The following is a 57,671-nucleotide window of genomic DNA, read 5'->3' on the forward strand; positions in this document are numbered from 1 at the left end:
CGCAGACGAAGATCCTCCAGGTGCTGGCCCGCAGCGGCCCGATCAGGCAGGCGCGGCTGGCCGTGGAGCTCGGGTACGCGGCTCGCTCGATCACCTCGGGTGACCTGTGGGTCTGACACGTCGCCGCATCCCGGGACGCCGCGGCTGTTCCTCGACCGGTTCGCGACGTCCGACGGGAAGGCGCGCATGGTCCCCGTCGACCACGTGGGCCTGAGCGACGAGGTGCGCCCCGACGCCCCGGTGTACCTGGTCACGGGCCGCGTGCTGCAGCACTACCAGTCGGGTGCGCAGACGCACCGCGTCGCGGAGCTGGAGCGTCTCGTGGCCGAGCCGTACGTGGAGCTGCACCCGGTGCTGGGCTTCCGCGTCGGCGTGCCCGACGGCGCCCGCGTGCGCCTCACCAGCGCCCGTGGCCGGGTCGAGGCGACGGCGCGCTGGACCGATGCCGTACGTCCCGACACCGTGTTCATGCCGTTCCACTGGAGCGGCGTCGGGTCGGTCAACCAGGTGACGACGGATGCCACGGACCCGATCTCCGGGATGCCGGAGTTCAAGGTCTGCGCGGTGGACGTCGCGGTGGTGGATGCCGCAGTGGTGGACGCTCCGGCGGTCGACGCGCTCGACCGGCCGGGCACCCTACAGAAGGAGCTCTCGACATGAACCTGCGTGTCCCTGTGAAGGTCGTCGTGGTCGGTTTCGGGATGGTCGGTTCGCGGCTCGTCGACGAGCTGCTGCGCCGCGAGCCCGAGGCCTTCGACATCACGGTGCTCGGCAGCGAGCCCTACGAGCCGTACAACCGCGTGCTGCTCAGCGACGTGGTGGCCGGCCGGACCGACGTCGCGGCCATCACGATGCCCCTGCCCGACGGCGCCCGCGTCACCGTGCGCCGAGGCGTCACCGCGACGTCGATCGACCGGGAGTCGCGCGTGGTGCACGCCGACGACGGCACCGCGCACCCCTACGACCACGTGGTGCTGGCGACCGGCGCGGCGGCCCGGATCCCGCCGATCCCGGGCCTGCGCACGCCCGACGGCGGCCTGCCCGCCGGGGTGCACGCGCTGCGCAACCTCGACGACGCCCGCGAGATCGTGGCCGCCACGGTCAACTCGCCGCGCGCCGTGGTGGTCGGCGGCGGCGTGCTGGGCCTGGAGGCCGCCGTCGGTCTCGCCGGCCGCGGCCTGAACGTGACGCTCGTCCACAACGTCCAGGCCATCATGGAGCGCCAGCTCGTCCCGGAGGCCGCCGACGTCGTCCGGGCCGGGCTGGAGGGTCAGGGCGTGACCGTGCGGCCGAACAGCATCTCCAGCGAGGTGCTCGTGGCGGGCGGCCGCGCCGTCGGCATCCGGGTCCGGGACAACGCGGGTGCGGCGTCGGCGGGTGCTGCGTCGCCGGGCGGTTCGGCGGGCGCCGCCGTGCGCGACGAGGTGGTCGCCGCGCGGCTGATCGTGTTCTCCGTCGGCACCATCCCCGAGACGGGGCTCGCCGCGGCGGCGGGGCTGACGACGGACCGCGGCGTCGTCGTCGGGTACGACCTCGCCAGCCCGGACGACCCGCGCGTGCACGCGATCGGCGACTGCGCGCAGCCTCCGAGCGGCTCGCGGGGGCTCGTCGCGGAGGGGTGGGACCAAGCACGCCGCCTGGCGGAGCACCTGGTCTCGCTGGTGGAGCCGGTCGCACCGGCCGTCGCGTCGGCCGTTGCGCCGGCCGTCGTGACGCCGGCGGGTGTCGCGGGCGGTGCGCCGGGCGATCCCGCCGGGGTCCGGCCGACGGCGCACCTCCGGCTACCGCACGACGGCGCCCAGCCCAGCATGGCGGTGCGGCTCGGAGCCCTGCTGACCAGCGGTGCGGCGACAAGCCGCGCCCAGACGGACCGGGGGATCGACACGCGCGGGACCGACGTCGTGAAGGTCAAGGCCGGCCCGCTCAGCGTCACCACGATGGGGGTCTGCGGCCCGTCGCGCCCGGACGAGCTGACGCAGCGCGCGATCCGCCTCGCCGATCCCAGAGCGGGCCGGTTCATCGAGGTGGTGGTCTCCGACGGCATCCTCGTGGGGGCCACGTGCGTGGGCGACCCGCGCGTCGCCGCCGACCTCACCGCCGCCTACACCCGCCGCACCCCCGCGCCGCTGGACCCCGCGTTCCTGCTGCTCACTCCGGTGATGGCGGCGGCGGCCCCGGCCTCGTCCCCCGAACACATGCCCGAGGACGCCGTGGTGTGCCGCTGCAACGGTGTGACCAAGGGCGACATCGCGGGCGCGTGCCTGCCGGGCGCGCACTCGGTCGAGGAGGTCGTGCGCGAGACCCGCGCGACGACGGGCTGCGGCTCGTGCAAGGACGCCGTCTGCGGCCTGGTCGACTGGCTCCGGTCGACGGCGGAGGCGGTCCCGGAACCGGCGTGAGGCACGGGAAGTGCGGGAGGTGCGGGAGGTGCGCTTCTACCCAGTCATTGGGCCCGGAATCACGGGGTTTCCGGGCCGGATGACTGGGTAGAGGCGCACCTTCAGCCCAGCGGGCGGGTCCACTCCAGCGTGTACCGGAAGAACAACCGACGGCGGAGCCGCGCCCCCGGCAGCACGGCGCGTGCGGTCCGGGAGATCTCCGCGAACGTCTCGGCAGGGTCGCGCACCGGCATCATGGGTTCGCCGTCCGCTCGGCCTTCGCCCGCTCCGCCGTTGCCCGCGCCCGCTCGGTCGTCGCCCGCGCCGCCACCGCCGTCGTCCACAGGGGCACGGACCGGCTGTGGATGCTTGATCAGCCCGACCAGCGGGTTGAGCAGCGACGACGGGAGGTCCCACGCGAGGTCGGTCAGCGAGTCGGCCCGCGCCAGGCCGACCACCAGCAGCCGCCCGCCGGGCGTGAGCAGCCCGGCAGCGTGCCGGAGCGCAGCCTCCAGCGGCAGGTGGTGCAGCACCGCGACCATCGTGACGGCGTCGAACGTGCCGTCGACCTCCTCGAACCGGGCGTGCCGCACGGTCACCGCGAGATCGCTCGCGAACCGCTTTGCGGCGATCGCGGCCATGGCGGCGTCGGCGTCCACGCCGAGCACCTCGTCGAACCGCCCGCGCAGCCGGCCCAGCAGGAGCCCGTTGCCGCAGCCGACGTCAAGCACACGGAGCCGCCGGGCCGGGAGCCGCCGCAGGATCCACCCGTGGAAGTGGTCGTTGTGGCTCCACGGGTGCCGCTGGTTGACCCGGTGCAGCCAGCGTCCGCCGGCCCGCACCAACGGGTTGGGCACGGTCCGGATGTCCACGGCGCCACGCTAGCGGTGCATCTCGGCGCGCGGCCAGGCGTCCTTGTCGGTACGCTCAACCGCATGTAACTATCATTGGGGATAGTATCTTTCAAGATAGTAATAGGAGTCGAGATGTCGGAGTACGTCGAGCGGAGACGGCAGACCGCGGAGCTGCAGCACCTGCTCAACCAGGTGGCGAACGGGACGGATCGACCCGGTCGGGCCGTACTCATCCGTGGTCGACGCCGGGTGGGGAAGTCGCGTCTCGTCGAGGAGTTCATTCACAAGGCGGGGCTCCCCAGTATGTTCTTCACGGCGGCTGGCCGCTCGGTGCGTGATGACCTCGCGGCCTTCGCCCAGGACGCTGTCGCCTCAACCCTGCCTGGAGCGGAGCTGTTCGCTGGTGATCCGCCGTCGAGCTGGGACAACGCCCTTCGACTCCTCGTCGCAGCGCTCCCGACCGAGGGCCCCGCAATCGTGGTGCTGGATGAGCTGCCGTACGTCACGGCAGCCGACGACGGCTTCGAGGGTGTGCTCCAGAGGCATTTCGACCGTGAGCTCAGCAGGCGTCCCGTGCTGCTCATCGGGATCGGTTCTGACCTGGCGATGATGGAGGCGCTCAACGACTACGACCGGCCCTTCCATCAGAGGGCGACCGAGATGGTTGTTCCTCCGCTCTCGCCGACCGAGGTAGGGCGAATGCTCTCGCTCTCGCCCGGGGACGCGTTCGATGCCTATCTCGTGAGTGGCGGTCTCCCTCTGATCTGCCGGGACTGGGGCAAGGGCCAGGGCCTGTGGGCCTACCTCGAGGAGGCGCTCACGCATCCGACGTCGTCGCTCCTGGTGAGTGCCGAAAGGTCGCTCGCTGCTGAGTTTCCGGGTGACGTGCAGGCTCGCCGAGTGCTCGAGGTGATCGGCCGGGGTCAACGCCGGTTCACCGGGATCGGCTCGAAGGCCGGCGACCTGAGGGCGACCTCCCTGACCCGGTCTCTCGATCTGCTCAAGACGAAGCGCATGGTGGTGTCCGAGCGGCCGCTCTCGCTCAGGACGTCGACCGACACGAGGTACCGGATCGTCGATCCGTATCTGTTGTTCTGGCTCCACTTTCTCGGTCCTCACCTCGCCGAGATCGAACGAGGCCGAGGTGACCGCGTCCTCCACCGGGTCCGTGACGAGTGGACGCGGTGGCGAGGTCGTGCCATCGAACCGGTCGTCCGGGAGTCGATCGCCCTGATGCGACATGCGGAACTGCCGGTGCCTGTGGACGGGTCGATGTCGGTCGGGGGTTTCTGGAACCGCACCAACAGCGTTGAGGTCGACCTCGTTCTGGCAGACAAGGAGCCTGTCGCGAAGAGCGTCTACGGCGTGGGCTCGATCAAGTGGACCACCAAGCCGTACGGCGTCAGGGAGCTCGGGGAGCTCATCGCTCACCGGGCTCAGGTGCCTGGCGCGACGGAGAGCACCGGCCTCGTGGTCGTCAGCCGGAACGGTGTCGACGACCAGGTCCGTGCGTCCGAAGCGGTTGTGCTCGGTCCGGATGAGCTGCTTGCCCAGTGGAACTGATCCCTACCCGCTCACCGGGCCCCGATCGGGCCTGTGAGGAAGATGTTCGGCTCGGGTAACCGAGGGCGCACCAGCGCGAAAAACCCGCGACCTACGGTCAAGACATGGTCAATTCCGGCAATCCTCAGCACCTTGTGGTGATCGGCGGTGGCATGGTCGCGCAGCGGCTCGTCGAGGCGCTGCGCGCCCGGGACGACGCCGGTCGCTACCACGTCACCGTCTTCGCGGAAGAGCCACGCGCGCCCTACGACCGCGTGGGCCTGACCCGCTGGTTCGACGAGGGCCCCGAGGGCATCGCCCTGGGCGACCCGGCCCTGTGGGCGGACCCGCTCGTCACCCTGCACACCGACCGCAAGATCGAGTCGATCGACCGCGCGGCGAAGACGGTCACCGACCGCCTCGGCCACGTGCACCCCTACGACGAGCTGGTGCTCGCCACGGGTTCCAGCGCCGCGATGCCGCCCATCCCCGGGAACGACCTCCCCGGCGTCTTCGTCTACCGCACCATCGACGACGTCGCGGCCCTGCGCGGCTGGGTCGAGGAGAAGCGCCGGAGCTACCCCGAGGGCAAGCCGGTCCGCGGCGCCGTCATCGGCGGCGGCCTGCTGGGCCTGGAGGCCGCCGGGGCCCTGACCGCGCTGGACGCGCAGGCCACCGTGATCGAGTTCGGCACCCACCTCATGGGTGTCCAGGTCGACCTCGGCGGCGGCCACGCGCTGAAGCGCCTGATCAACGGCAAGGGCATCGGCGTCCGCGCGGAGACCGCGACCAGCCAGATGAAGCCCCACCGGCGTACCGGCCACGTGGGCCGCCTGGACTTCGCCGACGGCGGGCGGCTCGACGTCGACGTCGTCGTGGTCGCCACCGGCGTGCGCCCCCGGGACGAGCTCGGCCGGGCGGCCGGGCTGCCGATCGGCGAGCGCGGCGGCGTCGTCGTCGACCTGACCTGCCGCACCGAGGACCCGCACGTCTGGGCCGTCGGCGAGGTCGCCTGCATCGAGGGCCGCTGCCTCGGCCTGGTGGCGCCCGGCAACACGATGGCCGAGGTGGTCGTGGACCGGCTGCTCGGCGGCCTGGCCGAGTTCCCCGGGGCCGACACCGCGACCAAGCTCAAGCTCTCCGGTGTCGACGTCGCGTCGTTCGGCGACGCGCACGCCCGCACCGAGGACGCCGTCGAGGTGGTCTGGGCCGACCCCGTGGCCGGCGTCTACAAGAAGCTCGTCCTGTCCGACGACGCCCGCACCCTCCTGGGCGGCGTCTTCGTGGGCGACGCCGGACCCTACGCCAGCCTGCGCCCCATGCTCGGGGCGGAGCTGCCCGGCGACGACCCGAGCGCGTTCCTGCTCCCGGAGGGCGGCGGCTCCGCGCCGGGCCTGGAGCTGCCGGACGACGCCAACGTCTGCTCCTGCAACAGCGTCTCGGCGGGCACCATCCGCGGCGCCGTCACCGAGCACCAGTGCACCGACGTGCCGGGCGTGAAGGCCTGCACCCGGGCCGGCACGACCTGCGGCGCCTGCCTGCCGCTGGTCAAGAAGCTCGTGGACACCGAGCTGGAGCGCGCGGGCATCGAGGTCAGCACGGCCCTGTGCGAGCACTTCGAGATGTCCCGCGCCCAGCTCTTCGACGCCGTCCGGGTCGCCGACCTGCACTCGTTCAGCGACATCGTGGCCCGGTTCGGGAGCGGCACGACGGCGGACGGCGCGGCCACCACCGCGAAGGGCCGCGGCTGCGACATCTGCAAGCCCGTCGTCGCGTCCGTCCTGGCGAGCCTCGGCAACGGGCACATCCTGGCCGGCGAGCAGTCGACGCTCCAGGACACCAACGACCACATGCTCGCCAACCTGCAGAAGGACGGCACCTACTCGGTGGTGCCCCGGATGCCCGGCGGCGAGGTCACGCCGGAGGGGCTCATCGTGGTGGGCGAGGTCGCGCGCGACTTCGGGCTCTACACGAAGATCACGGGCGGCCAGCGCATCGACATGTTCGGCGCCCGCGTGGAGCAGCTCCCGGACATCTGGCGCCGGCTGGTCGACGCCGGCTTCGAGTCCGGGCACGCCTACGGCAAGTCGCTGCGCACCGTGAAGTCGTGCGTCGGTTCCACGTGGTGCCGGTACGGCGTGCAGGACTCCGTGGGCATGGCCGTCGAGCTGGAGCTGCGCTACCGCGGCCTGCGCTCGCCCCACAAGCTCAAGATGGGCGTGTCCGGCTGCGCCCGCGAGTGCGCCGAGGCGCGCGGCAAGGACGTGGGCGTCATCGCCACGGACAAGGGCTGGAACATCTACGTGGGCGGCAACGGCGGTCAGACGCCCCGGCACGCGAAGCTGCTCGCGGAGGACCTGACGTCGCAGGAGCTCCTGCGCACCGTCGACCGGTTCCTCATGTACTACGTGCGCACGGCCGACCGGCTGCAGCGCACCGCGCCGTGGATCGAGGAGGTCGACGGCGGCCTGGACGGCGTGCGCGAGGTGATCATGGAGGACTCGCTCGGCATCTGCGCCGACCTGGACGCCGCGATGGCCCGCCACGTCGAGAACTACGAGGACGAGTGGAAGGCCGTGCTGGAGGACCCGGAGAAGCTGCGCCGGTTCTCCTCGTTCGTCAACGCCCCCCAGGACGCCGACCCGTCGCTGGCCTACGTGACCGAGCGCGGCCAGCGCCGTCCGGCGACGTCGGCCGAGCGCGCGTCCGGCGTCGTCATCGCGGGCCCGAAGCTGGAGGTACGAGCATGAGCGTCAACGAGCTGGCGGAGACCCGGGTGGCTGGGGAGCCCACCGCCCCGAGCCGTTGGGAGCGGGCCTGCCTGCTCACCGACCTGTTCCCCGAGCGGGGCGCGGCGGCGCTCTTCGGGGACGTCCAGGTCGCCCTCTTCCGCCTGCCCGACGACGCCGCCTACGGCGGCCACGCCGGGCGGGTGTACGCCGTGCAGAACCTGGACCCGTTCTCGGCGGCCAACGTGATGTCGCGCGGGATCGTCGGCACCCGGGCAGGCGAGCCCACGGTGGCTGCGCCGGTGTACAAGCAGGTGTTCTCCCTGGCCACGGGCACGTGCCTGGTCCTGGCCGACAAGACCCCGAAGGACGACCTCCCCGCGGACCTGGTGACCTACCCGGTCGAGGTCCGCGACGGCGTGATCCACGTGGGCCTCCCGTGACCGGGCGCGTGACGCTGGTCGGGGGCGGGCCCGGGGCGCCCGACCTGCTGACCGTGCGGGCCTGGCGCGCGCTGCAGGCGGCCGACGTCGTGGTGGCCGACCGGCTCGGCCCCGTCGAGATCCTCGCCGAGCTCCCGCCGCACGTCCGCGTGGTCGACGTCGGCAAGGAGCCCGGCCGGCACCCCGTGCCGCAGGAACGCATCAACGAGCTGATCGTGGAGCACGCGCTGGCGGGCGCCCACGTGGTGCGGCTCAAGGGCGGCGACCCGTTCGTGCTGGGCCGCGGCGGCGAGGAGGTGCTCGCGTGCGCCGCCGCCGGCGTGCCGGTCGAGGTGGTCCCGGGTGTCACCTCCGCCGTCGCCGTGCCGGGCCTGGCCGGGATCCCGCTCACCCACCGCGGGGTCACCACGGGCTTCCACGTGGTCTCGGGCCACTGCGCCGCGGAACCCGCCGCTCACGTGTCAGACGCACAGATCACCCCAGGGAACCGTGCGTCTGACACATCTGGGCCGCTCGACGGCGCCGCACTCTCCTGCGTGCGCGACGGCACGGCTACGCTTGTCGTACTGATGGGGGTGCGGTCCCTCGGCGCGATCGTGGCGCAGTGCCTGGCCGCAGGCGCGGATCCCGGAACTCCCGTGGCGATGGTGGAGAACGGTTCCACGCCGGAGCAGCGTGTCACGCGGGCCCGTCTCGACGAGGCGGCCGACGTGGCGGCGGCCCGTGGTGTCCGGTCGCCCGCGGTCGTCGTCATCGGCCACGTGGCCGCGGCTGGGCTTCTGGAGGGTACGAGTGAGCGACGTCTGGCAGGTGCCGGTGTCTGACGTCGCAGCGCCCGCCCACGCCCAGGCCGCCCACCCGACGCTGGGCCAGGTCATGGCCGGTGCGACCGTGCTCGTCACGGCCGAGCGCCGGGCTTCCGAGCTCGCCGCCGCCCTGGAGCGGCGCGGCGCCACGATCCGGCACGCGCCCGCCCTCAGCATGATCCCGCACGTCGACGACGAGACGCTGATCGCCGCGACCCGGGCCATCGTCGCCGCGCCGCCCGACGTCCTGGTGGTGACGACCGGGATCGGGTTCCGCGCCTGGATCGAGGCCGCCGACGCGCACGGGCTCGCCGAGCCGCTCCTCGGCATGCTCACCGGGATCCGGCTCGTCGCGCGCGGGCCCAAGGCTCGCGGCGCGATCCAGGCCGCCGGCCTGCAGGCCGACTGGGTGGCCGAGTCCGAGACGTCCGCCGAGGTGGCGGAGGTGCTGCTCAGCGAGGGTGTGCAGGGGCTGCGCATCGCGATCCAGCATCACGGCGCGGGTGCCGACGGGCTGGACGAGGTGTTCGAGAAGGCCGGCGCGCAGGTCGCGAGCCTCGTCGTCTACCGCTGGGGCCCCGCACCGGACCCGACGGCGGTCCGCGACTCCGCGCACGCGGTGGCCGACGGCGAGATCGACGCCGTGGTCTTCACGTCCGCTCCGGGCGCCGAGGCCTGGCTGCAGGCCGTCGAGGCGGAGGGCCTGGTCGACCGGGTCCGCGCACGGTTCGCCGACGGCGGCACGGTCGCCGCCGCCGTGGGGCCGGTGACGGCCAAGCCGCTGGAGCACCGCGGGATCGTGCCGCTGCAGCCCGAGCGCGGGCGGCTCGGCGCGCTCGTGCGCGCGCTGGTGGGGCACTACGAGCACATCGAGTCCGTGGCACTGAGCACGGTCGCCGGGTCGCTGGTGATCCGGGCCCGCGTGGCGGTGCTCGACGGCAAGGTGCTGCCGCTGTCCCCGACGGGCGTCGCGGTGCTGCGGCTGCTCGCGGCGGCGGAGGGCGACGTCGTGCCGCGTGAGGAGGTGCTCGCCGCGCTGCCGGGCGACTCGCAGGACACCCACGCCGCCGAGGTCGCGATCGCGCGGCTGCGTGAGGCGGCGGGCCGCCGCGACCTGATCCGCACGGTGGTCAAGCGGGGCTACCGCATCGAGCTGGCCTGACGGTCGCTGAACCTGCGCGCTCCCCTTCGAGGCCTAAGTTTCTTCGCTTTGCGGCCGTTCAAAGCGGAGAAAGTCGGGTCTCGAAGGGGACCGGCCGCCCGCGGAATCAGTCGGCCAGCTTGAAAGCGAGCTCCGTGTCCCACTGCGCCATGTCCGGCTGCTCCGCGGGGTCGGTGAGGTAGAACTCGAACCGGCCCGCCCACGCGTCGCCCGAGTCGGTGTCGTGCCGGTCGAACGTGAGCCCCTCCGCGGCTGCCCACCGCAGCAGGGCGCCGGTGGCGTCGACCAGGCCGTCGGGGTGGCCGTGATGGACGGTCGTCACGTAGCGTCCGGCCGGGATCGTGCTCACGGCGACGTCGCCCGCGGAGGTGAGCGCGGCGCCGTCGGGCACCGGGAAGCCGACCTCGACGACGAGGTCGGCGGCCATGTCGATCACGTGGTACCGGAAGTACGGGGCGCCGTCGGGGTGCGAGCCGCGCTCGGCGAGCCAGCCGGCGATCTCGGGGATGCGGTCCGCGATCCTCGCGATCTCGGTCATCGGCACGGTGTCCGTGATGCCGGCCGTGGGGGTCTCGGGGCGTGTTTCGACGCGGTAGGTGCTCATGGGGTGCGGACCACCCGGGTCGGCGGAACTCATCGGTCCGGTGACCACAGCGCCCCCACCAGGACGGACTCGACCACCTCGCGCACCGCGGCCTCGTCGGGCAGCGCGCCCAGCTCGCCGGCGAACATCAGGTGCCCCGTGCCCACGACCGTCATCGCGAGGTAGCGGGGCTCGGGGGTCGGGGCCACGCGCCCGTACGACTGCTCGGCCGTGAGGTAGGTCGTCAGCGCCCGCGTGATCTCCACGAGCAACGGCAGACCCTCGGGCGACGTCTCGCGCAGCCGCCGGCGCAGCTCGTCGCGGGCGGTGACGAGCGCGACGACGGCGAGCGCGACGTCGTCGAGCGTGGCGGCCAGGTACCCCGACACGTTGCCGACCACCGTGCGGGAGCCCGCGGCGGCGACCAGTCGGTCGCCGACCTCGTCGGCGCGCTGGATGCGGGTGCGCACGAGCGCGGCGAGGAAGTCGTCGAAGTCGGCGAAGTGGCGGTGCAGCACGCCCTTGGCGACGCCGGCCTCGTCCGTCACGGCGCGGCTCGTCAGCGCCGCGGCGCCGCCCCTGGCGAGCAGCCGTTCCGCGGCGGCCACGAGCTGGGCGCGGGGGTCGTCGAGCGCGACTCCGGTGGGCACGGGCGCCTCCTCCTGTTCCGGCCGTGCGCGGGTCGCGGGGATGGTCCGCGACCGTTCGGGCCGTAGCAATGTTGCCTGAGTGGGCATGTGCCCACTAGCGTGGGCGCATGCCCACTTCAAGAGTGCCCGACGGCGTCCGCACCGCCCACCTGCACCGTGGTGCGGCCGAAGGCTTCGGCGCCGACGCCGAACGCTACGACCGCACGCGCCCGGTCACGCAGCGGCCGGTCGCCGACGCGGCCCTCCGGTACCTGGCCCACGACGGCGGCCGGCTGGGTGAGCGCGCCGCTCCTGGTGCTCCCGATCGTCAGGATGCCGCCGTGCCCGGCGCAGCCGGCGTCCGGCTGCTGGACGTGGGGATCGGCACGGGGCTGTCCGCCCTGCCGTTCCGAGCCGCCGGAGCGGAGGTGCTGGGCGTCGAGGCCGACGCGCGCATGGCCGCCGTGGCCCGGGCGCGGGACCTGGCCGTCGAGGTGGCGCGTTCGAGGAGTGGGATCCCGCGGGTCGCACGTTCGATGCCGTCGTGTCGGGCATGACGTGGCACTGGGTGGATCCCGTCGCCGGAGCCGTCCAGGCTGCCCGGGTGCTGCGCGAGGGCGGCGTGCTGGCCGTGTTCTGGCACGCCGCTGACCTGCCGCCCACCCTCCGTGCGGCGATGCACGAGCTGTACTCCGGTGCGCTGGCGGGCACCCCGGGGGCAGCCATGTACGCCCCGGGGCGTACGGCCGCCGACGGGTATGAGGTGATGCTCGACCGTGCCGGGTCGGGCCTGGAGGAGGCGGGCGGGTTCGCCGGTCCGGAGCGCTGGCGGTACGCGTGGCAGCGCAGGTACGGCGTGGACGAGTGGCTCGACCAGGTCCCGACGTCGGGCGGCTTCGCTCGACTGCCTGAGGCGGTGCAGCACGCGGTCCTGGACGGCGTCCGGTCCGTCCTGTCCCACGACGAGGCCGTGGTCGACGGCACGTTCACGGTGGACCACACCACCGTCCTGCTGGCGGCCCGGCGTAGGTTCTGACAGCTCGGCGGTCCGGACTCAACCTTCCGCGTCCTCCGTCCGTTACGGGCAGCAGGACGAGAGGAGCGCTGGCATGGCGCGGTGGGAGGAAGAGCTCGCGGAGCTCGTGGTGCGGCGCGGTGGTGCGCTGGTGGGGTACGGGTACTCGCTCACGCGGGACAAGGCGCAGGCCGAGGACCTGGTGCAGGACGCGCTGGTCAAGGTGTACTCGCGGCTGCGCCGTCCGCCGTCGGTGGTCGGGCAGACGCAGGTCGACCTGGACCAGCCGGAGCCGACCAACGCCGAGGGGTACGTGCGTCGTGCCATGCTGACGATCTACCTGGACGGGTACCGCAGGCGGAGCCACTTCGCCGGGTTCAAGCACCTCCTGGCCGACGACGAGCACACGCCCGGCGCGGACCGGGTCGCCACCGCTCGGGTCGACGTGGGCGTGGCCCTCGCCCGCCTGTCCCCGCGGCAGCGCGAGGTGGTGGCGCTGCGCTACTTCGAGGACATGACGATCCCGCAGATCGCCACGGCACTCGGCCTGAACCAGGGCACGGTCAAGCGGCACCTGTTCGACGCGACGGCGGTGCTGCGCCAGGCGCTCGCCGAGGTCTCGGTGCCCGCCATGGACACCGATCTGGACGATCGGGTGGGCACCGTGGTGGGCGCGACGCGCCGGCGCCGGGTGACGAAGGTGGCCGCGGTGGCGGGAGTGTCGATGGTCCTGGCCGTGGTGCTGGCCCTGAGACGACAGCGAGTCCTCGACCTGGCCCCGGGTGGCCACCTTCACCAAGAACGAGGCCGCGTGGCAGGAGGCGGTCGATGCTGGTGTCGTCAGCGCGGAGCAGGCCGCCGTCGATCGTCCCGCCGGGAAGTACTCGGGCTGGCAGCTCAACATCCAGGACCACATGCGGGAGGGGCCGACCTGGTCGACCTTCTACGAAGGCGACGACGAGTGGTGCTCGTTCGTGGACGTCGGGCTCGATCCGGAGTGCACAGAGGTTGGGCCGCGCCCATGAGGTTCCGCGAACTGCCCGCGCATCGCCATCATCGTTCTCGCGTTCCCGCCCGTCAGGGAGGATGAAAGCGAGAGGGGGCGTCACCGATGGCGCAGTGGGAGAGCGAGCTCGAGGAGCTCATGGCGCGGCGCGGCCGCGCGCTGGTCGGGTACGGGTACACCTTGTGCCGGGACCGGACGCAGGCCGAGGACCTGGTGCAGGACGCACTCGTGAAGGTGTTCTCGCGTCTGCGCCGCCCGCGCGGCATGGCGGACGACGGCGGGCAGGTCGTGGACCTGGACCAGCCCCGGCTGACGAACGCGGAGGCGTACGTGCGCCGGGCGATGCTGACCATCTACCTGGACGGCTACCGGCGGCAGACGAGCTGGACGGGCATCAAGCACCTCCTGGCCGACGAGGACCGCGCGCCCGCGGCGGAGCGTGTCGCGACGGCACGGGTCGACGTCGCGGTGGCGCTGGCCCAGCTCTCGCCACGGCAGCGCGAGTCGGTGGTGCTGCGGTTCTTCGAGGACATGACGGTGCCGCAGATCGCGCAGACCCTCGGCACGAGCCAGGGGACGATCAAGCGGCACCTGTCCAACGCGATGGAGGTGCTGCGCGGCTCGCTCGCGGAGATCACCGTGCCGGAGATGGACACGGCGCTGGACGAGCGGCTGGACGTGGTCTCGGGCCTGGTGCGCCGCCGGCGCGCGGTGAAGGTGGGCGCGCTGGGTGGTGCCTCGCTGGTACTGGCTGGCCTGCTGGCGATGGCGGCGCTGTGGGGGCCGTCGCGGCTCCTGTCCGAGCCGGTGGTTCCGGCCACCCAGAGCCCGGCACAGGCCGGCGGCTGGGCGCCGATGCAGTGGACCGACCAGGGCCCCCAGTACCGCTGCGGCATGGAGGTCACGGAGCTGACGTCCACCTCCGACACGGTGGAGCTGGAGCTGACCGGCGACCTGACGGTCGACGGGTACGGGCTCACCGCGCCGGTCCGCATCACCCGCACCGACGCCGAGGGTCCGGCGATGGACGGCGGTTACCCCATGCTGGTCTTCGCCCAGAACGGCCAGGTGGTCGACCTCGGGGCGGGCTGGCACGAGGGCGGATACCCGCTGCCCGGCGCCGGAGAGTCGCAGGACGACGTCGCCGAGGCCGCCGCGGCCACGGCGTGCGGCGACTGGACGGTGGGCATGATCTCGGAGACCTTCCTGGAGCCGCGCCCGGCCGGCACCTACGACGTCTACGCGGTCATGCCGTGGGCCGACGGCGACGGGACGAGCGGGATGGCCGTCAGCGAGCCCGTCACCCTGGAGGTGCCGGAGGTCGACGTACCTGCCGAGGAGCCGCTGACGGTCGACATCCGTGACGGTTACCAGCCCGAGTGGCTGGAGGGCACCCGCCTGGCGTGTGGCGCCCACGCGTCGGACATCCCGCAGGGCCCGCACGTGCCCGCGGAGCGCGGGAACCTGCGGCTCTCGGCGGACACCAGCGGCGGGTCCCTCACCCCCACCGAGGTGACGGCCACGTTCGAGGAGACCGCCGGCAAGGCCGTCGACACCACCCGCACGCCCGTCACCCTGGTCTGGCTCAGCGCGGGCCGGGTGGTCGGGGTGGGCCGGGACGTCTGGTCGGAGCCGGCGGAGGACCTCCGGGTCGACGCCGGGGGCGACACCTCCGTCGTCGTCCCCGTCGAGCCGGACGTCACCTGCCTCGCCGATCCCGACGCCGGGCTGCCGGACGGCGCCTACACCCTCTTCGCCTTCACGGAGCTCGACCCGGGGTCGGACGGCGAACCGCAGTACCTGGCCACGGAGGCGTTCGCCGACTACTACATCGGCGAGTGACCAACGAAACCTCCGGACGGCGCGTCATGTGGGTTGTGGAGACGATGACAGCACACACGCACCGGGGAGGTGGCCATGGCGGTATGGGAGAACGAGCTCGATGAGCTCATGAGGACGCGCGGCAGCGCGCTGGTCCGCTATGCGTACATGCTCTCCGGCGACCGCGCCCTCGCCGAGGACCTGGTCCAGGACGCACTGGTGAAGGTCTACTCGCGGCTCCGCCGCCCCGGCCGGGGCGGCGGGGTGGGCGTGGCGGTGGGCAGCCGGGCGCACGACCTCGACTCACCGTTCACCAACGTGGAGGGCTACGTGCGGCGGGCGGTCCTGACCATCTACCTGGACGGCTACCGCAAGCGGCAGCGCTGGTCCGGGATCAAGCACCTGATGGCGGACGACCCCAGCACCCGCGGCGCCGACCAGGCGGCGTCGGCCCGGGTCGACGTCATGACGGCGCTCGCGAAGCTCGGCGCCCGGGAGCGCGCCTGCGTGGTGCTGCGCTACTTCGAGGACATGACGGTGCCGCAGATCGCGGACGCCCTGGGCACGGCCCAGGGCACGGTGAAGCGGTACCTGTCCGACGCGACCAAGAACCTGCAGGAGATCCTGCGCCCCGACGACTTCCGACCTGCCGAAGGGAGGGCCGCCCGATGAGCCTCGACGACCTGAACGACCGTTCCGACCAGAACGACTTCCTGAGCGGCGCACTCCATGGCGCCGCCGACGCGATGCCCGGTGGGGAGGTGGACGACTTGCACGTCTCGTTCGGTGTGGTGCGCGACCGTGTACGACGCCGTCGTGCCGCGAAGGTCGGCAGCCTCGCCGGCGCCAGCCTGGTGGTGGCGGGCGTGCTCGCCTTCGGCGTCACGCAGACGCCGATGTGGGACAGCGCCGACCCGGTGCTGCCGGGGTCGCCCACCGAGATCGTGGCCCCGAACCGGTCCGCGGACCCGACCGGCGAGCCGTCCCCGTCGGGACCGCCCGCGACGAGCGTGATCCAGGACGGGTACCAGCCTTCCTGGATCCGTGACCTGGGCGCCGGACTGGAGTGCGGCATGCCGGTGGCGGACCTGGAGACGACGGCGGCCGGCTGGTCCGCCGAGTCGATCGGCGACATCTACTCCGTGACCTCGGAGCAGGGCGGCGAGCCCTCGACCACGTGGGGCATGGCGGCGACGGTCGCGGGGACCGACGGGTCGCTCGACGTCCCGCCGGTACTGGTCTGGAGCCAGGACGGTGTGGTGGTGGACCTGGGGACGAACGTCTTCGAGGCGCCGGTGCTCCGCGAGCCCCTGGTGGGTTCCGCCGGGGACGCGACCGAGGCCCAGGGCGGTGCGTTCACCACGTGCGCGCCTGTCGAGACCGAGACCGTCGACAACTTCGCGACCCCCCTGCCCGAGGGCGACTACGAGGTGCGGGTGGTCGCCTTCCCGCAGACCGCCTCGGGAGCGTTCGCGACGGCGGTGAGCGAGCCGGTCGACGTCCGGATCGATGCCGACGGCGCGCACAGCCCCACCGGCACGCGCGGCGGCGACGCGACCACCGAGCCGCCGGAGCAGGTGGGGGGCGAGCTGTCGCGGTTCGTGCTGGACCGCAGCACAAGCTGGGTCTCGGCGGAGCTGACGCAGTTCGGGTACATCACGACCGGCACCCCGGTGATCACCGCGGAGTGCGAGAGCGCCGACCCGGCGGACACGGTGTCGATCGAGGTGGCGCGGAACCCCGGCGAGCCGTTCGTGTCCTTCGCCGTCCCCTGTGACGGAGAGCGGTTCGTGTCTCAGGCCGTGGTGGGCGGCGGCGAGGAGGTCGTGGACCTCCGGCTGGCGAGCGTGCCCGACGGCGTCGCGCGGTTCTGGGCGACCCTCACCCCGAACACCGGCGACACCGGCGGCGAGGCCGCCGGCGACTGCTCCGCGGACGGTCTCGACCTGGCCTACGACCCGGCGAACTCGCCGAGCGAGGGGGCCGGGGCAAAGGCGGAGGCCATCGTGGACGCGGCGCTGGCCTGCGACTCCGACCAGCTCATGGGCCTGGCGAACCAGGACGGCACGGAGCTCATGTTCACGACCGAGACGGCGGAGCAGACGTTCGCCCTGCCCGACACGGACACGCAGCACTACGCGACGCTGGCCCGGCTCCTGACCGGCACGGTCGGCGCGGTCGCCGGCGAGAACGGGGGATACCCGACTGTCGTGTGGCCCCGGGTCTCGACCGAGGAGTTCCGCGACTCGGACGAGGCCTGGCAGGAGGTGGTGGACGCGGGCCTGCTCACGCAGGAGCAGGCCGACTCGCAGCGGGCCGACACCACCTTCGGGTACACCGGCATGGTGATCGGCATCGGCGAGGACGGCACCTGGCGGTACTACTCCGCCAGCGACTGACCCAGCCGTCGTCGGACCCTGACCAGGCCGGGCCGGAACGGCCGGAAGATCCCGGCCGAAAAAGTTCGGCCCACGTCCCAACGGTTCCTGCGCCCCGCTCGTATGTGGGTAAGAGCGGGGCGCAGGGCCCGCAGGATGAGGGGACGAGAACGTGACGGGGCAGACGACGTGACCGGGTCAGGGCAGGCCCTGCGATGAGTGCGCGCTGGGACGATGAGCTCACGGAGCTCGTGACCCGCAGGGGCCGCGCGCTCGTGGGGTACGGGTACGCGCTGACGGGTGACGTGCGCCGCGCGGAGGACCTGGTGCAGGATGCGCTGGTGCGCGTCTTCCGGCGGTTCCGCCGCCCCGAGGCCGCGGGCGCCGAGGGCTTCACGGAGTTCCCGCTGAACGACGGCGGGAGCCACGCGGGCATCGAGGCGTACGTGCGCCGGACGATGCTCAACCTCTACCTCGACGAGGCCCGGCGGTTCACGCTGTGGCGCAAGGCCCAGCCCAAGGTGGCCGTCGAGGACCGGGTGCGGGCGCCGGCGTCGGACATCACCGCCCGCGCCGACGTGACCGCCGCGCTGCGCGGCCTGAGCCCACGCCAGCGCGCCTGCGTAGTACTCCGCTTCTACGACGACCTCACCGTGCCCCAGATCGCCGCGACGCTCGGCATCGCGGAGGGCACCATCAAGAGACACCTGGCCGACGGGATCAGCGCGCTGCGCGGGGTCCTCGTGCCGGAGGGAGAGCTGCGATGAGCGGGCACGACGACCACGGCGCCGACGACCTGGGCATCGGCCGCGACGTGCTGCGGCAGACCATCGACGCGCTCGTCTCGGGCGCCACCCCCACCGACGTGCCGAGCGCGCCGGAGGAGAACCTCGGGCTGCTGCGGCGCAGGGTCCGGACCTGGCGGGTCGCCAAGGCGGGCGCGATGGGGCTGGGCACGGCCGCCGTCGTGGGTGCGCTCGCGTTCAGCGCCGCGCAGGCCTCGACCTTCACCCGGTCCGAGCCGCTGCCCGGACGTCCCACGATCGAGGCCACCGAGACGGGTCCGGTGCCGTCGGAGATCCCGACGACCCACCTCTCGCCGAGCCCGACGGCGTCGGTGAGCCCGTCGCCGTCACCGTCGGACACCCCGGATCCGGTGCCGTCGGGCGCCGCTGCCGTCGAACCGAGCGCGGACCCGAGCGCGTCCTCGGTCGCCACGAACGAGCCGGACCCGATCACCGCGACCTACGTCGACGGCTACGTGCCGCAGGGCTGGCTCAACAGCTTCGAGATCGAGGGGCTCGACGCGCACTGCGGCATGGCCGTCGAGGACCTCCTGAGCGCACCGGACGGGGGCTTCGACCTCGAGACGACGAGCGGTCCGGGCGCACGACAGGGCGAGGACGGCTGGCGGGCGGGCACCCGGCTCACCGGTGACGCCGCCGCGCTCAGCGGCTACCTGGACCCGATGCTGGTCTGGGTGCAGGACGGCGTGGTGGTCGACCTCCCGGCCAACACCGCCTCCAACCTGAGCTACTACGCGCCCGAGGAGGGCGCTGCGGAGGGGCCGTGGGACCTGGAGGCGCTGACGGGGCCCACCAACGCGTGCGCAGGCGAGATCGAGGGTTCGGAGGACGACTTCCCGGTGGTGTACACACACCTGCGCGAAGGCGGCACGTACGACGTCTACGCCGTCATGCCGGTGTTCGGTGAGGAGGACGTCTGGCTCCCTGTGGCCGAGCCGGTGCGCGTGACGCTGGAGGACGGTTCGGGCCGGGCGCGGTAGCTCGCGAGGATGGCGGCGCTGCGCCGGCGGCCCCAGCGCTCCAGGCGCTCAGGGCCGCCGGGCAGCCGGCCGAGCACGCGGTACCGCCACGTGTTGAGCGGCAGCAGGTAGGCGTGGGCCCATGGCGGGCGCAGCGGCAGGCCGAGCTCGCGCATGCTGCGTACCCCGAGGAACGCCGTGAGCATCGACAGCAGCCGCTCCCGCTCGAACCACGCCCGGGCCGGCTGCCACCACGCCGGCCCGCGGTAGGTCCGCTCGGCCTGCGCGGCCACCACGGCCCGGGCGAGGCGCGGCCCGGCGTCCGAGACCCCGGACTGGGCGAGCAGCACGTGGTGGTTGAGCCGGTGCCGCGCCCACTCGTCGTCGACCAGGAAGTCCGGGTGCACACCCATCAGGTGTCCCACCCACTTCCACAGGTGCATCAGCGCCCGGCTGTCCGACGGCGGGACGGGCACCCCCAGCGCCCGGCAGCCCAGGATCAGCGTGCCGTCGAACAGCCCGAGCGTCGCCGCCTGGTCGGCCTGGTTGATCGGCAGGCCCCAGCGGGCCGTGTCCCAGCGGTCCGTGCCCGAACCTTCAGCGCCGGACCGGTCCGCGAACGACGCGCCGACCAGGGCGTGCATGACCCGGACGTGCAGGGTGGCGCGCCACGCCGGGGCGTAGGGCAGCAGCGCGCCGGGCTCGGACAGCCCGACCGTCCACTCCTGCGTCTCGGCGAGTCGGCGCAACGTCCCGCCGGTCAGGGCGCCGGTGGCCACGAGCAGGTCGGTCGGGCCGCCGAACCGGTAGCCGCCCACGAGCGAGAGCTGGAGCAGCACGTCGGCCGCGTTCTGCCCGAGCCGCCGCTGCACCGTGGCGCCCTGCTCGACCAGGTCCCGGTCCACCCACGGGGGCACGGCGGTGACCTCGGCGAGGAACCGTCGCAGCGCGGGCGGCAGCGGGGCGACGCCCGCGCCGTCGGGCGCCGGCGTCCCGGCCGGGCCCGCGAGCGCCGCCCGGAGCTGCGTGTGCGTGACCCGCTCCGGGTCGCCGGCGGGGAGCCGCAGGGCCGCGGCGAGCGCCGCCCCGGCGTCGTCCTCCTCGTTGAAGGCGCGGCCGATCCGGTCGAGCAGGGCCTCGTCGACGCCGCGTACCCGCCCGAGCACGCGCAGCGGGCGGCCGATCCGTGCCCCGCGCGCCTCGGCGGCGCGGAACCGGCGCGGGTACGGCGCCGAGGCGGGCTCGACGTCGTCCACAGGGTTGTCCACAGGTTCGCCCATGTCCTCATCCTGACCCGGACGGCCCCGGCGGAACAGGACCCGGCCCACAGAATGGTTCCGCACGCGTCACAACCTCCTGGCGACCTGGTTCGTCGACATGGTCAGGACGGCAGGAAGGAGCCGGTGATGGGCTGGCACGAAGACCTGGAGCTGCTCGCCACTCGACGTGGCGGAGCGCTCGTGGGGTACGCCTACACGTTGTGCGGCGACGTGCGGCAGGCCGAGGACCTGGTGCAGGAGGCACTGGTCAGGTACTGCTCCCGTCTGGTGGGACGGGGCGGGCGGCGGGGCCGCGCGACGTCGGGCATGCGTGCGGTGCCCCTGGACGGGGACGACGGCGAGGGCCGGGGCTGGGCGGTGCAGCGTCCTGAGGCGTACGTGCGCCGGATGGTGCTGAACCTGTACCTGGACGGCTGGCGGCGGACCAAGCGGTGGGCGGACATCGCCCCGCGCGTCGCCGTGGACGACGTCCCGTTCCCCGACTCCGGGATCACGGCGCGGGCGGACGTCGTGCAGGCGCTGGCCCGGCTCGCGCCCCGGCAGCGCGCGGCCGTGGTGCTGCGCTACTTCGAGGACATGACGATCGCGCAGGTCGCGGACTCCATGGGCACGGTGCCGGGCACGGTCAAGCGCTACCTGCACGACGCCCTGCGCACGCTGCGCGACGTGCTCGAACCAGTGGACGCGACGACGGAAGGAAGCAAGCGATGAACCGGCACGACGACGCCAGGGACCAGGACCACGGCTGGGTGGACCCCGTGGGGACGGGCCTGCTGGCGCAGACCCTCGGTGCGATGGCGGACGGCGTGGACCCGGCGTCGCCCAGCGGTCCCGCGGCGGCGATACCGGCCATGAGCAAGCGGGTGCGCCTGCGTCGAGGCGCGAAGCTGGGCGGGCTGGGTGGGGGAGCGCTGGCGGTGGCGGCCGTGGTGGCGCTGGGCGCGACGCAGCTCGCGCCGCCGGACGACGCCGAGGTGCTGCCCGGATCCCCCACGTCCGCGCCGGCGTTCCAGGTCCGGGAGGGTTACCAGCCGCCGTGGCTGGACTGGAGCGACCTGACGTGCGGCATGCCGGTGGCCGACCTGGAGACCACGGCGCAGGGCTGGTCGGTGGCGGCGGCCGGTGACGTCTACACGGTGACCGAGGAACAGGGCGGCGAGCGCTCGCAGTACTGGGGTGCCGCGGCGCGGTTCGCGGAGGGGAAGGGCGCGCTCGACGTCAGGCCGGTCCTGGTGTGGAGCCAGGCCGGTGTGGTGGTCGACCTGGGCCGGGACGTCTTCGACCAGTGGGACGCGGACGAGGTGCTGCCGGAACCGCTCCTCGGCGCGGGTCCGGGTGCCGTGGCGGCCCTGGACGGCCCGACGACGTCGTGCGTTCCGTCGCCGTCCGACGGCGAGTCGCAGACACCGCTGCCCGAGGGCGACTACGAGGTGCGCGTGGTGGGTTTCCCGCGGATCGATGGTCGGTGGGCCACGACGGTCAGTGACCCGATCCAGATCCATCTGGGCGCCGACGGCGTGCACAGCCCGGGTGAGCCCCGTGCCGCCGAACCGGCGGTCGAGCTCCCCGGACCCGTCGAGGGCCAGATCTCACGCTTCGAGCTGGACCGCACCACCGACCTGGTCACCGCGGAGATGACCCAGCGCGACTACTCGTCGGACACTCCGATGCGGGTCATGGGCACGTGCGCCAGCTCCGACCCGGAGGACATGCTCCCGATCGAGCTGGTGCTGCCGTCGACCGGCGAGGTGATCGCGGCCACCCAGATCACCTGCGACGGGTTCGAGGCCGGGTCGGCCGTGGGCGCCCTGTCGGACTACCGCAGCGGGGAGACCATCGACATCCGGCTGCCCGAGGTGGCCGACGGCGTCTCCCGGCTCTGGGTGTCCCTGGAACCGGAGACTCCCGTCGGCGGGGACACGGGGCCGGAGTGTTCGGCGAGCGGGTTCGAGCCGGAGTACGGGACGGACTTCGAACTGACCCAGAGCACGTCGGCGACGGTCGGGAACATCACGGTGCTGGCACAGGTCTGCAACGTCGACGCCCTGGTCGCGCTGGCGAGGCAGCACGGTACGGAGGTGATGTCCGGTACGGAGGCGCCGGAGCAGACCTTCGCGCTGCCGGAGTCCGACCCGGGACGCTACCGGGAGCTTGCCGCGCTGGTGAGCTCCACCACCCCCGCCTTCCCGGACGACGGCGGGCCGGACGCGACGCTCGTCTGGCCGCGGGTCGTCACCGAGGAGTTCCGCAGCTCGGACGATGCGTGGGCCGAGCTGGTTGCCGCGGGCGTGCTCACCGAGGAGGAGAGCCAGAACCAGCGGGCGAGCGGCTACCGAGGCCCCCGGGTGGGCATCACCATGTCCGGCGACTGGCTGTTCTACACCACGGGCGGCTGACCACCTCAGGTGCTCGGGTCACCCGGATGACCCGAGCGCCTGGCACCTCGGCAGATAATGGGCCGGTGACCCCCGAGAACCCCGCCCCGTCCGCTGCCGTCCAGCCCGCGACTGTCCCGGAGGAGGCCCGCGCCCACGCGGCCGACCTGGGCGAGTTCATCGCGGCGTCGCCGTCGTCCTACCACGCGGCGGCCGAGGTGGCCCGGCGCGCGCAGGCGGCGGGCTTCACCCGCCTCGCCGAGGACGCCGCCTGGGACGTCACCCGGGGCGGGCGCTACGTGGTGGTCCGCGACGGCTCGGTCATCGTCTTCACCGTGCCCGGCGCCGCCGGCCCCACCACGCCGTTCACCATCGTGGGCGCCCACACCGACTCCACGGGCTTCAAGCTCAAGCCGAAGCCGACCACGCGCGGCGCCGGCGGCTGGTGGCAGGTGGGGGTCGAGGTGTACGGCGGCCCGCTGCTCAACTCCTGGCTCGACCGCGAGCTGGAGCTGGCCGGGCGGATCGTCACGCACGACGGCACCGAGCACCTGGTGCGCACCGGCCCGATGCTGCGCATCCCGCAGCTCGCGATCCACCTGGACCGGGGCGTCAACGACAACGGGCTCGCCCTCGACAAGCAGCGCCACACCCAGCCCGTCTGGGGCCTCGGCGACGCGCAGAGCGCGGACGTCCTGGCGGCGCTCGCGGCGGACGCCGGCGTCGACCCCGCGGACATCGGCGGCTACGACGTGGTGCTGGCGGAGACGCAGCCGGCCCGGGCCTTCGGCGCGGGGCAGGTCCTGTTCGCGTCCGCGCGGCTCGACAACCTGCTCTCCACGCACGCGGGGCTGACGGCGCTGCTCGGCCGGGCGGCGGCCGCCTCCGACGGCGCCGGCAGCGAGGGCGCCACGAGCGTCGAGATGTTCGCGGCCTTCGACCACGAGGAGATCGGCAGCGCCTCCCGCTCCGGCGCGGCGGGCCCGTTCCTGGAGGAGGTGCTGGTCCGCGTCTCCACGGCCCTGGGCGCCACGCCGGAGGAGCGCTCCCGCGCGTTCGCGGCGTCGCTGCACGTGTCGTCCGACGTCGGGCACGCGGTGCACCCGAACTACCCCGAGCGGCACGACCCGGCCAACCACCCCGTCGCCGGGGGCGGGCCGATCCTCAAGATCAACGCGAACCAGCGCTACGCCACGGACGCGCACGGCGCGGCAGCGTGGAACGCCGCATGCCGGGACGCGGGGGTGCCCACCCAGGAGTTCGTCTCCAGCAACGTGGTGCCGTGCGGGTCGACGATCGGACCCATCTCGGCGACCCGGCTGGGCATTCGCACTGTGGATGTCGGAGTGCCAATTTTGTCGATGCACTCGGCCCGTGAGCTCACCGCGGTGGTCGATCCGTGGTACCTCTCGCGCGCGATGAGGGCCGTCCTCGGGGGGTGAAAAGTCGAATCGTCCCGGAACGGGGCGAGAAGGACGGTTGATCGGGGCGACCTGCGCTTTTGCATGTTTCCGTTGGTTCTGTCCGGGTATACATTTGGCGCAATGCGGACAGGACTTGGACGTTTGTCCAAGAAAGAACCGGCCTGACCTGCGAAAACGTCCAGTCCTCGCACTTCATCGGTTTGGAAGAAAATACCTAGTACCGTCCAGATGCATGGACCTCGTGGGGGTGATACCACTGTGGTCATCCAGAGCCGTGAACTCGGCAAAAGAGAAATGCCGGACCATCAGGAGCCCCCTGTGCCTCGTGCAACCGTACGCACCTGCGCCCGATGCGGCTGTGTCCTCAGCCGCTACAACTCCGAAGCCCGTTGTGCCGCGTGCCGGCGCACCGAGTCAGTCCCCGTGGTGTCGCTGCCCAGCGTGCCGTCCCGGGTCTGGCAGGACGAAGCAGTCCGTTCGGCGCTCGCCGACTGGGACTTCGGTCAGGTCAGCCGCATGGTGCGGCAGCTCGTCCCGCTGCGGCAGGAGGACGTGGCAGCCCTGACCGGGCTGAGCCAGTCCTACCTGTCGATGCTGGAGTGCGGTGACCGCCGCCTGACCGACGTCTCGCGCGTCGTCCAGTTCCTCACGGGACTGGGCACGCCGCCGGACCTGGTGCGGCTCCCGCTCCCGGGGATCAGCCCGCTGCCCGACGCCGCCGAGCCCGCACGGGCGACGACGTCCGGCCAGGTCAGCAGCGCCCCGGTGGTCGTGACCCCCACGGCGCCGGACCCCGCGCTGCCGTGGACGGCCGACCGCATGCTCACCGCGCTCCGCCTGGCGCACGTCGCCGACAGCACGGCGGACTGGCTGCCCTCGGACGCGAACGGCCCCGTGTCGGCGAACGCGATGAGCGACGCGGCCGGCACCGACACACCGCGGCCGGCATCGGGCATCGCGCTGAACTCGATGATCCAGCGCTGGGACGCCGAGCAGGCCGAGCCGCTTCGCCGGGCCACGGTCGGCACCCGGGTGTCGCTGGAGCTCTGCGGGCACCTGCAGGGCACGCTCGACGAGCTGCGGGTCATGGACAAGGGCTCGGGCAGCGGCGCAGTCGCCGACCTCGCCCGCGCCCACCTCGCCCTCGTCGTCCGGATCCTGGAGCGCAGCACGTACGACGAGGTCACGGGCCGGCTGCTCGCCGCCGTCGCCGCGGACACCGCCACGCAGGCGGGCTGGTTCGCGTTCGACGCCGGGCGCACGGACTCGGCACGCGCCTACATGCTCGCCGGCCTGCGGGCCGCGCACGCGGCCGCCGACGACCGGCTCGGCGCGGGCGCACTGTCCTACCTCGCGATCCACGGCTACTCCAGCGGCGACCCGCGGGACGCGGTGCGTGCGGCCGAGGCCGGCCGGCGTCGGATCGCCCGCCTGGACGCGCCGCACCTCTCCGCGACCCTCCTGACCCGGCAGGCCCGCGGGCACGCGGCCGCGGGCGAGGGCGAGGCCGCGCGCCGGGCCCTCGGCGAGGCCTCCGAGCTGTGCGCCCGGGGCCGCGGCGAGGACGACCCGCACTGGCTGTACTGGATGAACGAGGGCGAGATCCACGGGCAGGCCGGATCGGCCCACCTGGCGCTCGGCAACACGGCGCGCGCCGTGGAGAGCTTCGGGCACGCGATCCGGGCCGAGCGGGCGGGCGAGCGCCGCACGCACGGTCTGTTCCTCAGCCGGGCGGCCCAGGCGCACGCCCGGGCCGGAGACCTCGACGCGGCCTGCGCCACGGGCGAGGAGGCGGTGAGCATCGCGGAGACCGTGCAGTCGGCGCGGCTGCGGGAGCACCTGCGGGACCTGTCCGCCGACCTGCGGCGCGGCGGTTCCACGAGGCGCTCCGGCATGGGGGCGCGGGTGCTGACCGAGCGGATCGCGGCACTGGCGTCGTGACCGCCCCGCCCACCTCCGGTGGCGACGTCCGGACCGGCGATGCCAGGGCCCTGGTGCTCTGGGACATCGATCGGACCCTCGTCTACGTCGGGGAGGTGGACCGGACGGCATACCGGGAGGCGTTCGCCGAGGTCGTGGGACGACCCGCCGAACGCCTCCCGGCCAAAGGCACCGGCGTGACGATGCCGCTGGCCATCCGTGGCCTGCTGGCGGACAACGGGGTGCCCGAGCACGAGGCCGAGCGCCTGCTGCCGCGCATGCTCGCGGCGGTCCCGGTGCGCTTCGCGGCCCACACCGACGACGTGCGCCGCCTCGGGACCGTGCTGCCCGGGGCGATGGGTGCCCTCAAGGCGGTAGCGGCCGAGCCCGACCTGGTGGCCACGGTCCTGACGGGCAACCTCGAGGAGAACGCCCGGATCAAGCTCGGCGTCTTCGGCATGGACCAGTACCTCGACACCGCGGTGGGCGGCTACTCGTCCGACGACGCGCACCGCCCGGCGCTCGTCGCGGTCGCCCAGCGGCGCGCCGGCGACCGGTACGAGAGCACGTTCCACAAGGGCAACACCGTGATCGTCGGGGACTCCCTCGAGGACGTGCGCACCGGGCTCGAGGGCGGCGCGTCCGTCGTGGCCGTGGCCTCGGGCACGACGCCGGCGGACCGGCTCGCCGAGGCGGGGGCCGACGTGGTGCTCCCCGACCTGACCGACCCGGGCCGGCTGATCCAGCAGATCCGCGTGCTCACCGACACCGCGGGACCCGTGTAGGGGCAGTCCGATCCAGGTGCGGCGACCTTGATGTTCCGACATAGTGACTGTCGTCACATGTGGGTAGACTCTGGTCTCTTCCCGCCATCGACGTTGCTGGTGGGTCGCATCGGCCTTGCACGGGTCAAGCCCGTGCCGGGCATTTCATATCTGGGGGAACAGCCCCGGAGCTCGTCGAGGAGGACGGATGCTCGAAGACGGCATTGTTTTCGGCGCAGGGAGCTACACCACGGTGGCGGTGATCGCCGTCATCGCGGTCGCTGCCCTCGGGTGCGCCTTCGTGCTGCGCCGCCAGGTGCTCGCCGCGCCTGATGGAACCGCCAAGATGCAGGACATCGGCCAGGCCGTGCAGGAGGGCGCCTCCGCTTATCTCAAGCGGCAGTTCCGCACCCTCGTGCTGTTCGCCGCGGTGGTGTTCGCTCTGCTCTTCCTGCTGCCGGGCGACGGCGGCGTGCGGGTCGGACGCTCGATCGCCTTCCTGTTCGGCGCCGGGTTCTCCGCCGCGATCGGCTACCTGGGCATGTGGCTCGCGGTCCGGGCGAACGTCCGCGTCGCGTCGGCCGCGACCCGCCCGGGCGGCCGGGCCGAGGGCGCCCGCATCGCCTTCCGCACCGGCGGCGTGGTCGGCATGTCCGTGGTGGGCCTGGGCCTGCTCGGTGCCGCGCTCGTCGTGCTCGTGTACGACGTCGACGCGCCCGCCGTGCTGGAGGGCTTCGGCTTCGGCGCCGCGCTGCTCGCCATGTTCATGCGCGTGGGCGGCGGCATCTTCACCAAGGCGGCCGACGTCGGCGCCGACCTGGTCGGCAAGGTCGAGCAGGGCATCCCCGAGGACGACCCCCGCAACGCGGCCACCATCGCGGACAACGTGGGCGACAACGTCGGTGACTGCGCCGGCATGGCGGCCGACCTCTTCGAGTCCTACGCCGTGACCCTCGTCGCCGCCCTGATCCTGGGCAAGGCCGCCATGGGCGAGCAGGGGCTCGTGTTCCCGCTGATCGTCACCGCGATCGGCGCGTTCGTCGCGCTGCTGGGCGTCTTCATCACCCGGGTGCGCGGGTCCGAGAGCGGGCTCACCGCGATCAACCGCGGCTTCTACATCTCGGCCGTCGTCGGGGCCGTGCTGGCCGGGATCGCGGCCTTCGTCTACCTGCCGTCCTCGTTCGACCAGATGACCGGCACCGCCGACCTCACCGACGTGACCGCCGACCCGCGGGTCGTGTCCGCCCTCGCCGTGCTCGTCGGCGTGGTGCTCGCCGGCGTCATCCTCTGGGTCACGGGCTACTTCACCGGCACCGACAAGAAGCCGACCCTGCACGTGGCCGAGACGTCCCGCACGGGCGCCGCGACCGTCGTCCTGTCCGGCATCGGCGTGGGCTTCGAGTCCGCCGTGTACACGGCCGGCATCATCGCCGCCGCGATCTGCGGCGTGTTCCTGCTGGCCGGCGGCTCCGTGCCGCTCGCGCTGTTCCTCGTGGCCCTCGCCGGCTGCGGCCTGCTCACCACGGTCGGCGTCATCGTCGCCATGGACACGTTCGGCCCCGTCAGCGACAACGCGCAGGGCATCGCCGAGATGTCGGGCGACGTGGACGAGGAGGGCGCGCAGATCCTCACCGACCTCGACGCCGTGGGCAACACCACCAAGGCCATCACCAAGGGCATCGCGATCGCCACGGCAGTGCTCGCCGCCACGGCGCTCTTCGGCTCGTACGCCGACGCCGTGTCGCACGCGCTCGCCCAGGTCGGGAACGTCGGCTCGGGCCTCGTGACCTCGATGCTCAGCTACGAGATCATCTCGCCCGTCACCCTCGTGGGCGTGATCCTCGGCGGGGCCACGGTGTTCCTGTTCTCCGGGCTCGCGATCGACGCCGTCACCCGCGCCGCGGGCGCCATCGTGTTCGAGGTGCGCCGCCAGTTCCGCGAGCACCCGGGCATCATGACGTTCGACGAGCGTCCCGAGTACGGCAAGGTCGTGGACATCTGCACCCGGGACTCGCTGCGCGAGCTCGTCACCCCGGGCCTGCTGGCCGCGTTCGCGCCCATCGCGGTGGGCTTCGGGCTCGGCGTCGGGCCGCTGGCCGGGTTCCTGGCCGGGGCCATCGGCACGGGCGTGCTCATGGCCATCTTCCTGGCCAACTCGGGCGGAGCCTGGGACAACGCGAAGAAGATCGTCGAGGACGGCAAGTACGGCGGCAAGGGGTCCGAGGCGCACGCGGCCACCGTCATCGGTGACACCGTGGGCGACCCGTTCAAGGACACCGCCGGCCCGGCCATCAACCCGCTGATCAAGGTGATGAACCTGGTCGCTCTGCTCATCGCCCCGGCGGTGGTGGCGATCAGCGTCCCGGACGACGCCAACCATGCGCTCCGCATCGGCATCGCGCTGGTGGCGGCGGCGGTGGCGTTCGGCGCCGTGATCTGGTCCCGCGTGCGGGCGTCCCGCGTCGACGCGGCCCAGCAGGCGGAGCAGGACCGGGCGGCCGCCGCGGTCTGACGCCGAGGTAGCACAGCGAGGTAGCACCGCAGCGAGGTGGAACCCTGGCGAGACTGCCAGGGTTCCACCTCGCTGCGGTTCTGCCTCGGCAGGGCTCGGACGGGCCTACTGGCCCACGCGGCCGTCCACGCACTCGCGGAGCAGGTCGGCGTGGCCCACGTGCCGGGCGTACTCCTCGATCATGTGCACCAGCACGTCCCGGATCGGGATCTGCTCGCCGTGGTGCGCGACGGTCTCGCCCAGCCCGTCCTCGGACAGGGTCTCCATCCAGGCGTCGGCGTCCCGGACCTCGCGCCGCCAGCTCTCCCACGCGTCCTCGACGACGGCGGGGTCGGCCACGGAGCCGTCGAAGTCCGCGTCGGGGTTCTCCGGCGACTTGCCGAACAGCTTGGGCAGGTCCGGCTGCGCCCGCAGCACCCGCTGGAACCAGGTCTGCTCCACGTGCGCCAGGTGCCGCACCAGCCCCAGCAGCGACATGGTCGACGGCGGCACCGACCGGCGGGCGAGCTGCTCGGCGTCGAGCCCGTCGCACTTCATCTCCAGCGTGATCCGGTAGTGCTTGAGGTAGTTCCAGAGGGTCTCCTTCTCGCCGACCGGGTTGGCCAGCGCCTCGCGCGGGTCGTCGTCGGGGTCCGCCCACATGTCGGGGTAGACGGTCGCCGAGGTCCATCGCTCTGTCGTCATGGAACCAGTGCACCCTCCGGTCCCGGGACGGTCAACGAGATACCCGGCCAGGGTTCGCTCCCACTTCGCCCGCGTCATGGTCCAGACTGGGCCGGGTTGTCGCTGGGAGGCACCGTTGCTCGTTCGTACTCGCCTGCTCGCCGCGCTGACCGGCGCGACGCTCGCCGTCGGCGCCCTTGGCGCGCCCGCCGTGGCACGGACCGGCCCGGCGGACGGCCCCACGGACCCCGGCGCCTTTGTCGCCTCCTACGTACCGCCCGAGCCGGTGCCGAGCGCCCGGGCCGGGTTGCGCCTGCCGACGTCGTACCCGTACCAGCCTGACCTGCGGGTCTACCCGGCGAACGCGCGTGACGCCACGGAGCGCAACGGCACGGTCAGCCACGCGGACCTGGCCCCGCGCCTGACGCGGCTGATGGACCGGAGCGACCGGGTCTCGACGCAGGTGGTGGGGCAGTCGACCGAGGGCCGCGACCTCTACCTGGTCACCGTGACGGCGCCGGAGCGGCGGTCGGAGACCGCGCGGCAGGCCGCCTGGCGCACGGAGATCCGGGAGCGGCCGGACCGCGCCGCGCGCGACACCGCCCTGCGCGCGGGCTACAAGACCCCGATCTGGATGAGCGCGAACATCCACGGCGACGAGTGGGAGGGCACGGACGCCGCGCTGCGCGTCATCGAGCGACTGGCGACGGCGGACGACCGCGCGACGCGGGAGACCCTGGCGCACCACCGGCTCGTGTTCAGCCTGACGCTCAACCCGGACGGGCGCACCCACGCGACCCGCGAGACGTCCCTGGGCCTGGACGCGAACCGCGACATGATCACGCTCGCCACCCCGGAGGCACGCTCGTACGCCCGCACCGTGCAGGCGGTGCAGCCGCTCTTCGCGGCGGACTTCCACGGCTACACCGACGTGCTCCAGGTCGAGCCGGCAGGCCCGCCGCACGGCGCGAGCTACGAGTACGACCTGCTCGTGCCGCACGCCTACGCGATCGCGCGCCAGGTGGAGGACGACGTCGTCGCGGCCGACATCGACGGCAACACCTCCTACGACCCCGGCACGGGCGACGCGGTCGAGGAGGACACGGGGTTCGTCAAGATCCCGTACCGGGACACGCCGTCGGGCTGGGACGACTACCCGCCGGTCTTCACCGCGCAGTACGCGTCGCTGCAGGGCGCGGTGACCAGCACGGTCGAGCTGCCGCTGGGCCGCACGGGCCCCACCACGACGCGGGCCGACTCGGCGGTGGACACCGAGGTAGCCGTCACGACGATGACGTCGATGATCGACTACGTCCGGACCCACTCGGACGCCATGCTCGCGAACCAGGTCGAGATGTTCCGCCGCGGGGTGGCGGGTGCGCCGAAGGTCGCGCTGACCACCCGGAACATCGCCGGTGTACCCGGCCCGGACGAGTGGAAGCGGCTCTGGGACCGGGCGGACGACCAGGAGACGGTGCGCCTGCCGCGCGCGTACGTGATCCCGGTGGGCCCTGGCCAGCGGTCGGCGAGCGACGCCGAGGACCTCGTGGACACGCTGCTGTTCCACGGCATCGAGGTGGGGCGGCTGGCCGCCCCCGCGCACCTCCCGGGCACGGGCACCACCTATCCCGCCGGCTCGTACGTGGTGGACCTGCACCAGCCGCTGCGCGGCCTGGCGAGCTCGCTGCTCGGCCCGGGCTCGGACATCTCCGCCACGGTGCCCGCCATGTACGACATCTCGGCGTGGTCGCTGGCGGCCCTCTGGGGCGCGACGGTGGACCGGGTGGGCGCGACCACCGACGGCCCGGTGGGGCGGACCGTTCCCGTCCTCGCGGGGCGCGGGCGCGGCAGCGTCCCGGACGGGCAGCCCTACGTCGGCTTCGACCTGGCCGGCGTCGCGGACCAGCGGGCCCTGAACGACCTGCTGGACCAGGGCGTCGCGGTGCGGCTCACGGTGGACGGGCGCGCCGTCGTCGGGCCGCGCGGGCACGGGGCGGCCCATCACGTGGCCGACCGGTACGGCATAGACTTCGCGGCGGCGTCGCGCGCCGACTGGGCGGCCGGGGAACCGGCCGAGGACCTGACGGTCGCCTACGTGGGCGACCAGGACGACCGGCTGTCGCTCATGGCGCTCGGGTTCGACGACCTGGTCGCGGTCTCGGCGCGAGGGATCGGCACGAGCGCGGCGGCGGGCCGCCCGACCGGCCTCGAGGGCGCCGACGTCCTGTGGGTGGGCTCATCCTTGGACCTGCCCGCGGGCTCGGCCGGCCACGCGTACGTCCGGTCCTGGTTGCGCGACGGCGGCGCGATCGTCGGGCGCGGGGCCGGCGCGTTCGCGGCCGCGGAGTCGTACGGGCTGGTCAGCGGCACCGCGGTGACGGGCGACGCGGACGGCAACGGCATCATCGAGACCGACACCGCGGGTGACGTGCTGGACGACCACCCGCAGGAGCAGGGGTTCGTCTACCCGGCCGTGTGGTTCACGGACCTCGGTCCCGGCACCACGGCGGAGCTGACCTACGGCAGCTTTCTCGCCGGCCACTGGACGCCCTCGGAGGACGGCGACGGGCCGGAGGCGGCCGATGGGCAGATTGCTGCCGTATCCGGCAAAATAGGACACGCGCGGGCGTTCGTGTTCGGCACCTCGGTCTTCTTCCGCACCCATCCCCGGGGCGGCCTGAGCCAGGCGGGGACGGCGATCCACTGGGCCGCGTCGTGACCACCGCGGACGTCTGATCCGTGCGGTCCGCGGCGCGTCCGGGATCACCAGGGGTATGTGGAAAACCGGGTGCTGCCGCTATCGTCTGCCGTGTTGTGCTCCCGAACGCCCCGTGGTCCGCGGGCGTGGACGGGAGCCCCGACGCAGGGGGCCCCGACGTGGGACCCGGAGCAGGAGAAGGTCCCGTGAGTGCCGACATCGACCCGACCGAGGCCATTCCTCAGGTCACGGCCGAACTGATCGCGAAGGCGGCAGCCCGGCAGGCCCCGCCGCCCGAGCGCGAGGCGACGAGCGCCCCGGCGGGCACGGTGCGCACCGCGCCGGAACGCAGCGCTGCCAGGAAGGCGCCGGACGCCAGGCAGGAGCAGCCGGTCACCGAGCAGCCCGCCGCGCCGGACGCCGTCCTGTCCAAGCGCCCGGGTTCGCCGTTCGTCCCGTCGGAGCCGTACGGCGACCGGCACACGTCGGCCGGCCACATCGCCGCGGGGCACCTGTCGTCGCTCGTGCAGATCCCCACCGTCTCGGTGTGGGACCCGCAGTACCTGGACCACGAGTCGTTCGCGCGGCACCGGGCCGCGCTGGCCACGTTCTACCCCCGCGTGCACGCCCTGCAGAGCGAGCCGGCGGGCGACCACGGCCTGCTCTACCGCTGGCCCGGCAAGGGCCGGCAGGACGTGCTGCACCCCTACCCGGTGGTGCTCATGGCGCATCAGGACGTGGCACCGGTCCGGGCCGTCGACTGGTCCGGGAACCCGTTCTCGGGCGAGATCCGCGACGGCGTGGTGCACGGCCGCGGCACGCTCGACGACAAGGGCGGGCTGGTCGCGGTGCTCGACGCCGTCGAGACGCTGCTCACCGAGGGCTTCGTGCCCGAGCGCGACATCTGGCTGTTCTTCGGCGCGGACGAGGAGACGGTCGGCGAGTCCGCCCAGATCGCCGTCCGCCGCCTGTACGAGCTCGGCGTGCGGCCGTGGCTCGTGATCGACGAGGGCGGGTCCGTCGCGACCGACGTGCTGCCCGGCGTCGACCGGCAGACGGCCCTGGTGGGCGTCGCGGAGAAGGGCCTGGTCGGGATCAACCTCTACACCACCGACGTCGGCGGCCACGCGGCCACGCCCGGGCGGTGGACCGCGACCACGCGGCTCGCCCGTGCCGTGACGCGCGTGGGCCGGCACCGGTTCGCGGCGCGGGTCGACGCGCCGACCGTGGAGATGCTGGGCAAGGTGGCCCCGGGTGCCTCCGGTCTCAAGGGCGCCACGCTCCGGCTCGCGGCCAGGACCGCGGCCGGGCCGCTGCGCAAGCTGGCTGCCTGGGTGCTGGCCGGAGGCGGCCCCGAGGCCGTCGCGACGGTCCGCACCACGGTGGCGGTCACCGAGCTCGAGGGCAGCCCCGGCGCGAGCACCGCCGCCACGACGGCCCGGGCCCGCCTCGACGTCCGGGTGGCGCTCGGCGACACCGTGGACCGGACGGTCGCGCGGCTGCGCCGTGTCATCCGGGACAAGCGGGTCGAGATCGAGGTCGTGGAGAGCAGCGAGCCCAGCGAGGTCTCGCCCACTGACAGCCAGCAGTTCGCGCTCCTGAGCGAGTCGATCGGGGCCGCGTACCCGGACGCCGTCGTGGCGCCCTACGTGACGGTCGCCGCCACCGACGCGCGCCGGTTCACGCCGATCAGCGACCACGTCTTCCGGTTCAGCCCGTTCGTCATGACGCGTGAGCAGCGGCAGTCGACGCACGGCACCGGGGAGCACCTGACGGTTGATTCCCTGAGCCGCGGAGTGCATTTCTATCGTGAGGTGCTGCGCAAGATCCCGGCCTGACCTGGGCATTCAACAAATCACCGAAATTGGACTAAGTTCTCCCTCTACATCGGCGAGGGAGACTTTCATGAGCAGCTCCGCAGCACCGTCCGGCACGCCCGGCGGGTCGCGTTCGCCCGTGAACGTCAACGTCCACACGTACCCCGCGCAGCTGCAGTACCCGCCGCGGTCGTACCTCGTGTTCAGCATTCTGATGACCATCTGCGTCTGGCCCACGGGAATCGTGGCGCTCGTGAATGCGTCGCGCGTGAACGCGCACTGGAAGACGGGTGAGCACGACAAGGCGCGCAAGGCGTCCCGCCGGGCGCGCAACTGGGGCCTGTGGTCGCTCGCCATCTGGGTGGTCATGCTGGTCGTGGTCGTGTTCTGGTCGAGCATCGCCTACCTGAACGGGTAGCACTTCACCCACAGTTCGTCAGCTATCACACGATTGCCCCTCCTGTCCTCCCGGGTTCTGCGGGTAAAGTGCGCGGCTATGAGTGCGACACGGCGCAAGGGCTCGCGGGGCGGTCGTGCTGCTTCCCGCGCCGGTGGTCCCCCCGCGAGCAACGCCCTCACCTGGGCGGAGAGCCTCGCGGCGGGTGAGGCCGCCCCCGGTGCCAGCGCCCTCGAGTGGGCCGAGGGGCTCGCGCAGAACGACACCGCCACGCCCAGCCCGTGGGGCAGCGCGGGTGCGTCCGCCGCCCCCGCCGACCCCGCACCGGCCGAGGAGAGCGGCACCGGATCCCCGTGGGGCCCGGTACCGGCACCCGTCGTCGTCGACGGCGAGGACGCCGCCCCCGGCGAGCCCGAGGGCGACGCGAACCCGTGGGGCTCCGTGGCGGCGGCGGAACCCGCCGCGGCCCGGGGCCGGAGCAAGAACGCCGGCGGCAAGAGCGGCAAGGCCGGCAAGTCCCGCTCCAAGGGCAAGGGCGCCAAGTCGGGTGCCAAGGGCGCGCCGAAGGACGACACCGCCCCCACCCCCGCGGGCGGCTTCCCGCTGAACGTGGGCCCTGCGGCCGACGGGGCCCCGGAGGAGGCGCTGCCGGAGGACGACGTCCCGGCCGCGACGAGCACGCCCCCGTCCCGCGGTCCGGGCTCCACGAAGGCCGGCAAGGGCCCCCGGGGTCGTATCCCCACCCCCAGCACGGCGCAGCAGCGCAAGATCAAGCGGACCCTGCGCCGCGGCCTGCCTCCGTTCCTCGACCGGCCGATGGTGCTGGTGCTGGCCGGCGTCATCGCCGCGGTGCTGGGCCTCGGCACGGGCTGGGGCATGGACAACCTCCCCTCGTCGGGCGGCGCGATGTCGTCGGCGGACGCCGCGTCGTGCGCGCAGACGCAGATGGCGTGGACGCAGGCCGCCAACGCGCAGTCGGCGATGGTCGAGGACCAGCCCGAGACGCTGCGCAAGGGCTTCATCAACGCGCGCAACGCGCTGGACGGGGTGACGCCGCCGGAGGCGATCTCCGCGGACTGGGCGGTGGCGTTCACCTACTACTCGACCGTGGCGAACAACATCGAGAAGGTGAAGGCCAACGACGGCCCCGCCGTGCTCTCGGCGGTCGGCGGCGCGCAGGAGGAGCTCGACACCGAGGCGATGATCGAGGCGACCAAGGCCATCGGGCTCTACGTCAACTCGAACTGCCGGCAGTAGCCCGTCAGGATGGGCCCGTGCAGCCTCCTGTGACCGACCCCGCCCTCGTCGCCTCCCTCCGGGCCGACCTGCTCGCCTCCGCCTACGACGTCGACGGCGTCGAGGACGTCCTCGGGCCGCTCGCCGCGGCCGCGCTGCACCGGGAGCAGGCGCTGCCGGCCCGCCGGGCGGTCGCGGCGGCGACGGCCGGCAAGCCGCCGTCGGACCGCGACCCGCGCGCCACCCTCGCCGCCCTCTTCCTGCTGGGCGCGGCCGTGCCGCGCGCCGCGGTGGACCGCGCGCTGCCCGCGACCGGCGCGGCCGGGGCGGAGCGGCTGGGCCTGGTCACCGCGCAGGGCTCCGGGGACGACGACGAGGTGCGCGCCGTCGTGGACCTGCACCCCTACTCCTCGGTCGACGCCGTCGGCGACGCGCGCTGGTGGCTGGCCTCCGACCTGGGCGAGCTCGCGACCGGCGGCCGCCTGGCGACCGACCACGTGCTCGGCGCGGGCGGCGCGTCCCTGACGCTCGCGCAGGTGACCGTGCGCAACCCGACCGGCCGGGTGCTGGACCTGGGGACCGGCTGCGGCATCCAGGCCCTGCACGCGGCGCGGCACGCCCGGCAGGTGGTGGCGACCGACATCTCGCGGCGCGCGCTGTCGTTCGCGCGCTTCAACGCCGCCCTGAACCAGCCGGACGGGGCCGAGCTGGAGCTGCGGCACGGGTCCCTGCTGGAGCCGGTCGCGGGGGAGCGGTTCGACCTCGTGGTCTCCAACCCACCGTTCGTCATCACGCCGCACGCCGGGGCGGCCGGCCGCGCCGTGGCCGACGCGATCGGCGACTACGAGTACCGCGACGGCGGCCGGGCGGGCGACGACCTGGTGCGCGACCTCGTGCTCGGCGTCGGCGACGTGCTCGCCCCGGGCGGCACGGCCCAGCTCCTCGCCAACTGGGAGCACCGCAGGGGCGAGCCCTGGGCCGAGCGGGTGGGCCGCTGGCTCGACGAGGCGGGCCTGGACGGCTGGATCATCCAGCGCGAGGTGCTCGACCCCGCCGAGTACGCCGAGACCTGGATCCGCGACGGCGGGACCACGCCCGACCGCGAGCCGGACGCCTGGGCCGCCGCGTACGGCGCGTGGCTCGACGACTTCGCCTCCCGCGACGTCGAGGCCGTCGGCTTCGGGATCGTGACTCTCCGGCGGCCCGCCTCGGGTGCCGTGACCTTGCGGCGCCTGGAGGAGCACACCGGGTCGGTGCGCCAGCCGCTCGGGGCGCACATCGCCCGCAGCCTCGCCGGGCACGACTGGCTGGCGGCCCGGGACGACGCCGCGCTCGCCGCGGCCCACCTCGTGACGGCCGCGGACGTGACGGAGGAGCGCTACCTGACGCCGGGCGCCGCCGACCCGAACGTCGTCGTGCTGCGGCAGGGGGACGGGCTGGGGCGGGGCGTGCACGCGTCGAGCCCGCTCGCGGCCCTCGTGGGCGCGTGCGACGGCGAGCTGTCGGTCGGGCAGATCGTCGGCGCCCTCGCGTCGCTGTTCGAGGTGCCCGCGGACGCGCTGGCGGCCGAGCTGCTCCCGGCCGTCCGGGGACTGGTCAGGGACGGTTTTCTGGAGGAGTGAGCCCGAGCGCCTCGGCCGGCGCTGCGGGCCGCGCGCCGTTACCGGGACGTAACGGAATTGTCGAAGACCGATAAATCTTGTCGATGCCCGAGACATATCCGGCTATGACAGATATTTTCCACCGTGTGGAACTCGACATGCGGCACTTGAGGATGGTTGTCGCTGTTGCCGAGTCGGGCAGCGTCACGAAGGCGGCCGCTGCCCTCGGCATCGCGCAGCCGGCGTTGACCGCGCAGCTCAACCGCATCGACCGGTCCCTGGGCGGGAACGTCTTCGTCCGCGACCGGTTCGGTGCGCGACCGACAGAGCTCGGTGAGCTGGTGCTCAGGCACGCTCGCGTGCTTCTCCCCGCCATGGCGGCCCTCGCGGACGACGCCGAACGCCTCGTCAACGGCGACGTCGCCCACGGCGAGACCGTGCGGGTCGGCATCACCGGGACCGGGCTGGGCGGGCTGTTCGTCAACCAGCTGCACATCGGGATGCCCGGTGCGCAGGTCACGACGGCGATGCCCCCGCTGCCCGACGACGTCGCGTCCCGGCTCGCCCGCGGCACCATCGATGTCGGGCTGGTCGGGATGTGCTCCGACGTCTCGCCGCCGGCGGCGGTCGAGGTGTCGTGGACGCGAGTGTGCACCGACCCGATGTTCGTGCTGATCGACGAGCACCACCCGTACGCGGGCAAGCCCGAGGTGTCCCTCGCCGAGCTGGCCGAGGAGCAGTGGCTCTGCGTGCCGTCGCACGGCTGCCTCGAGGAGTGCTTCGTGTCGGCGTGCGTGCGCGCGGGGTTCACGCCGCGCGGCATGGGCGAGGCCGAGTGGACCACCGCCGTCGACCAGGTGCGGGCCGGCCGCGCCGTCGCGCTCGTGGAGCCCGGGCAGCCGGACCCGCCGGGGGTGGCGACGGTCCCCCTGTCCGGGGCGCCCCTGCGCCGCACCCACTACCTGGGCTGGCGGCACGACGCCGACCTCCGGGTGGACCTGGAGGCCGTCGAGGGCGCCGCCCACCGGGCCCACCGCGACGCCGTGCGCCGCAGCCCGCAGTACGAGCAGTGGCTGGCGATGTACGGGATGCTCGGCTGATTCACCACGTGTCAGACGTACAGGTCACAGGAGTGACCTGTACGTCTGACTCGTCATGCCTCGGCTGAACCTCGTACGTGGTTTGCCCTCCATAGGAAATATGTATGACCTGAGTGTGATCTGGGCGTGAAGTCCATCTCCTCCTACGGTGGCAGGGCGGGTGAAAAATCACCCGCGGGTGGAACTTCACCCTCTCCGATCCAAGGAGTCGCTGGAGATGAGTCGCACTTCCCTCCGGGGCGTCGCCGTGGCAACCGCCACCGTGGGCCTCTTTGCCGGCACCATCAGCGCCGTCGCCGCCGCACCGTCCGACGTCGAGGCCGCCACCGCCGGCTACACGCCGGGTCTCGTCTCCGCCATGGAGCGCGACCTGAACCTGAGCACGGCGGACGCCGTGGCCCAGCTCCAGGCGCAGGAGCTCCTGGCCGACACGCAGCAGAGCCTGGAGAAGTCGCTCGGCGCCTCCTACGCCGGGGCCTGGGTCGAGGGTGCGGACACCCTGCACGTCGCCGTGACCGACGCCGCCGAGGCGGCCGACGTCCGCGCGGCCGGGGCCACCCCCGTGACCGTGGACCACTCGCTCACGGCCCTCGACGCCTGGACCGCGGACCTGGACGGCGCGCTGTCCCCGGCCGACGTGACCTCGTACCACGTGGACGTGGAGACCAACGAGATCGTCGTCGACGTGGTCGACGGCGCCCAGGCCGACGTCCGGGCCGCCGTGGCCGAGGCGGGCGTGCCCGCCGGCGTCGTCTCGCTGACGCGGTCCGCGGAGCGTCCCCGCACGTTCGCCGACGTGATCGGCGGCGAGGCGTACTTCATCGACGGCAGCGCGCGCTGCTCGGTCGGCTTCGCCGTCACCGGCGGCTTCGTGTCCGCCGGGCACTGCGGTTCGGTGGGCTCCTCGGCGAGCGAGCCGAGCGGCACCTTCGAGGTCTCGGAGTTCCCGGGCAGCGACTACAGCTATGTCTCGGTGGACTCGGACACCCCGGTCGGCGTGGTCGACGACTGGGCCGGCGGCACCGTGGCCGTCGAGGGTTCGACGCCCGCCGCCGTGGGCGCCAGCGTCTGCCGCTCGGGCTCCACGACCGGCTGGCACTGCGGCACGATCCAGGCGCTCAACGCCACGGTGAACTACGCCGAGGGCAGCGTCTCCGGTCTCATCCAGACCAACGTGTGCGCCGAGCCCGGCGACTCGGGCGGCTCGCTGCTCGCGGGCTCGCAGGCGCAGGGCATGACCTCCGGCGGCTCGGGCAACTGCTCCTCCGGCGGCCAGACCTTCTTCCAGCCGGTGGGCGAGGCGCTGAGCGCGGCAGGGGTGTCGCTCCTGACGAACTGACGTCCTGAGGAACCGCGGGGCGGGTAGGGGAAGTCCCTACCCGCTCTGCGGCATGTCCGCATATTGCTCCGATATGTCCTAACCGGTATCTGGGAGTTGCCTGAAAGCGACCATACGCTGTGCCGCACTGGGTGAATCCATTGCCCCGACGACAAGGAGTCGCTGGACATGAGACGCACATCCTTCAAGGCGATCACCGTGGCCACAGCCGCGGCGACGCTTCTCGCCGGCAGCATCACCGCTGCTACCGCAAGCGCAGCTGCCGGAGCGGACAAGCCCGAGGTGACGAGCTACGCCCCGGGAATGGTCGCGGCCCTGGAGCGCGATCTCGGCCTGACCACCTCCCAGGCCGTGGACCGCCTCAAGACGGACGAGGCTCTGTCCGACAAGCAGCACTCCATCGTCAAGGCCCTCGACAAGGGCTACGCGGGCTCGTGGGTGGACGGCTCCGAGCTGTTCGTCGCGGTCACCGACAAGGCCGGGGCGGCCGAGGTCCGCGCCGCCGGCGCCACGGCGGTCACCGTCGACAAGTCCCTGGCGCAGCTCGACCGGCTCGCCACGAAGGCGTACCGGGCGGCCCCGCGGGCCGACGTCGCCGGCGCCTACGTGGACGTCGAGTCCAACGCCGTGGTCCTCGAGGTGGCCGAGGGGGCGAAGGCCGCCGTGGCCGCCGCCGTCGCGGACGCCGGGGTCGCGGCGGGCTCGGTCTCCCTCGTCGAGGTGGCGGAGATGCCCCGCACCTTCATCAACGTGATCGGCGGCAACGCCTACTACATCGGCGGCTCGCGCTGCTCGGTCGGCTTCTCGGCCACCGGCGGCTTCGTCACCGCGGGTCACTGCGGCGACGTCGGCAACGCCACCACCAGCCCCAGCGGCACCTTCCGTACCTCCTCGTTCCCGGGCAACGACTACGCCTACGTGAACGTCGGCACGGACGACACCCCGGTCGGCGCGGTGAACAACTACAGCGGTGGCACCGTGAACGTCGCCGGTTCGACGGCGGCCGCGGTCGGCGCCACCGTCTGCCGCTCCGGTTCCACCACCGGCTGGCACTGCGGCACGATCCAGGCCCTGAACGCCTCGGTCACCTACGCCGAGGGCACCGTCTCGGGCCTGATCCGGACCAACGTCTGCGCCGAGCCCGGCGACTCCGGCGGCTCGCTGCTGGCCGGCACCCAGGCCCAGGGCATGACCTCCGGTGGTTCCGGCAACTGCTCCTCGGGCGGCACCACCTACTTCCAGCCGGTGAACGAGGCGCTCAGCGCCGCGGGCGTCACGCTGATCACGGGTGGGGGCGGCACGACGCCGCCCACCGGGTGCGCCAGCCAGGAGACGGCGTTCAGCGGCTCGCTGACCAACGGTGCCTACACCTACAAGCCGAGCAGCAGCGGGTTCTCGGCGTCGTCCGGCACCATCACGGGCTGCCTCGACGGCCCCACCGGCGCCGACTTCGACCTGTTCCTGCAGAAGGTGAGCGGCAGCAGCTGGGTCACCGTGGCCCAGGGCATCACGTCGTCGCCCGACGAGAGCGTGAGCTACTCGGGCACGGCCGGCACCTACCGCTGGATCGTGGAGTCGTACTCGGGCTCGGGCTCGTACACGGGCGGCTACTCCACCCCGTGATCTCCGCCTGACAGGTCAGACGCCCAGGCCACTGATGTGGCCCGGGCGTCTGACCCGGTCCGGGCTCAGGGGCGGGCCGTGGACTGGCGGACCAGGAGCATCAGCGCGAACGAGCCGAGCGTCACGGCCACCACCCCGAGCGCCCCGCCCATGTAGGCCGTGAGGTCGCCGCCGATCGGCAGCCCCCAGCCGTAGCCGCGCACGCTGCCCAGCGCGCCGAGGCCGAGGGCGCCGCAGACGACGGCGCCGAGCAGGAGCAGCCCGGCCACGCCCGACGACCCGGGCTCCGCGCCGGTGCGCGGCTCGTCCAGGGACGACGGCGAGCTCAGCGCGCACACGCCGGCGCTCCAGGCGAGCACGACGAGGATCGCGGCGACGACGTCGGACGGCCGGTGCCACTGCCCGATCAGCGTGGACACCCCGGTGGCCGCCGTGTAGGCCGCACCGGCCAGCGCGACGAGCGGGCGCCAGCGCCGCGGCACCGCGATGAGCAGCCCGGCGGCGACGGACGCCGCGACGGTCGTGTGCCCGCTGGGAAGGGTGTTGATGTCGGCCCGCGCGATGTCGAGCAGCGCCGGCCGGTCGAGGACCACGTGCTTGAGCAGCTGTGTGGTGAGGTTGGCGCCGGCCACGAGGATCGCGACCTGTGCCGCGAGCCACCAGCGGCCGCGGGCCAGCGCGAGCACCACGGCGACCGCCAGGCCCAGGCCGACGAACGAGTTGGACACCACGCCGAGCACCGGCTCGGCGAGCTCCCAGAGCACGCCCTGCCCCGTGGCCGCGCCCTCGAGCGCGAGCTGGTCGGCGTGCTGGCCGCGGCCCGAGCCGACGAAGGTGTCCCAGGTGGCCCACACGCCCCACAGCGCGAGCACCGCGACCACGGCGGCCGCGACGCGCGGCACCACCCGGGGCCGGAGGCCCGCCGTCCGGCCGGGCATCGGGCTGCCGACGCTGCCGACATCGCCGGCGTGCGGGGGTCGCGGCAGGTCGCGGCGCGGGAGGGTGCGGTCGGTCATGGGCTCCACCGTAGAGGAGCCTCCTGAAGAGACCGTGTCGCTGGTGTGAGGCTCCCCGTGTCCTTGCCGCCACGTGTCCGTGACGCCGGTGTCTTTGACGCCACGAGTGAAAATCACCACGGTCATGTGAAACCGCCGGGCGTGCCGCTGTGAGCCCGGATAGGGTGCGATCCGTCGTGCCTGGCGTACCGTGAACTCTCCAACGCCACCCGGCGCACGTCCCCAGACCCAGCAGGAAGCAGGCAGGACCGGATGTCCCAGGCACGCAAGCTCGTGATCGTCGAGTCGCCCACGAAGGCTCGCAAGATCCAGAGCTATCTCGGTGACGGCTACGAGGTCGAAGCCAGCGTGGGGCACATTCGCGACCTCCCGCAGCCCAAGGACCTGCCCGCGGAGATGAAGAAGGGCCCGTACGGCAAGTTCTCCGTGGACGTCGACAACGGGTTCGACCCGTACTACGTGGTCCACGCGGACAAGAAGAAGAAGGTCTCCGAGCTCAAGAAGGCCCTCAAGGACGCCGACGAGCTCTTCCTCGCGACCGATGAGGACCGCGAGGGCGAGGCCATCGCCTGGCACCTGATCCAGGAGCTCAAGCCCAAGGTCCCGGTCAAGCGCATGGTCTTCCACGAGATCACCCGGGACGCGATCCTCCGCGCCCTGGAGAACACGCGCGAGCTGGACCAGGACCTGGTGGACGCCCAGGAGACGCGGCGCATCCTCGACCGTCTGTACGGCTACGAGGTCTCGCCGGTCCTGTGGCGCAAGGTGCGGCAGGGCCTGTCCGCCGGCCGTGTGCAGTCGGTGGCGACGCGCCTGGTGGTCGAGCGCGAGCGCGAGCGCATGGCGTTCGTGTCCGCGGACTACTGGGACGTCGCGGGCACGTTCGCGGTCCCGGACGGGTCGGACGGCGGTCAGCCCTCCTTCCGCGCCCGGCTTACCCAGCTCGCGGGCCAGAAGGTCGCGTCGGGCCGTGACTTCGACGACCGGGGCCGGCTGAAGGTCCGCACCGGCGTGGTGCAGCTCGACGAGACGGCCGCCCGCGCCGTCGTCGCCGGGCTGGAGGCCGCCGACTTCGCCGTCCGCAGCCTGGAGACCAAGCCGTACACGCGCCGTCCGGCGGCGCCGTTCACCACCTCCACCATGCAGCAGGAGGCGGGCCGCAAGCTGCGGATGTCGTCGCGCCAGGCGATGCGCACCGCGCAGGGCCTGTACGAGAACGGCTACATCACCTACATGCGTACCGACAGCCCCTCCCTCTCGAAGGAGGCGACGGACGCCGCGCGGCGGCAGGCCGCCGAGCTGTACGGCGCCGAGTACGTGCCGGGCGCGCCCCGCCTCTACAACAGCAAGGCGAAGGGTGCCCAGGAGGCGCACGAGGCGATCCGCCCCGCGGGCGACTCCTTCCGTACCCCGGCGCAGGTCGCCGGCGAGCTGAGCGGCGACCAGTTCCGGCTGTACGAGCTGATCTGGAAGCGCACCGTGGCCTCGCAGATGGCCGACGCGAAGGGGTCGACGGCGTCCGTCCGGCTCGGCGCGACCATCACCGGCGGCGCGCAGGACGGCAACGAGGCGGTCTTCTCGGCGTCGGGCACGGTGATCTCGTTCCGTGGCTTCCTCGCCGCGTACGAGGAGGGTGCGGACGCCGAGACCGACGCGCCGGAGGGTGCCGCGGCGGCGAAGGAGACGCGCCTGCCGACGATGGCCGAGGGTGACGCGCTGGTCGGCACCGACCTCGCCGCGGACGGCCACTCCACCACGCCGCCCGCCCGGTACACGGAGGCCTCGCTGGTCAAGGCGCTGGAGGAGCGCGGCATCGGCCGCCCGTCCACGTACGCCGCGACCATCTCGACCATCCAGGACCGCGGCTACGTCATCACGCGCGGCCAGGCCTTGGTGCCGACGTGGCTCGCGTTCGCGGTGATCCGCCTGCTGGAGGAGCACTTCGACCGGCTCGTCGACTACGACTTCACCGCCACGATGGAGGAGGACCTCGACCAGATCGCGGCCGGCTCCCGCGAGCGTGTGGCGTGGCTGCGCGAGTTCTACTTCGGTGAGGTGCCCGGCAACCTCGGCACGTCCGACGAGCTCGGCGTGGACAGCGAGGGCGGCGGTCTGCGCGCGCTCGTGGCGAACCTCGGCGAGATCGACGCCGCGGCGATCAACTCCGTGGACATCGGCGAGGGCATCCGGGTGCGCGTGGGCCGCTACGGCCCCTACCTGGAGGACCTCGCGGCCGAGGTCGAGGAGGGCAAGACCCCGCCCCGCGCCTCGGTGCCGGACGACGTCGCGCCCGACGAGCTGACGGTCGCCAAGGCCCGCGAGCTGCTCGCGGCGGGCGCCGACGACGGCCGTGTGCTCGGCACGCACCCCGAGTCGGGCAACCCGATCGTGGCGAAGAACGGCCGGTACGGCCCGTACGTGACGGAGCAGCTGCCCGAGCCCGACCTCGACCCCGACCTGTCGGCCGCGGCGAAGAAGCGGGCGCTGGCCGCCCTGCCCAAGCCGCGCACGGCGTCGCTGCTCAAGACCCAGGCCCTCGACTCGGTGACCCTGGAGGACGCGCTGCAGCTCATGTCGCTGCCGCGGGTCGTGGGCACCGACCCGGAGTCGGGCGACGAGATCACCGCGCAGAACGGCCGCTACGGCCCGTACCTCAAGAAGGGCACCGACTCGCGCACCCTGCCGTCCGAGGAGGCCATGTTCACGGTCACCCTGGACGAGGCGCTGGAGATCTACAAGCAGCCCAAGCGGGGCCGCGGGCGCACCGCGACGCCGCCGCTGCGCGAGCTCGGCGACGACCCGACCAGCGGCAAGCCGATCCAGGTCAAGGACGGCCGGTTCGGCCCGTACGTGACCGACGGCGAGACCAACCGCACCCTGCCGCGCGACGTCACGCCGGAGTCGATCACGGCCGAGCGGGCCATCGAGCTGCTCGCGGAGAAGCGCGCCCAGGGCCCGGCCAAGAAGCGCACCCCCGCCAAGAAGGCGCCGGCCAAGAAGGCGCCCGCGAAGAAGGCACCGGCCAAGAAGGCCCCGGCGAAGAGCACGTCCACCAAGGAGTAGCCGGGCGGGCGGGTCAGCGGCGCAGGCGGCGGCCCGTCACCTGGGCGGGTGTGATGCGCACCCAGGTGTCGCGGGTGTCCTCCAGGTAGCTGACCAGGTTGGTCGACTCGGCCGCCGCGATGTCGGCATCGGTCTCCAGGATCTCCGCGGTGCCCTTCACGACGACGCTGTAGGCGATCTCGGGCCCCCACTGGTCCACCTCGAACGCGACCTTCTCGTTGATCGCCACCTCCGCGACCTTCGTGCCCGGGATGGTGTGGAAGTAGATGGTCCGGTCCGCGACCGCGAAGTTCAGGGGGAAGATCTCCGGCTCGCCGGCGACGGCGGTGCCGAGGCGCCCGATGGGCTGCATCGAGAGGAACTCCCAGCACTCGTCCACGGTCATCGGCGTGATGCTCTGCTCGTTGTCGTCCATGTCCCCATCGTGCGCCGACTGCGCGGGCGTCGCCCGGCAGGGCGGGCCGGACCGGAGCGGGGGTCGATGTCAGCGGGCCCGGTTAGGGTGGCGGCGTGAACGCACCGGGCTACTTCATCTCCTTCGAGGGCGGCGAGGGCGTGGGCAAGTCGACCCAGTCACGCCTCCTCGGCGACTGGCTGGCGGACCTGACGGGCCGTGAGGTCCTGCTCACGTTCGAGCCGGGCGCCACCGCGCTCGGCAAGGAGCTGCGGGCCGCGGTCATGCACGGGCAGGACATGGGCCCGCGGGCCGAGGCGCTGATCTACGCGGCGGACCGCGCCCACCACGTCGAGACCGTGGTGCGGCCCGCGCTGGAGCGCGGCGCCGTGGTGGTCACCGACCGCTACGTCGACTCCTCGATCGCCTACCAGTCGGGCGGGCGCGACCTGCCCCCGGGCGAGGTGGAGCACATCTCCCTGTGGGCCACCAAGGGCCTGCGGACGGACATCACGATCCTGCTCGACCTCGACCCCGAGGCGGCCGCCGCCCGCCGCGCGGCGGCCGAGGGCAAGGGCGAGCTCGACCGGCTGGAGCGTGCCGGGGTCGAGTTCCACACGCGGGTCCGGGACACGTTCCTCCGGCGCGCGGCGGCCGACCCGGAGCGCTGGGTGGTCATCGACGCCGCGGCGCCGGTCGACGACATCCAGGCGCAGATCCGGGTCGACGTCGCGGCCCGCCTGGGCCTGACGCCGGTGGTCACCGAGGCCGCGAGCGTCACCGGGTCCGACCCGGCCGCCGAGGGGGAGGACCGCTCGTGACGGTGTGGGACGACGTCGTCGGGCAGGAGTCCGCCGTCGCCGCGCTGCAGGGCGCCGTGGCCAACCCGGCCGCCATGACGCACGCGTGGCTCGTGACGGGCCCGCCCGGGTCGGGCCGGTCGGTGGCCGCGCGCGCCTTCGCCGCTGCGCTGCAGTGCCCGCAGGGCGGCTGCGGCGTCTGCCGGTCGTGCACCACGACCATGGCGGGCACCCACCCGGACGTGACGCTGCTGGCCACGGAGAAGGTGGTCATCGCGATCGACGAGGTGCGCGACCTGATCATGACGGCGTCGCGCTCGCCCTCGGGCGGCCGGTGGCGCGTGATCGTGATCGAGGACGCCGACCGCATGGCGGAGCGCACCACCAACGTGCTGCTCAAGGCCATCGAGGAACCGCCGCCGCACACGGTGTGGGTGCTGTGCGCGCCCTCCGTCCAGGACGTGCTGCCGACCATCCGGTCGCGCTGCCGGGCCGTGGTGCTCCGCGTGCCGCCGCCGGAGGCCGTCGCCGACCTGCTGGTGCGGCGCGACGGCGCGGACCCCGCGGTCGCCCTGAGCGCGGCCCGCGCCGCGCAGAGCCACGTCGGCCTGGCCAAGCGCCTGGCGCGGGACGCCGGCGCGCGCGAACGGCGCACCGCGGTGCTGAGCATCGCGCGGCGCATCCGCGGCGTCGGCGACGCCGTGCTCGCCGCGGGCGAGCTCGTGGACGTCGCCAAGGCGGAGGCCGTGTCGGCCACCCAGGAGCGCGACGCCGCCGAGAAGGCCGAGCTGCTGCGCGCACTCGGCGTGGCCGACGGCGAGACGCTGCCGCCGCGCCTGCGCTCGCAGCTCAAGCAGCTCGAGGACGACCAGAAGCGCCGCGCCACGCGGCACCAGCGCGACGTGCTCGACCGGGCGATGGTGGACCTGCTGTCGCTCTACCGGGACGTGCTCGTGGTGCAGCTCGGGGCGGAGGTCGACCTCGTCAACGCCGAGCTCGCCGAGACCGTGCGCGCGCTGGCCGCCGACTCGACCCCCGAGCAGACGGTGCGCCGCATGGACTCGATCGGCGTGGCCCGCACCCGGCTGGACGGCAACGTGGCGCCGCTCCTCGCGCTGGAGGCGATGGCGATAGCCCTGCGCCCCCAGGGCTGAACACCTTTCGCCGCGGCAGCGACGTGTGAAGATTTCGCACGGGTGAATGTGAACCACCGCGGCACATTGTCCCGAATGCCGTCCCTGGTTAGGCTGCGGGGCGCCCCCAGAGCTCTTCCGTGCGATTTAGGAGTCCACCGTCCGATGAGGATCCTCCTGCTGGTTTCTGCCTTCAACGGTCTTACCCAGCGGGTCTGGTGCTCCCTGCGGGAGCAGGGGCACGACGTCGGAGTCGAGCTCGCCCCGACCTTCGAGTCGGGCGCCGCCATGACCCGCGCCGTCGAGCGGGCGGACCCCGACCTGATCCTGTGCCCGTTCCTCAAGCACCGCGTGCCGGACACGATCTACGACCGCTGGCCGACCGTCATCGTGCACCCTGGCCCCGTGGGCGACCGCGGGCCCTCGTCGCTGGACCACGCGATCCGCGACGGCCGCGACCGGTGGGGCGTCACGGCCCTGTCCGCCGTCGAGGAGCTGGACGCCGGCCCGGTGTGGGCCACCGCCGTCTTCGACATGCCGGACCAGCCGATCTCCAAGAGCGCCCTCTACAACAGCCGGGTCGCGGACGCCGCGATGGCCTGCATCGGCGAGGTGGTCCGCAAGGTCGCCGACGGCGAGCGGCCCATCCCGGCCGAGGCCTGCCTGCGGATCGTGCCGGTCAGCGGTGAGCTGCCGCTGCTGCGCCGCGAGGACTTCCGGGTCGACTGGAGCCGCCCCGCCACCGAGCTGGAGCGGCTCGTCGCCGCGGCCGACGGCGCCCCCGGCGCCCCGGCGGGCGTGAACGGCCGGTCGGTCTGCATCTTCGACGCCGTCGCCTCGCCGGAGCACACCGGCGCGCAGCCCGGAACCGTGGTGGGCCGCAACCTCGACGCGGTGGCGATCGCCTGCGGCGTCGGCACGCTCTGGGTCGGCTACGCCGCCGAGCTGAGCGGACGCCGCGGCACCAAGCTGCCGGCCGCCCAGGTCATCGACGCGAGCAACGCACCGTTCCGCCGCGTCCCGGACGCCCTGGCCGAGACGACCTACGTGCGCGACGGCGCCGTCGGCTACCTGACGTTCCGCTCGTACAGCGGCGCGATGTACACCGAGCAGTGCCGCCGCATGACCAGCGCCGTCGAGAAGGCCCTCACCGAGGACACCCGGGTGCTGGTCATCAAGGGCACCGAGCACGCGTTCTCCAACGGCATCCACCTGGGCACCGTCGACGCGTCGCCGGACCCGGCCGCGGAGGCCTGGGAGAACATCTGCGCCATCGACGAGCTGTGCCTCGCCATCGCCACCGCGGAGCAGCTCACGGTCGCCGCGTTCACCGCGAACGCCGGTGCCGGCGGCGTCATGGCCGGGCTGTGCGCGGACGTCACGCTCGCCCGCGAGGGCGTCGTCCTCAACCCGTACTACGACATGGGGATCTACGGCTCCGAGCTGCACTCGTGGAGCATGCCGGCCCGCGTCGGGGACCACCGCGCGTCGCTGCTGCTGTCGCGCAAGCTGCCGATCTCGGTGGCCGAGGCGGCCCGCATCGGGCTGATCAGCGCCGTCGGGCCGCGTGAGTGGGGCGAGTTCACCACCTGGCTGTCCTCGGCGGCGCAGGGGTACGAGGAGCCCGCCACGCTCGGCTGGATGCTCGCCGCGCGCGCGGAGCGCCGCGCGACGGACCGCCCGCTGTCGTACTACCAGACCATCGAGCTGGCCGAGATGGCCCGCGACTTCTTCGACGACCGCAACGCCTTCTCGGTGCACCGCCGGGCGTTCCTGCGCAAGACGGCGGCGGACGCCACCCCCGAGAAGCTGCGCTTCTCCACCGCCCGCGTCTGACGCCGGCGGCGACCCCGCGGCGACCCGCGGCAGGAGGTCAGGTGATTTGCGGCTCGACGTGCCGATCACCTGACCTTTTGCCAATGTTGGCCGGAGTGTCGTGCAAGATCCACGCCGCTCGCCACATGACACGGGTGGAGGCGTCGCAGTCCTGCGGCACACACCTGGTGGTGTCAGAGGCGAGTGGAAGGAACTGGGCATGAAGATCGAGCGGACGAACCGGTCGGGCAAGACGGCACGGACCCTGGCGCGCACGGGTGCGTCGGCCCTGGGCATCGGGGTGGTCGCGGTCCTCGCGCTGACGGGGTGCGCGCAGTCCGACGTCGGCGGCTCCGAGGTGGCCGGGTCCACGACCACCACGTCCCCGTCCCCGGAGGAGAGCGACGTGACCAGCCCCAGCCCCAGCGCGTCGGACGGCGCCGAGGACGGCAAGCTGCCCGAGGCCGCCGAGATGGAGATCGTGGCCGGAGCGAAGGGCCGCGGCCTGCCGCCAGGCCTGGAGGGCAGCACCGAGTCGACGGCGGGCGTCGCGTGGGCGCCCGAGCCCGGTCTGCTCTACGTCGTGACCAACGGGTCCAGCTCCTGCCCCACCTTCGCGGAGCCCGAGGCGACCATCGGCTCGGGCGGCAAGTCGGACGGCGTCGCCGCGGCGGATGGCGTGCTCACGGTGACGTTCGTGCCTGCCGACAACGGCATCTGCACCATGGACTTCGTGCCCACGACCACGGTGGTCGAGGCTCCCGCGGAGGCGGACACGGGCCGTCCGGTGCCGGTTCAGCTGGGCGACAAGGGCAAGGTGGAGCTCGAGCCCCGCGACGCCGACGGCGAGGCCGGACCCGTCGCATGGCTCGACTCGTGAGGGTCGCGTGTCGGTTCGCCAGCGGGTAGGAAATCCACCGAGCACAACCGGTAGGTTGTCCGGGTGATTCGCCCCGCCCGCCGTCGTCAGCCTGCGGCCGTTGTCGCCACGCTGCTCACCTCAGTTCTGCTCCTCGCCGCCTGCGGAGCACCCCCGAAGGTGCAGACGGCGCTGGAGGACGTGGGCAAGTCGGACGGCTCGGCGACGGAGGGCGCTCCCGAGGGCTACGAGGACTACTACGGCCAGTCGCTGGAGTGGACCGAGTGCGGCGGGGAGTTCCAGTGCGCCACGGCGTCGGCCCCGCTCTCGTGGCACGACCCGGGCGAGGGGAGCATCGAGATCGCGCTCAAGCGGCTCCCCGCCTCCGGGCAGAAGATCGGGTCCCTGCTGGTCAACCCGGGCGGGCCGGGCGGGTCGGGCGTGGACTTCGTGAGCGACCCGGCGCGGTTCGGGCAGTCGCTGCGCTCGTCGTTCGACATCGTCGGGTTCGACCCGCGCGGGGTGGGGCAGTCGACGCCGGTCACGTGCCTCGACGACGCGGGCAAGGACGAGTTCCTCAGCACGGACTACCCCTACACGCCCGAGGGCCTGGCCGACCGCCAGGACGCGGTGCGCGCCTGGGGCGAGGCCTGTGCCGAGAACACGGGGCCGCTGCTGGGGAACGTGGACACGCAGTCCGCCGCGCGTGACATGGACATGCTCCGCGGCGCGCTCGGCGACGACGAGCTCAACTACCTCGGCTACTCCTACGGCACCCAGCTCGGGGCCACCTACGCCGGCCTGTTCCCGGACCGGGCCGGCCGCCTGGTGCTCGACGGCGCGCTCGACACCACGCTCAGCTCCGACGAGGTCGCGCTGCAGCAGGCCGAGGGCTTCGAGAGCGCGCTGCGCGCCTACGTCACCGACTGCCAGGCGGGCAGCGACTGCCCGCTCGGCGACGACGTGACCACCGGCCTGCAGCAGATCCAGGCCATGGTGGAGGACGCCGAGCCCAACCCCATCCCGACGTCGTCGGGCCGCGACGTGACCAAGAAGCTCGCGTTCTACGGCGTGGCCGTGACGATGTACGACGAGGCCTCCTGGTCGTTCCTCACGCAGGCGCTGCAGCAGGTGTTCTGGGAGGGCAAGGGCGACGACCTGCTCTACCTGGCCGACGTCTACAACGACCGCAACGACGACGGCACTTTCAAGTCCAACAGCGAGGAGGCGTTCCGCGCGATCAACTGCGCCGACGCCCGCGCCGAGGAGGACATGACGAAGATGCGCGACCTCGCCGAGGACATCCGGAAGGCCGCCCCCACGCTCGGCGAGTCGTTCGGCTACTCCGGCATCGAGTGCACGGACTGGCCGTACCCGGCGGCCGAGCAGGAGTTCGACCCCGCCGCGAAGGGCGCGCCGCCGATCCTGGTCGTCGGCACCACGAACGACCCGGCCACGCCGTACCGCTGGGCCGAGTCGCTCGCCGACACGCTCGACTCGGGCGTGCTGGTCACGTACGAGGGCGAGGGGCACACGGCGTACGGCCGGTCCAACACCTGCGTCAGCAACGCCGTCGAGGCCTACCTCGTCGAGGGCAAGGTGCCCGAGGACGGCCTCACCTGCTGACCGTTCGCCGGCTCGTCCCGGGCCGGCGAGCGGCCTGGTTCGGCGGGTCTTCGGCACTTCTTCGGCGGGTCGACGACGTCACACGGTTTCGCTTTGGAACCTGGGACGTGCATTGGGTACAGTTAGGCCCGCTCACCCATCCGGCTCCGGCCGGCGTGCGGTGCGTACGCCGCCTTAGCTCAGTCGGCAGAGCGTCTCACTCGTAATGAGAAGGTCGTGGGTTCGATTCCCACAGGCGGCTCAGACAGGCCAGGTCAGAAGCTAGTTTCTGACCTGGCCTTCCTGCGTCATTCACCCAGTTCGGGTGACGACCACCTGCCCGCCGGCCCCTACCGTCGCGCTCATGAGGGGCCTCGGATGAGCGCGGCGGGCACGGCGGCGGCCACGTCGGTCGGCGCCCGTGGGGTGCTCGCGGCGACCTGCATCTCCACCCTGGTCGTCAACGCCAACACCTCCGCCGTCAGCATCCTGCTGCCGGCGATCAGCGAGGACACCGGGATGTCGGTCGACACCCTCCAGTGGGCCGTCACCGGCTACTCGCTCGTCGGGGCCGCGGTGATCATCACGTCCGGCTCCCTGGGCGACGTCTTCGGGCGCAAGCGGGTCTTCCAGCTCGGCCTGGCGCTGTTCGTCGTCTCCTGCGTGCTGATCGCGCTGGCCTCGTCGGGCGGCATGGTGATCGCGGGCCGGGTCATCCAGGGTGCCGCCGGCGCGACCATCCTGGCCTGCGGGCTGAGCCTCCTGTCGGTGGCCACCAAGGGGGACGAGAACCTCCGTGCCGTCTCGCTGTGGGGCGCCGCGGCGGCGGTCGGCGCGGCCGCGGGGCCGCTGGTCGGCGGCGTGCTCGTCGACGTCACGGGCTGGCAGGGACTGTTCTGGATCGACGCCGGCGTCGCCGTGCTGTGCATGGCGCTCACCTTCTTCACCGTCTCGGAGTCCAGCGATCCCGACGCGCCGCGGTCGGTCGACTACCTCGGCACCGTCCTGATCGCGGCCACGCTGGTGCCGTTGATCCTCGGGGTGAGCAAGAGCGGCGACTGGGGATGGATCTCGGTGCCCACGCTCACCTGCTTCGCGATCACCCTGGTCGCGGGCTACGGATTCGTGCAGACCGAGCGGCGCGTCCGGGCCCCGCTCCTGGACCTGGCCCTGCTGCGCAACCGGACGCTGGTCGGCGCGACCATCGCCATCCTGATCGGCGCGGGCACGATCAACGGTCTGATGTACCTGCTCAGCCTCTACTTCCAGGACCCGTCGACCCTCGACCTCTCGCCGCTGGAGGCGGGCCTCGCCACGCTGCCCGCGACGGTGGGCCTCGTGGTCATCGCCCCGCTGGTGCCCCGGCTCGCCGCACGGTTCGGTGCCCGGCAGGCCATCGGCGCCGGATTCGCGATCACGACCGCCGGCTTCGTGCTGATCGGCCTCGCCGACGCCTCCTGGCAGTACGCGGCGTTCCTGCTGCCGCTGATCGCCATCGCCGTCGGCATGGGGCTGTCGAACGGGCCCTCGTCGTCGGCGGCCACGGCCGCCGTGCCGCCCGAGCAGGTGGGGGAGGCCTCGGGCTTCTCCAACATGGCGAGGTACGTCGGGGCCGCCGTCGCGACCGCCCTGGCGGCCACGATCTACGCCACCGTCACCGCCAACCAGGTGGCGGACGGCGCCGCGGACGCGGAGGCCCTCTCGTCCGGCCTCGCCGCGGCGTCCTGGGTGATGGCGGTGTTCAGCGCGCTCGGGCTGCTGCTCGCTATCGTCGTCATCGTGCGGCACCCGGCCGGCCGGGGCACCTTGTCCGACTCGGCCGCGGCGGCCGCCGCGCACCTGCACACGCTGCCCACGACCGCGGCCGCCGTAGCCCCGGCCGCGGGCGAGGACACCGCGTCCGTCGACCACCCCTCGGGAGAGACGCCATGAGCAACGAAGCACCGCTGACCGCCGTCCCGTTCACCACCCGGGACTACGCCGCCCGGATGGCGCGGGTGGTCGACGACGCCCGGGCCGCCGGGCTCGACGGCGTGCTGGTGGCGCCCGGTCCCGACCTGGTCTGGCTCACGGGGTACCAGCCCACGGCGATCACCGAACGGCTCACGATGCTGCTGCTCACCCCGGACCACGAGCCCACGCTCCTGGTCCCGACCCTCGAGCGGCCGGACGCCGAACGTGCCGAGGGCGCCCCGGCGACCACGCTCGTGGGCTGGCTGGACGGCGCCGACCCGTACGACGTGGTGCGTGACCTGCTGCGCCCGGACGGGACGTACGGCGTCTCGGACAACACGTGGGCGATGCACCTGCTGGGGCTGCAGACCGCGCTGCCCGCGTCGGGCTACCGGTCGCTGACCCAGCGGCTCCCGATGCTGCGCGCCGTCAAGGACGAGAACGAGCTGGCACGCCTGGCCGCCGCGGGCGCGGCCGCCGACGCGACCTACGAGGAGATCCTGCGGGTGCGCTTCGGCGGCCGCCAGGAGACCGAGGTCGCCGCCGACCTCGCGGACCTGCTGCGCGCCCACGGCCACGAGCAGGTCGACTTCACCGTGGTGGGTTCCGGACCCAACGGGGCCAACCCCCACCACGAGGCGGGGGTGCGCAAGATCCAGGACGGCGACTGCGTGGTGCTCGACTTCGGCGGCCTGATGTTCGGCTACGGCTCCGACACCAGCCGCACCGTGTGCGTCGGCGAACCGACCGCGGAGATCCGCGAGGTGCACGAGATCGTGCGGCAGGCCCAGCAGGCCGGCGTCGACGCGGTCCGGCCGGGGGTGGCCTGCCAGGAGGTCGACCGGGCGGCGCGGCGGCTGATCACCGAGGCCGGGTACGGCGAGCGGTTCATCCACCGCACCGGCCACGGCATCGGCGTCACCACCCACGAGCCGCCGTACATGATCGAGGGCGAGGAGCTGCCCATGGTGCCCGGCATGTGCTTCTCGGTCGAGCCCGGCATCTACCTGCCCGGCCGCTTCGGCGTGCGGATCGAGGACATCGTCACGGTCACCCCGGACGGCGGGCGCCGCCTGAACACCAGCGACCACGCGCTGCGCAGCGTGGAGTGAGCCGGCAGGAAGGGTCAGGCGACGAACGCCTCGGGCCCGAGCCTGCCCCACAGCACGAAGGCGATCAGTGCCAGGTAGGTCAGGTCCACCGCCATGAGCTTCCACTCACGGCGTGAGACCCGGGTGATCGCGGCGCCCACCATGATCATCGCCAGGCCCAGCGCCGCCAGGGGCACCAGCTCGGGCGCGACACCGACCAGCGCGGGCAGCACCAGGCCGAGACCGCCCAGCACCTCGAGCGCGCCGATGGCCTTGACGGCGCCGGGGCTGAAGTCGTCGGTCCACCCGGCGGAGTGCCCGCTCGCGGCGCGGATCCGTTCCTTGCTCAGGATCACCTTGCCCCCGCCGCCGGCCACGTAGGCGACGGCGAGCAGTCCGGCCACTGTCCACAGGGCGATGTTCATCGGGTTCCTCCCGTACCGACGGTCGCTGTCCCCCCGCCCGACGAGACGGTCCACCCGTCCGTGACAGGCGGCCCTCAGCCGCGCACCGTGCGGGCCCGCCGCCGGATGAACCGCCCGGCCAGGTGGTGCAGCGCCCAGCCCACGGCCGCTCCCACCACGTAGAACGGCAGGTCCGGTGCGTTGAAGGTGGTGCCGAGCACCAGGCGGGCGAGCGTGCTGTGCGCGCCCAGCTCGGCGGGGATCCCGGTGAGCTGGAAGAGCTCGACCGCGACGCTCACCCCGCACGCCACCGCGGCGGCCGCCCACCCGCGGGTGCGCGGCGCGACCATCAGCACGAGCCAGAAGATCAGCAGCGCGTAGAGCGCGTCGCCCGCGTACTTCGCCAGGTCGCCGCCCAGCACCGAGCGCACGGACAGACCCGCGGCGACGGTCACGACGGCCGCGGCGGCAGGCGCGGCCCGACGGCGGAGCGCGGCCAGGACGGTCCGGTCGCCGCGCCGAGGTGCGGCCTCGTACCCGCGACGTGCCCGCCTCATCCGACACCCCCGCGTGCGAGCCGCGCGGCCTGCCCGAGCTGCCGCAGCCGGCTCGTCGCACGGGCCAGGTCGGGCGGCGCGGGGCGCCCGGCGGGCACCACGAGCACCTCGTCCAGCGGCCCCGGTGCGGTCAGCACCAGCGGCAGGTCCCGGTCGTAGAGCACGTCCACGAGGTTCACGAACCGCTGCTGCGTGCTGATCCGGCAGTCCGCGAACGGCACGACGTCGGACACCACCCAGCGGTCGAACCGCTCCGCCAGCGACAGCAGGTCCAGCGCGGACACGGGCGCCGCGCAGAGGCCGGCGAAGTCGAACCACACCAGCCCGTCCGACGCCCGCAGGGCGCGCACGCTCCGCCCGCCGGCCAGGGGGACGTCCGCCGCCTCGTCCGCCGTCGGCCGGACCAGCCCGGCCTCGGCGAGCCGGCCCGCCGGACCCGGCGTCAGCGCGGACCCGGCGCGCCAGCCGCGCGAGCCCGGCCGGGCGCCCGGCGCGCGGAGCTCGCGGTAGTCCACCGGGCCGTCCACCCGCAGCACGTCCAGCGACGACTCCAGGAGCGCGACGAGGGGCTCCGCGAGCTCGTGGAACAGCGGGTCGGGCAGCAGCCCCTGGGGCGGGTAGTTCGACGTCGCGACGAGCGTGACCCCGCGGCCGAGGAGGGTGCGCAGGGCGCGGGAGAGCAGCATGGTGTCCCCGGCGTCGTGCAGGTGGAGCTCGTCGAAGCAGAGCACGCGGGAGTCGCCGAGCAGAGCGTCCAGGGCGCGCTCCATCGCGTCGGGCGTGCCCGTGCGTGCCCAGACCTCGGCGTGCAGCGCCCGGTAGAACTCGTGGAAGTGGAACCGCGGACCGCCGGCGCGGGCGTGGAACCGGTCCAGGAGCCAGGTCTTGCCGCGGCCCACCGGACCCCAGAGATAGGCGCCGGGAACCACGTCGCGGCGAGCGTGCCCCGGCCCGGCGTCCAGGGTGTGCAGCAGGCCCTCGAGGTGCTCCGCGGCGGCCAGCTGCGCGGCGTCGAGCACGTACCCCGCGGCGCCTGCGGCGTCGCGGATCGGCGTGGACGGCATGCGTCGAAGGTACCCTCTCTGCCATGGCATGGACCCGCCCCCGACGACGTAAGCCCG

At 73.3% G+C, this 57,671-nt stretch carries 48 protein-coding genes and 1 tRNA gene (1 of these 49 running past the window's edge); 39 read left to right on the forward strand and 10 right to left on the reverse strand.

The window, feature by feature from the left end:
- The first annotated feature begins 186 nt into the window (after positions 1 to 186).
- Entirely contained in the window at positions 187 to 660 is a 474-nt protein-coding gene (locus AB0I29_RS24020) for a molybdopterin dinucleotide binding domain-containing protein (RefSeq protein WP_357486438.1), read from the forward strand.
- Positions 657 to 2,399: an FAD-dependent oxidoreductase gene (locus tag AB0I29_RS24025; RefSeq protein ID WP_357486440.1), complete on the forward strand. Its 1,743-nt coding sequence runs from the start codon at positions 657 to 659 to the stop codon at positions 2,397 to 2,399. Before AB0I29_RS24020 ends, AB0I29_RS24025 begins: the two co-directional genes overlap by 4 nt.
- 101 nt (positions 2,400 to 2,500) lie before the next feature.
- On the opposite strand, the gene AB0I29_RS24030 is transcribed toward AB0I29_RS24025, so the two are convergent.
- A complete protein-coding gene (locus tag AB0I29_RS24030; protein WP_357486442.1) occupies positions 2,501 to 3,250 on the reverse strand; it encodes a methyltransferase domain-containing protein in 750 nt (249 codons plus the stop codon).
- Between the two features lie 114 nt (positions 3,251 to 3,364).
- Between AB0I29_RS24030 and AB0I29_RS24035 the strand changes: the two genes are divergently transcribed.
- The 5 genes from AB0I29_RS24035 to AB0I29_RS24055 all read left to right on the forward strand — a co-directional run bounded on the left by AB0I29_RS24035 (position 3,365) and on the right by AB0I29_RS24055 (position 9,914).
- The gene (locus AB0I29_RS24035; protein WP_357486444.1) at positions 3,365 to 4,795 is read left to right on the forward strand and encodes an ATP-binding protein; all 1,431 of its coding nucleotides are present in this window, start codon (positions 3,365 to 3,367) and stop codon (positions 4,793 to 4,795) included.
- Between the two features lie 104 nt (positions 4,796 to 4,899).
- Entirely contained in the window at positions 4,900 to 7,524 is a 2,625-nt protein-coding gene (gene nirB / locus AB0I29_RS24040) for a nitrite reductase large subunit NirB (protein ID WP_357486446.1), read from the forward strand.
- On the forward strand, positions 7,521 to 7,946 hold the full coding sequence (nirD, locus tag AB0I29_RS24045; protein WP_357486448.1) for a nitrite reductase small subunit NirD: 426 nt from the start codon (positions 7,521 to 7,523) through the stop codon (positions 7,944 to 7,946). The genes nirB and nirD overlap by 4 nt, the downstream gene beginning before the upstream one ends.
- The gene (gene cobA / locus AB0I29_RS24050) at positions 7,943 to 8,770 is read left to right on the forward strand and encodes a uroporphyrinogen-III C-methyltransferase (protein ID WP_357486450.1); all 828 of its coding nucleotides are present in this window, start codon (positions 7,943 to 7,945) and stop codon (positions 8,768 to 8,770) included. Before nirD ends, cobA begins: the two co-directional genes overlap by 4 nt.
- Complete coding sequence (locus AB0I29_RS24055) at positions 8,739 to 9,914, forward strand: uroporphyrinogen-III synthase (RefSeq protein WP_357486452.1); 1,176 nt, start codon at positions 8,739 to 8,741, stop codon at positions 9,912 to 9,914. Before cobA ends, AB0I29_RS24055 begins: the two co-directional genes overlap by 32 nt.
- Before the next feature lie 106 nt (positions 9,915 to 10,020).
- On the opposite strand, the gene AB0I29_RS24060 is transcribed toward AB0I29_RS24055, so the two are convergent.
- Positions 10,021 to 10,518 carry a GyrI-like domain-containing protein gene (locus AB0I29_RS24060; RefSeq protein ID WP_357486454.1) on the reverse strand — a complete coding sequence of 166 codons (498 nt, stop codon included), beginning with the start codon at positions 10,516 to 10,518 and terminating at the stop codon, positions 10,021 to 10,023.
- Positions 10,519 to 10,547: 29 nt separating this feature from the next.
- Entirely contained in the window at positions 10,548 to 11,147 is a 600-nt protein-coding gene (locus AB0I29_RS24065; protein ID WP_357486456.1) for a helix-turn-helix domain-containing protein, read from the reverse strand.
- Between the two features lie 107 nt (positions 11,148 to 11,254).
- Here AB0I29_RS24065 and AB0I29_RS24070 point away from each other — a divergent pair, with 107 nt between their 5' ends.
- The 8 genes from AB0I29_RS24070 (at position 11,255) to AB0I29_RS24105 (ending at position 19,132) form a co-directional block, all read left to right on the forward strand.
- Entirely contained in the window at positions 11,255 to 11,683 is a 429-nt protein-coding gene (locus AB0I29_RS24070) for a methyltransferase domain-containing protein (RefSeq protein WP_357486458.1), read from the forward strand.
- Complete coding sequence (locus tag AB0I29_RS24075; RefSeq protein WP_357486542.1) at positions 11,680 to 12,162, forward strand: hypothetical protein; 483 nt, start codon at positions 11,680 to 11,682, stop codon at positions 12,160 to 12,162. Before AB0I29_RS24070 ends, AB0I29_RS24075 begins: the two co-directional genes overlap by 4 nt.
- A 73-nt stretch (positions 12,163 to 12,235) precedes the next feature.
- Positions 12,236 to 13,231 (forward strand): sigma-70 family RNA polymerase sigma factor, encoded by a 996-nt coding sequence (locus tag AB0I29_RS24080; protein WP_357486460.1) that lies wholly within the window; start codon positions 12,236 to 12,238, stop codon positions 13,229 to 13,231.
- Positions 13,232 to 13,252: 21 nt separating this feature from the next.
- Positions 13,253 to 14,989 (forward strand): sigma-70 family RNA polymerase sigma factor, encoded by a 1,737-nt coding sequence (locus AB0I29_RS24085; RefSeq protein ID WP_357486462.1) that lies wholly within the window; start codon positions 13,253 to 13,255, stop codon positions 14,987 to 14,989.
- Positions 14,990 to 15,064: 75 nt separating this feature from the next.
- On the forward strand, positions 15,065 to 15,640 hold the full coding sequence (locus AB0I29_RS24090) for a sigma-70 family RNA polymerase sigma factor (RefSeq protein WP_285107644.1): 576 nt from the start codon (positions 15,065 to 15,067) through the stop codon (positions 15,638 to 15,640).
- Entirely contained in the window at positions 15,637 to 17,367 is a 1,731-nt protein-coding gene (locus AB0I29_RS24095) for a hypothetical protein (RefSeq protein ID WP_357486464.1), read from the forward strand. Before AB0I29_RS24090 ends, AB0I29_RS24095 begins: the two co-directional genes overlap by 4 nt.
- A gap of 194 nt (positions 17,368 to 17,561) precedes the next feature.
- Positions 17,562 to 18,113, forward strand: a complete 552-nt coding sequence (locus tag AB0I29_RS24100; protein WP_357486466.1) for a sigma-70 family RNA polymerase sigma factor — start codon at positions 17,562 to 17,564, stop codon at positions 18,111 to 18,113.
- Complete coding sequence (locus AB0I29_RS24105; protein ID WP_357486468.1) at positions 18,110 to 19,132, forward strand: hypothetical protein; 1,023 nt, start codon at positions 18,110 to 18,112, stop codon at positions 19,130 to 19,132. The genes AB0I29_RS24100 and AB0I29_RS24105 overlap by 4 nt, the downstream gene beginning before the upstream one ends.
- On the opposite strand, the gene AB0I29_RS24110 is transcribed toward AB0I29_RS24105, so the two are convergent.
- A complete protein-coding gene (locus AB0I29_RS24110) occupies positions 19,033 to 20,391 on the reverse strand; it encodes an oxygenase MpaB family protein (RefSeq protein WP_357486470.1) in 1,359 nt (452 codons plus the stop codon). The genes AB0I29_RS24105 and AB0I29_RS24110 overlap by 100 nt on opposite strands.
- A gap of 126 nt (positions 20,392 to 20,517) precedes the next feature.
- Here AB0I29_RS24110 and AB0I29_RS24115 point away from each other — a divergent pair, with 126 nt between their 5' ends.
- The 6 genes from AB0I29_RS24115 to AB0I29_RS24140 all read left to right on the forward strand — a co-directional run bounded on the left by AB0I29_RS24115 (position 20,518) and on the right by AB0I29_RS24140 (position 29,386).
- Positions 20,518 to 21,102 (forward strand): sigma-70 family RNA polymerase sigma factor, encoded by a 585-nt coding sequence (locus AB0I29_RS24115; RefSeq protein ID WP_285107652.1) that lies wholly within the window; start codon positions 20,518 to 20,520, stop codon positions 21,100 to 21,102.
- Positions 21,099 to 22,787 (forward strand): hypothetical protein, encoded by a 1,689-nt coding sequence (locus AB0I29_RS24120; RefSeq protein ID WP_357486473.1) that lies wholly within the window; start codon positions 21,099 to 21,101, stop codon positions 22,785 to 22,787. Before AB0I29_RS24115 ends, AB0I29_RS24120 begins: the two co-directional genes overlap by 4 nt.
- Before the next feature lie 26 nt (positions 22,788 to 22,813).
- Positions 22,814 to 24,208 carry a M18 family aminopeptidase gene (locus AB0I29_RS24125; protein ID WP_357486475.1) on the forward strand — a complete coding sequence of 465 codons (1,395 nt, stop codon included), beginning with the start codon at positions 22,814 to 22,816 and terminating at the stop codon, positions 24,206 to 24,208.
- A gap of 408 nt (positions 24,209 to 24,616) precedes the next feature.
- On the forward strand, positions 24,617 to 26,131 hold the full coding sequence (locus AB0I29_RS24130; protein WP_285107656.1) for a helix-turn-helix transcriptional regulator: 1,515 nt from the start codon (positions 24,617 to 24,619) through the stop codon (positions 26,129 to 26,131).
- Positions 26,128 to 26,895 (forward strand): haloacid dehalogenase-like hydrolase, encoded by a 768-nt coding sequence (locus AB0I29_RS24135; RefSeq protein WP_357486477.1) that lies wholly within the window; start codon positions 26,128 to 26,130, stop codon positions 26,893 to 26,895. Before AB0I29_RS24130 ends, AB0I29_RS24135 begins: the two co-directional genes overlap by 4 nt.
- A gap of 187 nt (positions 26,896 to 27,082) precedes the next feature.
- Positions 27,083 to 29,386, forward strand: coding sequence for a sodium-translocating pyrophosphatase (locus AB0I29_RS24140; protein WP_357486479.1), 2,304 nt, complete (start codon positions 27,083 to 27,085; stop codon positions 29,384 to 29,386).
- A 105-nt stretch (positions 29,387 to 29,491) separates the two neighbouring features.
- Here the strand turns inward: AB0I29_RS24140 and AB0I29_RS24145 are convergent, their stop codons facing one another.
- Complete coding sequence (locus tag AB0I29_RS24145; RefSeq protein ID WP_285107661.1) at positions 29,492 to 30,070, reverse strand: DinB family protein; 579 nt, start codon at positions 30,068 to 30,070, stop codon at positions 29,492 to 29,494.
- Between the two features lie 115 nt (positions 30,071 to 30,185).
- Between AB0I29_RS24145 and AB0I29_RS24150 the strand changes: the two genes are divergently transcribed.
- From AB0I29_RS24150 to AB0I29_RS24185, 8 genes are all read left to right on the forward strand, one after another.
- Entirely contained in the window at positions 30,186 to 32,768 is a 2,583-nt protein-coding gene (locus tag AB0I29_RS24150) for a M14 family zinc carboxypeptidase (RefSeq protein ID WP_357486481.1), read from the forward strand.
- Positions 32,769 to 32,953: 185 nt separating this feature from the next.
- Positions 32,954 to 34,585 (forward strand): M20/M25/M40 family metallo-hydrolase, encoded by a 1,632-nt coding sequence (locus AB0I29_RS24155; protein WP_357486483.1) that lies wholly within the window; start codon positions 32,954 to 32,956, stop codon positions 34,583 to 34,585.
- Positions 34,586 to 34,652: 67 nt separating this feature from the next.
- Positions 34,653 to 34,982, forward strand: a complete 330-nt coding sequence (locus AB0I29_RS24160) for a CD225/dispanin family protein (protein WP_285107666.1) — start codon at positions 34,653 to 34,655, stop codon at positions 34,980 to 34,982.
- 78 nt (positions 34,983 to 35,060) lie between these two features.
- Positions 35,061 to 36,218, forward strand: a complete 1,158-nt coding sequence (locus AB0I29_RS24165) for a hypothetical protein (RefSeq protein WP_357486486.1) — start codon at positions 35,061 to 35,063, stop codon at positions 36,216 to 36,218.
- A gap of 17 nt (positions 36,219 to 36,235) precedes the next feature.
- Positions 36,236 to 37,819, forward strand: a complete 1,584-nt coding sequence (locus AB0I29_RS24170) for a methyltransferase (protein WP_357486488.1) — start codon at positions 36,236 to 36,238, stop codon at positions 37,817 to 37,819.
- A gap of 137 nt (positions 37,820 to 37,956) precedes the next feature.
- Complete coding sequence (locus tag AB0I29_RS24175; protein ID WP_285107671.1) at positions 37,957 to 38,898, forward strand: LysR family transcriptional regulator; 942 nt, start codon at positions 37,957 to 37,959, stop codon at positions 38,896 to 38,898.
- A gap of 217 nt (positions 38,899 to 39,115) precedes the next feature.
- A complete protein-coding gene (locus AB0I29_RS24180) occupies positions 39,116 to 40,237 on the forward strand; it encodes an alpha-lytic protease prodomain-containing protein (RefSeq protein WP_357486490.1) in 1,122 nt (373 codons plus the stop codon).
- A gap of 168 nt (positions 40,238 to 40,405) precedes the next feature.
- A complete protein-coding gene (locus AB0I29_RS24185; protein ID WP_357486492.1) occupies positions 40,406 to 41,860 on the forward strand; it encodes a S1 family peptidase in 1,455 nt (484 codons plus the stop codon).
- Positions 41,861 to 41,925: 65 nt separating this feature from the next.
- Here the strand turns inward: AB0I29_RS24185 and AB0I29_RS24190 are convergent, their stop codons facing one another.
- Positions 41,926 to 42,876 (reverse strand): phosphatase PAP2 family protein, encoded by a 951-nt coding sequence (locus tag AB0I29_RS24190; RefSeq protein WP_285107677.1) that lies wholly within the window; start codon positions 42,874 to 42,876, stop codon positions 41,926 to 41,928.
- A 252-nt stretch (positions 42,877 to 43,128) separates the two neighbouring features.
- On the opposite strand from AB0I29_RS24190, the gene topA reads away from it, so the two are divergent.
- On the forward strand, positions 43,129 to 45,939 hold the full coding sequence (gene topA, locus AB0I29_RS24195) for a type I DNA topoisomerase (RefSeq protein WP_285107679.1): 2,811 nt from the start codon (positions 43,129 to 43,131) through the stop codon (positions 45,937 to 45,939).
- A gap of 13 nt (positions 45,940 to 45,952) precedes the next feature.
- Here the strand turns inward: topA and AB0I29_RS24200 are convergent, their stop codons facing one another.
- Complete coding sequence (locus AB0I29_RS24200) at positions 45,953 to 46,354, reverse strand: pyridoxamine 5'-phosphate oxidase family protein (RefSeq protein WP_285107681.1); 402 nt, start codon at positions 46,352 to 46,354, stop codon at positions 45,953 to 45,955.
- A 95-nt stretch (positions 46,355 to 46,449) separates the two neighbouring features.
- On the opposite strand from AB0I29_RS24200, the gene tmk reads away from it, so the two are divergent.
- The 8 genes from tmk to AB0I29_RS24240 all read left to right on the forward strand — a co-directional run bounded on the left by tmk (position 46,450) and on the right by AB0I29_RS24240 (position 55,610).
- A complete protein-coding gene (tmk, locus tag AB0I29_RS24205) occupies positions 46,450 to 47,154 on the forward strand; it encodes a dTMP kinase (RefSeq protein WP_285107683.1) in 705 nt (234 codons plus the stop codon).
- Positions 47,151 to 48,287, forward strand: a complete 1,137-nt coding sequence (locus AB0I29_RS24210) for a DNA polymerase III subunit delta' (protein WP_285107685.1) — start codon at positions 47,151 to 47,153, stop codon at positions 48,285 to 48,287. Before tmk ends, AB0I29_RS24210 begins: the two co-directional genes overlap by 4 nt.
- 144 nt (positions 48,288 to 48,431) lie before the next feature.
- Positions 48,432 to 50,102: an enoyl-CoA hydratase-related protein gene (locus AB0I29_RS24215; protein ID WP_285107687.1), complete on the forward strand. Its 1,671-nt coding sequence runs from the start codon at positions 48,432 to 48,434 to the stop codon at positions 50,100 to 50,102.
- Positions 50,103 to 50,301: 199 nt separating this feature from the next.
- Positions 50,302 to 50,961, forward strand: a complete 660-nt coding sequence (locus AB0I29_RS24220; RefSeq protein ID WP_357486496.1) for a hypothetical protein — start codon at positions 50,302 to 50,304, stop codon at positions 50,959 to 50,961.
- Positions 50,962 to 51,024: 63 nt separating this feature from the next.
- Positions 51,025 to 52,566 carry an alpha/beta hydrolase gene (locus tag AB0I29_RS24225; RefSeq protein ID WP_285107690.1) on the forward strand — a complete coding sequence of 514 codons (1,542 nt, stop codon included), beginning with the start codon at positions 51,025 to 51,027 and terminating at the stop codon, positions 52,564 to 52,566.
- A gap of 168 nt (positions 52,567 to 52,734) precedes the next feature.
- A tRNA-Thr gene (locus tag AB0I29_RS24230) sits at positions 52,735 to 52,807 on the forward strand.
- Between the two features lie 116 nt (positions 52,808 to 52,923).
- Positions 52,924 to 54,477 (forward strand): MFS transporter, encoded by a 1,554-nt coding sequence (locus AB0I29_RS24235; protein ID WP_285107692.1) that lies wholly within the window; start codon positions 52,924 to 52,926, stop codon positions 54,475 to 54,477.
- Positions 54,474 to 55,610: an aminopeptidase P family protein gene (locus AB0I29_RS24240; protein WP_285107693.1), complete on the forward strand. Its 1,137-nt coding sequence runs from the start codon at positions 54,474 to 54,476 to the stop codon at positions 55,608 to 55,610. Before AB0I29_RS24235 ends, AB0I29_RS24240 begins: the two co-directional genes overlap by 4 nt.
- A gap of 14 nt (positions 55,611 to 55,624) precedes the next feature.
- Here AB0I29_RS24240 and AB0I29_RS24245 read toward each other — a convergent pair whose 3' ends face one another.
- From AB0I29_RS24245 to zapE, 3 genes are all read right to left on the reverse strand, one after another.
- Complete coding sequence (locus AB0I29_RS24245) at positions 55,625 to 56,014, reverse strand: DoxX family protein (RefSeq protein WP_357486499.1); 390 nt, start codon at positions 56,012 to 56,014, stop codon at positions 55,625 to 55,627.
- Between the two features lie 74 nt (positions 56,015 to 56,088).
- A complete protein-coding gene (locus AB0I29_RS24250; protein ID WP_357486501.1) occupies positions 56,089 to 56,550 on the reverse strand; it encodes a DUF2809 domain-containing protein in 462 nt (153 codons plus the stop codon).
- Positions 56,547 to 57,614, reverse strand: coding sequence for a cell division protein ZapE (gene zapE, locus AB0I29_RS24255; RefSeq protein ID WP_357486503.1), 1,068 nt, complete (start codon positions 57,612 to 57,614; stop codon positions 56,547 to 56,549). Before zapE ends, AB0I29_RS24250 begins: the two co-directional genes overlap by 4 nt.
- Positions 57,615 to 57,637: 23 nt before the next feature.
- Between zapE and def the strand changes: the two genes are divergently transcribed.
- Positions 57,638 to 57,671, forward strand: the 5' end (the start) of a protein-coding gene (gene def, locus AB0I29_RS24260) for a peptide deformylase (protein ID WP_285107699.1). Its footprint extends 656 nt past the window's final position; 34 of the gene's 690 nt are visible here — the first part of the coding sequence; it begins with the start codon at positions 57,638 to 57,640; the stop codon falls past the right edge of the window.

Origin of the sequence: Promicromonospora sp. NPDC050262, assembly GCF_040655935.1 — a bacterium.
GTDB lineage: Bacteria > Actinomycetota > Actinomycetes > Actinomycetales > Cellulomonadaceae > Promicromonospora.

Bases quoted from the DNA above. Each gene is read 5' to 3' on its own strand.
- AB0I29_RS24020 (WP_357486438.1), top strand. From the start codon at position 187: ATGGTCCCCGTCGACCACGTGGGCCTGAGCGACGAGGTGCGCCCCGAC.
- AB0I29_RS24025 (WP_357486440.1), top strand. From the start codon at position 657: ATGAACCTGCGTGTCCCTGTGAAGGTCGTCGTGGTCGGTTTCGGGATG.
- AB0I29_RS24035 (WP_357486444.1), top strand. From the start codon at position 3,365: ATGTCGGAGTACGTCGAGCGGAGACGGCAGACCGCGGAGCTGCAGCAC.
- nirB (WP_357486446.1), top strand. From the start codon at position 4,900: ATGGTCAATTCCGGCAATCCTCAGCACCTTGTGGTGATCGGCGGTGGC.
- nirD (WP_357486448.1), top strand. From the start codon at position 7,521: ATGAGCGTCAACGAGCTGGCGGAGACCCGGGTGGCTGGGGAGCCCACC.
- AB0I29_RS24060 (WP_357486454.1), bottom strand. From the start codon at position 10,518: ATGAGCACCTACCGCGTCGAAACACGCCCCGAGACCCCCACGGCCGGC.
- AB0I29_RS24070 (WP_357486458.1), top strand. From the start codon at position 11,255: ATGCCCACTTCAAGAGTGCCCGACGGCGTCCGCACCGCCCACCTGCAC.
- AB0I29_RS24075 (WP_357486542.1), top strand. From the start codon at position 11,680: ATGACGTGGCACTGGGTGGATCCCGTCGCCGGAGCCGTCCAGGCTGCC.
- AB0I29_RS24080 (WP_357486460.1), top strand. From the start codon at position 12,236: ATGGCGCGGTGGGAGGAAGAGCTCGCGGAGCTCGTGGTGCGGCGCGGT.
- AB0I29_RS24085 (WP_357486462.1), top strand. From the start codon at position 13,253: ATGGCGCAGTGGGAGAGCGAGCTCGAGGAGCTCATGGCGCGGCGCGGC.
- AB0I29_RS24090 (WP_285107644.1), top strand. From the start codon at position 15,065: ATGGCGGTATGGGAGAACGAGCTCGATGAGCTCATGAGGACGCGCGGC.
- AB0I29_RS24095 (WP_357486464.1), top strand. From the start codon at position 15,637: ATGAGCCTCGACGACCTGAACGACCGTTCCGACCAGAACGACTTCCTG.
- AB0I29_RS24100 (WP_357486466.1), top strand. From the start codon at position 17,562: ATGAGTGCGCGCTGGGACGATGAGCTCACGGAGCTCGTGACCCGCAGG.
- AB0I29_RS24105 (WP_357486468.1), top strand. From the start codon at position 18,110: ATGAGCGGGCACGACGACCACGGCGCCGACGACCTGGGCATCGGCCGC.
- AB0I29_RS24110 (WP_357486470.1), bottom strand. From the start codon at position 20,391: ATGGGCGAACCTGTGGACAACCCTGTGGACGACGTCGAGCCCGCCTCG.
- AB0I29_RS24115 (WP_285107652.1), top strand. From the start codon at position 20,518: ATGGGCTGGCACGAAGACCTGGAGCTGCTCGCCACTCGACGTGGCGGA.
- AB0I29_RS24120 (WP_357486473.1), top strand. From the start codon at position 21,099: ATGAACCGGCACGACGACGCCAGGGACCAGGACCACGGCTGGGTGGAC.
- AB0I29_RS24125 (WP_357486475.1), top strand. From the start codon at position 22,814: ATGACCCGAGCGCCTGGCACCTCGGCAGATAATGGGCCGGTGACCCCC.
- AB0I29_RS24140 (WP_357486479.1), top strand. From the start codon at position 27,083: ATGCTCGAAGACGGCATTGTTTTCGGCGCAGGGAGCTACACCACGGTG.
- AB0I29_RS24145 (WP_285107661.1), bottom strand. From the start codon at position 30,070: ATGACGACAGAGCGATGGACCTCGGCGACCGTCTACCCCGACATGTGG.
- AB0I29_RS24160 (WP_285107666.1), top strand. From the start codon at position 34,653: ATGAGCAGCTCCGCAGCACCGTCCGGCACGCCCGGCGGGTCGCGTTCG.
- AB0I29_RS24165 (WP_357486486.1), top strand. From the start codon at position 35,061: ATGAGTGCGACACGGCGCAAGGGCTCGCGGGGCGGTCGTGCTGCTTCC.
- AB0I29_RS24175 (WP_285107671.1), top strand. From the start codon at position 37,957: ATGCGGCACTTGAGGATGGTTGTCGCTGTTGCCGAGTCGGGCAGCGTC.
- AB0I29_RS24180 (WP_357486490.1), top strand. From the start codon at position 39,116: ATGAGTCGCACTTCCCTCCGGGGCGTCGCCGTGGCAACCGCCACCGTG.
- AB0I29_RS24185 (WP_357486492.1), top strand. From the start codon at position 40,406: ATGAGACGCACATCCTTCAAGGCGATCACCGTGGCCACAGCCGCGGCG.
- AB0I29_RS24190 (WP_285107677.1), bottom strand. From the start codon at position 42,876: ATGACCGACCGCACCCTCCCGCGCCGCGACCTGCCGCGACCCCCGCAC.
- topA (WP_285107679.1), top strand. From the start codon at position 43,129: ATGTCCCAGGCACGCAAGCTCGTGATCGTCGAGTCGCCCACGAAGGCT.
- AB0I29_RS24200 (WP_285107681.1), bottom strand. From the start codon at position 46,354: ATGGACGACAACGAGCAGAGCATCACGCCGATGACCGTGGACGAGTGC.
- AB0I29_RS24215 (WP_285107687.1), top strand. From the start codon at position 48,432: ATGAGGATCCTCCTGCTGGTTTCTGCCTTCAACGGTCTTACCCAGCGG.
- AB0I29_RS24220 (WP_357486496.1), top strand. From the start codon at position 50,302: ATGAAGATCGAGCGGACGAACCGGTCGGGCAAGACGGCACGGACCCTG.
- AB0I29_RS24235 (WP_285107692.1), top strand. From the start codon at position 52,924: ATGAGCGCGGCGGGCACGGCGGCGGCCACGTCGGTCGGCGCCCGTGGG.
- AB0I29_RS24240 (WP_285107693.1), top strand. From the start codon at position 54,474: ATGAGCAACGAAGCACCGCTGACCGCCGTCCCGTTCACCACCCGGGAC.
- AB0I29_RS24245 (WP_357486499.1), bottom strand. From the start codon at position 56,014: ATGAACATCGCCCTGTGGACAGTGGCCGGACTGCTCGCCGTCGCCTAC.
- AB0I29_RS24250 (WP_357486501.1), bottom strand. From the start codon at position 56,550: ATGAGGCGGGCACGTCGCGGGTACGAGGCCGCACCTCGGCGCGGCGAC.
- zapE (WP_357486503.1), bottom strand. From the start codon at position 57,614: ATGCCGTCCACGCCGATCCGCGACGCCGCAGGCGCCGCGGGGTACGTG.